This is a genomic window from Pseudomonas sp. 3A(2025) (genome assembly GCF_054589175.1).
Genome location: NZ_BAAILM010000034.1, coordinates 56,887 through 113,199, shown reverse-complemented (window position 1 = coordinate 113,199; position 56,313 = coordinate 56,887). Strand labels below are relative to the sequence as shown.

The following is a 56,313-nucleotide window of genomic DNA, read 5'->3' as shown; positions in this document are numbered from 1 at the left end:
CACTCACTATCCGCCGTAAAGAATGACGTCTTGATGGCAACGCCGTTGGGGTACAGGCGCGGCAGGTAGCTGAGCAATTCATCGATGTCAGCCAACTGAGGGCCTGCCTGCCGGGTCACATAGTGATCGAACAGCCGCACCTGATCGGCGAACATCCCTGAGTTTTCATAGAAATGAACATCCTTGTGGTAACCCTGAAACTCGGCTGAATGCGAGCCTGTCACCCACAGTGAAACCGTCGCGGCGCCCTGCATGAGCCAATAGATATCAAAGGAATTTTCATAGGCTTTGGAGTAACTGAGATTGACCGCGTGGGCATGCAGGTCGAGCGCCAGTTGCTGGCCTTCGGTAACCCAGCACGCCTGGTCTGGTGAAACCCCCGAGTCAATGAACGCCTGATAACGCGCTGACAGTTCAGTCCTGGTGTCTTCCAGAGGCGCCAGGGCCGGCGGCATGAGCCGCCAGGGTTCGAGCAGGCCGCGGCCTTCATCGGCTGGGCGGGGTCGATCGAATGACCGCTCCAGCCAGGCCCTCAAGCGCGCGACGAGGCTGAACATGTGTGCCTCCAGGCAAGGGGGGAGTGTGCTGCTTGGAGTCGCGCGGGTGTTTTGGGTTCCCTGAGCCGGTTTTGTCGTCTGTCGCCACAAACAAAAAGAGCGCCCTCGGGGGGTAATGCCGATCAGTTAGGCTTCGGCACGCACTTGTAGGAGGCAGCTCTGCTGGCGAATGCTGTGGTACAGCCGCTACAAATGTGCCGGTTTTACTGGCCTCATCGCGAGCAGAGCTCCCTCCTACAAACACAGCGCCAGTCTTAAAACTGGCGAAAACCGCCTTAACTGATCGGCATTACTCCGAGGGGCGCTCTTTTTGATTGACCACTCCCGCTTACAAACTCGGGAACGCGAACTGCGAAGCCTCATGACTGGTTCGTTTCGGCCAGCGCTGGGTCACAGCCTTCTTGCGCGTATAAAAGCGCACGCCATCCGGGCCGTAGGCGTGCAAATCGCCGAACAGCGAACGCTTCCAGCCGCCGAAGCTGTGGTAGCTGACCGGCACGGGCAGCGGTACGTTGACGCCGACCATGCCGACTTCGATCTCGTCGCAGAACAGCCGCGCCGATTCGCCGTCGCGGGTGAAGATGCAGGTGCCGTTGCCGTATTCGTGGGCGTTGATCAGGGCGATGGCTTCTTCCAGGCTGCCTACCCGCACGACGCAGAGTACAGGGCCGAAGATCTCTTCCCTATAGATGCGCATCTCCGGGCTCACGCGGTCGAACAGCGTGCCGCCGACAAAGAAGCCGTTCTCGTGGCCCGGCACGCTCAGGTCGCGACCGTCGACCACCAGCTCAGCGCCACTCGCGTGACCGTCGTCGATATAGCCGAGCACTTTTTCCTTGGCTGCTGCAGTGACCAGTGGACCCATGTCCAGGCCGCAGGCCGTGCCGGCGCCAATTTTCAGGGCCTTGATCTGTGGCACCAGTTTTTGTACCAGCGCATCAGCTACCTGATCACCGACACACACCGCCACCGAGATGGCCATGCAGCGCTCGCCACACGAACCGTAGGCGGCGCCCATCAGTGCGCTGACCGCGTTGTCCAGTTCGGCGTCGGGCATCAGCACCGCGTGGTTTTTCGCGCCGCCCAGGGCCTGTACGCGCTTGCCGCGTTTGGTGCCTTCGGCATAGATGTATTCGGCAATCGGCGTCGAGCCGACGAAGCTCAGGGCCTTGACCTCAGGGGCCTCGATCAGTGCATCCACCGCTTCCTTGTCACCGTGCACCACGTTGAGCACGCCTTTGGGCAGGCCGGCTTCGTGCAGCAGTTCGGCGATAAGCAGGGTCGAGCTGGGGTCACGTTCGGACGGCTTGAGGATGAAGCAGTTGCCGCAGGCGATGGCCAGCGGGTACATCCACAGCGGCACCATGGCCGGGAAGTTGAACGGGGTGATGCCGGCGACCACACCGATCGGTTGCAGGTCGGTCCAGGCGTCGATGTTGGGGCCGACGTTGCGGCTGTAATCGCCCTTGAGAATCTCGGGTGCGGCGGTGGCGAACTCGACGTTCTCGATGCCGCGTTTCAGTTCGCCGGCGGCGTCTTCCAGGGTCTTGCCGTGCTCTTCGCTGATCAACTGGGCGATGCGCCCTTCGTTGGCTTCCAGCAGTTGCTTGAAACGAAACATCACTTGCGCGCGCTTGCCCGGTGGCGTGTTGCGCCAGGCCGGGAAGGCGGCCTGGGCGGCATCGATGGCCTGCTGCACGGTGGCGCGGCTGGCCAGGCTGACTTTACGGATGACCTGACCGGTCGACGGGTTGAACACGTCGGCGGTACGGCTGTTGTCAGCGACGTACTCGCCGTTGATCAGGTGTGCAATGGTGCTCATGAGTGGGGCTCCGGTAATGCTTTATTTGAGTTCGGTTTCGACGAAGACCACTTCGTGATCGCTGGCGTTGATCACGTTGTGCTCAACGCCAGCCTTGCGAAAGTAGCTCTGGCCGGCCACCAGAGGGGCGTGTTTGTCGCCCTCTGGGGTTTCCAGCAACAGCGTGCCGTTGGTCATCGGCACCACCACATAGTCACGGCCGTGGCGGTGCTGGCCGGTCTCGGCACCGGGCGCAAAGCGCCATTCGGTGACGATCACTTCATCGTTGTCGACTTGTACGGTGGCGACAGCCTGTGGGCGCTGGCTCATCAGTCGACGCCTTGCAGAGCCTGGCCGACTGCGTCGAACACGCGGTCCAGGTCTTGTGGTTTGGCATTGAAGGTTGGCCCGAATTGCAGGGTGTCGCCGCCAAAGCGCACATAGAAACCGGCTTTCCACAGGGCCATGCCGGCCTCGAACGGGCGGATGGTCGGGTCGCCGTCACGCGGAGCGATCTGCAACGCGCCGGCCAGGCCGCAGTTGCGGATGTCGACCACGTGTCTGGCGCCCTTGAGGCCGTGAATAGCGTTTTCGAAATACGGCGCCAGCTCGGCCGATTGCTGCACCAGGTTTTCTTTTTCCAGCAGCGCCAGCGATGCCAGGCCTGCGGCGCACGCCACCGGGTGCGCCGAGTAGGTGTAGCCGTGGGTGAACTCGACCGCGTGCTCGGGCAGCGACTGGTTCATGAAGGTCTGGTAGATCTCGCGACTGGCGACCACGGCGCCCATCGGGATCGCGCCGTTGGTGACTTGTTTGGCCACGTTCATGATGTCCGGCGTCACACCGAAGTACTCGGCGCCGGTCCATTTGCCCATGCGGCCAAAGGCGGTGATCACTTCGTCGAAGATCAGCAGGATGTTGTGCTGGTCGCAGATTTCGCGCAGGCGCTTGAGATAGCCGACCGGCGGCACGATCACGCCCGCCGAACCGGACATCGGCTCGACGATCACGGCGGCAATGTTCGAGGCGTCATGCAGCTCGATCAGCTTGAGCAGTTCGTTGGCCAGCGCCACGCCGCCGGTTTCGGCTGCGCCCTTGGTGAAGGCCAGGTCCGGTTGCAGGGTGTGCGGCAGGTGGTCGACGTCCATCAACTGGCCGTAGGCCTTGCGGTTGCCATTGATGCCGCCCAGTGCGGTGCCGGCGATGTTCACACCATGGTAGCCACGGGCGCGGCCGATCAGCTTGGTTTTCTGGCCCTGGCCCTTGATGCGCCAGTAAGCGCGCGCCAGCTTGACCGAGGTGTCGGCGCTTTCCGAGCCGGAGCCGGTGAAGAACACATGATCGAGGCCGGCGGGCGTCAGGCTGGTGATTTTCTCGGCCAGCTGGAACGACAGCGGGTGGGCGTATTGAAAGCCTGGCGAGTAGTCCAGGGTGCCCAGTTGTTTGGCCACCGCTTCCTGGATTTCCTTGCGCGAGTGCCCGGCACCGCAGGTCCACAACCCCGACAGGCTGTCATAAATGCGACGGCCCTGATCGTCGGTCAGCCAGCTGCCTTCGGCCGCGACGATCAAACGCGGGTCGCGCTTGAAGTTGCGATTGGCGGAGAAGGGCAGCCAGTGGGATTCCAGATTGAGCTGGCTGGCCAGCGAAGGGGGGTGCTGCAGGGCCTGATTCATGACGCCAATCCTTGTGGTGGTGGATGACCACAGCTTGTACCTACAGGATGGGTGAGTTAAATCTATATCTTCTCAAGTTAAGTTATGGATTGGCTCACCTATGTCGTCCTCCAAAAAGCCGGTGCTCACCCAGGTCAGCGATTTCGATCTGCGCCTGCTGCGCCTGTTCAAGACCGTGGTGCAGTGCGGCAGTTTTTCGGCGGCCGAAAGTACCCTGGGCATCAGCCGTTCGGCGATCAGCCTGCACATGAGTGACCTGGAGAAACGCCTGGGGATGCGCCTGTGTCAGCGCGGCCGGGCCGGCTTTGCGCTGACCGATCAGGGCCGTGAAGTCTTGCGTTCAGGCGAGGCGGTGCTGGCGGCCATCGAAGGCTTTCGCAGCGAGGTCAACCAGTTGCACAGCCAGTTGCGCGGCGACCTGAATATCGGGCTGATGAGCAATCTGGTGACCCAGCCGAAAATGCGCATCACCCGCGCACTGGCGTCGTTACGCGAGCAGGGCGACGGGGTGACGGTGAACCTGAGCATGAGCACCCCCGGCGAGATCGAGCGCGGCTTGCTCGACGGGCGCTTGCATGTCGGCGCCATCCCGCTGATCACGCCGTTGTCCGGGCTGGAGTACAGCCTGCTCTACGAAGAACGCAGTTACCTGTACTGCTGCGCCGGCCACCCGTTGTTCGAGCACGCCGAAGGCTTGAGCAACGAAGAGTTGCGCAATGCCGACGCGGTGATGCCCAGCTACCGCATGACCGCTGAAGCCATTGGTTTGCACCAGTTATTCGAATGCGCGGCCACGGCCACCGACCGCGAAGGCATCGCGTTTCTGATCCTGACCGGCAGCTACATCGGCTTCTTGCCGGATCACTATGCGGCGGGCTGGGTGGAGAAAGGCGTGCTCAAGGCCATCGCCCCGCAACGACTGTTTTTCGACGCGCCGCTGGCGATTGTCACCGCCCGTGGAAGGCGGTCGAGCCTGATCGTCGAGCATTTCCTCGAAGCCCTCCAGCACAACGATTTCTGATTTTTCAAGCTTTCGTAGGAGCGGCTTTAGCCGCGAATGGGCACAGATCGTGGTGCTTGCTTCGCGGCTGAAGCCGCTCCTACGAGATTTCTGCGCGACCAATAAAATTTCAACGAGCCTTGTTGACAGTTCGTTTCGTTCAAATCTAATCTGCATACAGCGCTGCACACATGACGGCGCACACGTAATTTGATTTGTACCTTCCTGCCTACAAGAACGAAATATCGGAGAGGTCAAAATGGTTCGGTTGCTTCCTGGCTCCATTCGCAAAATGCTGGTCTGTGCATCCGCCATCGGCGCGTTGCTGTCTCAGGTTCCGGCCCAGGCGGCCGACGGTTCGCTCTGGAAAGATGTGCAGAAGGCCGGCGTGCTGCGCTGCGGCGCAGCGGTAGCGGCGCCTTATGTGATGCGCGATGCGCGCTCCGGGGATTACAGCGGCTACTTCGTCGACCTGTGCCGCGACTTCGGCGAGAAGGTGCTGAAGGTCAAGGTCGAGTTCGTCGACACCAACTGGGACAACCTGGTGGCTGGCCTGCAAGGCGGCAAATGGGACCTGGCCATGGCCCTGAACCAGACCCCCGAGCGGGCACTGGCGGTGGGCTTCACAGTGCCGGCCACCGACTATCAGGTGTCGCTGCTGACCCACAAGAGCAACCCCAAATTCGCCGAGGCCGGTCAGTCGATTGCCGACTACGACAAGGAAGGGGTGACCTTTGCCGTGATGTCCGGCACCGCGCAGGACAAGGCCATCAGTGCGGTGGTCAAGAACGGCAAGGTCATGCGCCTGCCGGGCATGGACGAGGCGCGTCTGGCGGTGATGTCCAAGCGCGCCGACGTGCTGGTCGATGCCAGCGACACCAACCACCTGTTCGCTGTCGCCAACCCGGACTGGACCAAAGAGGTATTGCCCAAACCGGCGCTGGCCAAGCAGGGCGTGTCGTTCGGTGTGCGCCGCGACATCAGCAGCGCCGATCTGCAGGTGCTGAACATCTACCTCACGCAGCGGCGCGAGACCGGCGAGATCGACGCTCTGGTCGACAAGGCCTCGCAGCTGGCCAACGCCGAGAAACCCGCTCAGTAATCCTGCCGATGCTGGCCCGCGCAGCACAGCCTGCGCGGGCCCGGAGAATCCTCGATGACAGCTTCCCCTCTCGCGGCAGTGCCGCCACGGCCGTCGCTCGCCCGCGAAACGGCGCCGTCAGACGCATTCATTCAGTTGCGCGATGTGTGCAAATCGTACGGCGAGAACCTGGTGGTCATGGACCACATGGACCTGGACATGCGTGCCGATGACCGGCTGGTGATCATTGGCCCCAGCGGCAGCGGCAAGAGCTCGTTGCTGCGGGTCATGATGGGGCTGGAAAGCATTCAGGCCGGCACCATCAGTTTTCAGGGCAAGCCGTATATAGACGGCAATGCCCGGCGCGGTGACGGCAAGCCCACCAATACTGCGTTGCAGACTCAAGTCGGCATGGTGTTCCAGCACTATACGCTGTTCCCGCACCTGTCGATCCTCGGCAACCTGATCCTGGCGCCGATGAAAGTCCACGGCCTGTCACGTGCGCAGGCGACTGAAAAGGCTCGCCAGTTGCTGGCGCGGCTGGGCCTGGAAAGCAAGCTCAACGCCTACCCCAGCCAGTTGTCCGGCGGCCAGAAGCAGCGCGTGGCGATTGCCCGTGCCCTGATGCTCGAACCCAGGCTGATGCTGTTCGACGAAGTCACTTCGGCACTGGACCCGGAAATGGTCATCGAGGTGCAGAACGTGATGCTGCAACTGGCCGAGCAGAAGATGGCGATGATCATCGTCACCCACGACATGCACTTTGCCCGGCATATCGCGACCCGCGTGGTGTTCTGTGCCAACGGCCGGGTGGTCGAGCAGGGCCATCCGCAACAGCTGTTCACCCAGCCCAAAGAACCGCGAACCCGCGAGTTTCTGGAAAAAGTTTTGCACCTGGACTGAGGAGGCCGTCATGGATTACACGTTCGATTTCGGCTTTCTCAACGGCAATGTCGGCACCTTGTGGGACGGCCTCAAAGTCACGCTGCAACTGGCCCTGGCCGCCAATGTGGTGGGGCTGGTGTGCGGTTTCGGCCTGTGCCTGATGACCCTCAGCCGCTGGTTTTTCATCCGCTGGCCGGCGCAGTTGTTCATCGAGTTCTTTCGTTGCACGCCGGTGCTGCTGCAGATTGTCTGGTTCTTCTATTGCGTGCCGATGCTGTTCGACGTGTTCATCGGCCCGATCACCATGGGCGTGCTGGCGCTGGGCCTGAACCTCACCGCCTTCAATGCCGAAGCCTACCGCGCCGGCGTGCAGGCCGTGCCGCGCGAACACATGGATGCCTGCGTCGCGCTGGGCCTGCGGCCCTGGCAGCGCACGCTGTACGTGATTTTGCCCCAAGCCTTGCGCAGTGCCGTGCCGGTGCTGATGACCAACGGTATTTCGATCCTGCAACAGAGCGCGCTGGTGGCCATCGTGGCCGTGGCCGACCTGATGTACGTCGGCAAGAGCATCGCCACCGAAGCCTATCGGCCGCTGGAAACCTACACGCTGATTGCCCTCATCTACTTCGTCATGTCGCTGCCCATCGCTCAACTGGTGCAGTGGCTGGAACGCCGTCAGGAGGCAGCGCACGCGCGCTGATCACCCGTATGAATCTCGACTTTTCCGTGGTGTTTTCCTACTGGCAGCCGCTGTTGCAGGGCCTGGGCCTGACCCTGGCGTTCACCGTGGGCTGTGCGTTGCTGGGCAGTGTGCTGGGCTTTTTCCTGAGCCTGTTGCGCACCTCTGGCAAGCGCTGGCTGAGTGTGCCGGTGGGCCTGTATGTCGAGCTGTTTCGTGGCACGCCGTTGCTGATTCAGCTGTTCTGGATTTTCTTCTGTTTCCCGGTGGTGTTCGGCCTGGATGTGCCGCCGTACGTGTCGGTGCTGCTGGCGCTGACCCTGTTCATGGCGGCGATCACTAGCGAGACCTTTCGTGGCGCGCTCAAGTCGATTCCCGGCGAACAGCACGATGCCTGCGTGGCGCTGGGCCTGGCCTCGTGGAACAAGACCCTGTTCGTGGTGTTCCCGCAGGCGTTGTTACGCAGCGTGCCGCCGCTGCTCTCGAACGTGGTCTCGCTGTTCAAGGAAAGCGCGCTGATTTCGTCGGTCGGTGTCGCCGACCTGATGTTCGTCGGCCAGAACATCTCCAACAGCACCGCCCGCCCGGTCGAGTTTCTCTCGGCGGTGGCGGTTATCTACTTCCTCGTGGCGTTCCCGCTGACCCGTCTGGTCGGTGTGGTCGAGGCGCGGATGTTACGTCGCTATGCGTACTGACCCCAATCCATCCCAGCTACTTCGGAGACATTCCATGCTTGAACTCAAAGGTATCCTGCCCGCCGTCGTCACCCCGTTCGATGACAACGGCAACGTCAACCACGACACCCTGGCCAATATCATCGAGCACCAGCTCAAGGCCGGTGTCAGCGGCTTCGTGCCGCTGGGCTCGACGGGCGAATACTACGCACTGAACAACGCCGAGCGCCGCGAGATTCTGGCGACCTTCAAAGCCGTGGTTGGCAATCGCGGCACGCTGATCGCCGGCGCCAACGGCTCCAGCACCCGCGAAGTGCTGGAGCAGGTGCAACAGACCGTCGATGCCGGCTACAGCAACCTGCTGATCGCCCCGCCGTATTACGCGCTGCCGTCTCAGGAAGAACTGCTCAGCCACTACCAGACCATTCTCGACACCTTTCCGGGTATCAATCTGGTGCTCTACAACTACCCGGTGCGCACCAACGTCGAGGTCGGCATGGGCGTGGTCGACGCACTCAAGGATCACCCGCAGGTCATCGCCATCAAGGAAAGCAGCGGCAACCTGCTGCGCGCCATCGAGATCGGCGAGAACTACAAGGGCAAGGTCCAGCTGTCGTGCGGCTCCGACGACCAGGCGCTGGATTTCTTCCTGTGGGGCGCGACCAGCTGGATCTGCGGCCCGGCCAACATCTTTCCCGAGGCGGTCGTGGACTTCTACAACAAATTCAGCGCAGGCGACCTGGCCGGCGCGCAGAACGTGATGCGCTCGCTGTTCCCGCTGATGGCCAACCTGGAAAGCGGCAAGTTCGTGCAGAAGGTCAAGTACGGCACCGAACTGGCAGGCTTCAAGGCCGGCAACGCCCGCGCCCCGTTGCTGCCGCTGACCGACGACGAAAAAGCCGAACTGCGCAAACTGTACGAAGCCGTGCAACGCTGATCCTGCACGGTCTCGCTGATACCACGCGTCGTAGGAGCTGCTTTAGCAGCGAAGGGCTCAACACGGTATCGCGCCTTTCCCGGCTAAAGCCGGTCCTACGCGCAGAGTGACAAGCTCAATATTTTCCAGGGAGTTCCCCATGACCACGCATCGTTTCATCAGTATCGAAGGCCATACCGAAGGCATGCCGGTGCGCATGGTCATCGACGGCGCCCCGCAACTGCGCGGCGCAACCATGAGCGAGCGTCGTGAACAGTTCATCGCGCAATTTGACTGGGTGCGCCGCGCGCTGATGCTTGAGCCGCGCGGCCACTCGCACATGTCCGGCACGCTGTTTTATCCACCGCTGCACGCCGACAGCGATTTCAGCCTGCTGTTTATCGAAACCTCCGGCTGCCTGCCGATGTGTGGCCACGCCACATTGGGCTCGATCACCTTTGCCCTGGAAGCCGGCCTGATCACCCCGAAAACGCCGGGTCGGGTGGTGGTCGATGTGCCCGCCGGGCAGATTCACGCCACCTATACCCAGGACGGCGACAAGGTCAGTTCGGTGCGCTTCACCAATGTGCCGGGCTTTTTGCTGCACCGCGACGTAGTGATCGACTTTCCGCCGTTGGGTCAGCTCAAGGTCGATATCGCCTACGGCGGCAATTTCTATCCGATCATCGAGGTACAGCCCAATTACCCTGGTTGCGAACACTTCACCCCCCAGCAACTGCTGGAGTGGGGCCGGCAGATGCAGGACCTGATCAACCGCACGCTTGAAGTGGTGCACCCGGAAAACCCGAGCATCCGTGGCGTCAACCACTGCATGTGGACCGGCCAGCCGTTGTCCGGCGAATCGCAAGGCCGCGCGGTGGTCATCGCAGGTACAAGCCTGATCGACCGTTCACCGTGCGGCACCGGCAGCTCGGCCCGCGTGGCGCAGCGTTTTGCCCGTGGCTGGCTGGGGCAGGGTGAGGCCTATCGGCATGAAAGCCTGATCGGCAGCTATTTCATCGGGCGCGCCGAACAAACGCTGCAACTGCACAACGGCCAGGCGGCCGTGCGCCCGAGCATCGAAGGCCGCGCCTGGATCACCGGGCGCGCCAGTTTCGAGGTCGACGACAGCCAGCCCTGGTGGGACGGCTTTTCTCTGCAAGACTATTCAACCCCCAGTGACTGGAAAAGAGATTTCGGCATGACCACTGCGCAGCCCATCACCGCTGAATCGGCATCGCAACAAAAAGCCCTGGTCGTCGGCGGCGGCATCGTCGGTGTCTGCTGTGCGTTGTACCTGCAACGTGAAGGCCTGGCCGTGACCCTGATCGACCCTGCGGCCCCTGGCGACAGCACCGCCAAGTGGAGCTGCGGGCAGATGGCGGTCAGCGAAGTCATCCCGCTGTCCAAGCCCGGCATCCTGAAAAAAGTCCCCGGCTGGCTGCTCGACCAGAAAGGCCCGCTGGCCCTGCGTCCCTCGGCGCTGCCTGGCATTTTGCCGTGGTTCTTGCGCTTCGTGGCTTGCGCGCGGCAGTCGCGCATCGAGCAGATTGCCCGCGAGATGGCGACCCTGACCCCGCACGTCTACGAAGATTTTGCGCCGCTGCTGGCGGCCTGCGCCGACAAGACGTTGCTCGGTGAGCGGCCGATTCTTGAGCTGTTCGACACCGCCGCGGGCCTTGCCCATGAGCGGCCGCACCTGGAGCTGCGGGCTTCGCTGGGCTTCAAGGCCGAAGAGCTAGATCGTGATGCGATTGCCGATCTGGAGCCGGCCCTGGCCGGCAAGTTCAGCCATGGCTTGTTGTTTCCCGACTGGCGTGCAGTCAGCGACACCAAGGGTTTTATCGCGGCCCTGACCCAAAGCTTTCTCGATCAGGGCGGCGTGCGCCGGCGTGATCAGGTCAAGTTCATCGACAAACATTCAGGCCGCGCCAGTGGCGTGACCCTCGACAGCGGCGAGCGCCTGCCCGCCGACCATGTGGTCGTGGCCGCCGGCACCGGCTCGCGGCGCTTCTTCAGCCAGTTGGGCCTGAGCATTCCGTTGACCGGTATCGCCGGCTACCAGACGCTGCTGCCAGAGCCTGCGGTGGAGCTGCGCCATTCTGTGATCTACGCCGACGGCGGATTCTGCCTGAGCCCCATGACCCGTGGCCTGCAGATCGGCGGCACCATCGAGTTCGCAGCTCAAGGGGCCGAGCCCAACTACAAACGCGCACAGATCATCCTCGACAAGGCGCGGCGGATTTTGCCGCAACTGCGCACCGACAACCTCGAATTCGGTGTCGGCTACCGGCCGTTTTTGCCCGACACCAAGCCGGTCATCGACCGCGCCAGCACACTGACCAACGTCTATCTGGCCTTCGGCCACGGCCAGCTCGGCCTGACCCTGGGCGCCACCACCGGGCGACTGATCAGCGACCTCGTCGCCGGCCGCACGCCGGCCCAGGACCTGACCCCGTTCAGCGCCAAGCGCTTTGCCCTTTTTGGAGAGTCCGCATGAAAACCTACGAGCAACTGTATATCGACGGCCAATGGGTCCGTGCCCAGCGCGGCGGCCTGTTCGATACGGTCGATCCGAGCAACGAAGCGACCATCACCCAGGTGGCCGCCGCCACTGCCGAAGATGTCGACCTGGCGGTCAAGGCCGCCCGCCGTGCCTTCGATGAAGGCCCGTGGCCAGGTCTGCCGGGCAGCGAGCGGGCGAAGGTGCTGCGCGCCATCGCCAACGGTATCCGTGAACGCCAGGATCATCTGGCCGAGCTGGAAGTGCGCGACAACGGCAAGCCGTTGCCGGAAGCGCAGTGGGACATCGCCGACACCGCAGGCTGCTTCGACTATTACGCCACCCTCGCCGAAGGCCTCGACGCACTGCGCGAGCAACCGGTGGCCCTGAGCGACGAGCGTTTCAGTTCGCTGGCGCGCAAGGAGCCCATCGGCGTGGCCGGTGCGATCATCCCGTGGAATTTCCCGATGCTGATGGCCGCCTGGAAGGTCGCGCCGGCGCTGGCGGCCGGCTGCACCATGGTCCTCAAACCGTCGGAGCTGACCCCGCTGACCGCGCTGGAGCTGGCCGACATTGCCGACCAGGCCGGCTTGCCCGCTGGCGTGCTTAACGTGGTGACCGGTTTCGGCCCTGACGCTGGCGCACCTTTGAGCGAACATTCTGGTATCGACAAGCTGGCCTTTACCGGCAGCGTACCGACCGGCAGCCGGATCATGCAGGCCGCCGCCAAAGACATCAAAAACATCAGCCTGGAGCTGGGCGGCAAGTCGCCGTTCATCATCTTCGACGACGCCGATATCGAAGCGGCGGTCGAGTGGATCATGTTCGGCATCTTCTGGAACCAGGGCCAGGTCTGTTCGGCGACTTCGCGGATTCTGGTGCAGCGTGACCTGTACGAGCCGCTGCTCAAGCGGCTGGTTGAACAGACCCAACGGCTGAGCATCGGCAACGGTCTGGAAGACGGCGTGTTGCTCGGCCCGCTGGTCAGCCGTGGCCAGTACGACAAGGTGCTGGAAGCCATCGCCCGTGGCCGTGCCGAAGGCGCCAGGTTGATCAGCGGCGGCACCCGGCCTGTGCATGTCGATAAAGGCTATTTCCTGACGCCGGCGATCTTTGCCGATGTGCCGCAAGACAGCTGGATCTGGAACGAAGAAATCTTTGGTCCGGTGGTGTGCATCCGCCCATTCGATGACGAGGCCGAGGCGCTGCGCAGTGCCAACGACTCACGCTTCGGCCTGGCGGCGGCGGTGATGTCCCAGGACCTGCCCCGCGCCGAACGGGTGGCGCGCAAGCTGCGTGCCGGTATCGTCTGGATCAACTGCTCGCAGCCGACCTTCACCGAGGCACCGTGGGGCGGCTACAAACAGAGCGGTATCGGCCGCGAGCTGGGCGAGTGGGGGTTGAACAACTATCTGGAAACCAAGCAGATCACTCGCTACGACAGCCAGCAGCCGTGGGGCTGGTACATCAAATAAAGGGCACACCATGCGCTGGAAGAAAACGCTGCAACTGGTCGACGTGCATTGCGAAGGCGAGGTCGGCAAGGTCATCACTGGCGGGGTTGTTGGCATCCCCGGCGAGACCATGCTCGACAAGATGAACTACATCAACGAAGTCGACGACAGCTTGCGCCGTCTGGTCGTACTGGAGCCGCGCGGCTGCCTGCAAATGTCGGTCAACCTGCTGCTGCCGCCAACCCGCTCGGAGGCGCAGGCCGGCTTTATCGTGTTGCAGGCCGACAAGGCCCACCCGATGTCGGGCAGCAACTGCATTTGTGTGGTCACCGCCTTGCTGGAACTGGGCATGCTGCCGATGCTTGAACCCGAAACCACTGTGGTACTCGACACCCCGGCCGGGCTGGTCACCGCTCGCGCCCGTTGTGAAGACGGGCGCTGCCTGAGCGTGTCGCTGGACATGGTGCCGGCGTTCGTCGAGCAACTGGACGTGGTGATCGACACTGCACAGTTTGGCCCGATCAAGGCCGACATCGCCTTTGGCGGGGTGTACTACGCGCTGATCGACGTCGAACAGACCGGCCTGAGCATCGCCCCGCAAAACGCCCGTGCCCTGGCCGATGCCGGCGTGGCGCTGCGCGCGGTGATCAACGCCCAGATCAAGGTGCAACACCCGCTGCTGCCGGCGATCAACGAGGTGGCCTATGTGATGTTTCGCCACCGCCTGGACGCCCGCACTTACCAGACCTGCACCACGCTGCCACCGGGACGCGTCGACCGCTCGCCGTGCGGCACCGGCAGCTCGGCGAATCTTGCGACCCTGGCGGCGCGTGACTGGGTGCAGGTGGGCGATCAACTGACCTCGCGCTCGACCATCAACGGTGAGTTTCAGGTGCAGTTGCTCGGCCACACCGATGTCGGCGGGCGTGCGGCGGTGCTGCCACGTATCACTGGCCGGGCGTGGGTGTACGGCTTGCACCAGATCGGCGTCGACCCGGATGACCCGCTGGCGGCAGGTTTCATGCTCAGCGATACATGGGGCGATGGGTTCTGACGGTGTACCATCACCGACCTTATGCACAGCACTGAAAACCAATAAAACGCCTGGAACCGTATTGCCGAGAACCGACCTGGATGAGTAAAGACACGACCGAACCGGCCGCCGGCGCCAAGCGCCACGGCGGCCGTTATATCTATGAGGAGTTGCGCAAGCAGATCCTGACCCTGAAGCTCAAACCCGGTGTGCCGCTGGACGAGGTGTCGCTGGCGACGCAGTTCGGTCTGTCGCGTTCGCCGGTGCGCGATGCACTGGCGCGGCTGATTACCGAAGGGCTGGTGACGATACTGCCGAATCGCACGATGCTGGTGACGCCGTTCGAGATCGAGGAATTTCCCAACTACGTGTCGGCACTGGACCTGATCCAGCGCACGGTGACCCGCCTGGCGGCGATGCACCGCAGCGATGAAGACCTGGTGCGTATTCGTCAGGCCGACGAGCTGTACCTGCAAGCGGTGACCAGCGGCGATTTCCAGGCCATGTCCGAATGCAACAAGGCCTTTCACATGGCCGTGGCCGAGGCGGGGGGCAACCGCTACTTCACCAGCAACTACGAAAAACTGCTCAGTGAAGGCCAGCGCCTGCTGCACCTGCATTTCGATTATGTGGTCAGCGTCAGCAGCGGCCGTCTGGGCCGCGATCACGACGACATCATCAACGCCATCGCCGATCAGGATGCCGATGCCGCAGAGCGCGCGGCCCATGAACACACGGTGCTGTTCCAGACCCGTTTTCTGGCCTTTTTGCAGCAGAACCTTACCGCCAATATCTCGGTGCTTTGAGGTTTGCAGCGCTGGCGGCTGATGTCCAGTCTCCGGCGCTGCTGCCCGATCAGCCGCCCACGAACGCCAGCAGATCTTCGTTCAGTTGCTCGCCATGGGTGACGGCAAAGCCGTGCGGTGCGCCCTGATAAACCTTCAGCTCGGCGCCGGCAATCAGTTTGGCGGCGAGGCGGCCGGTGGCTTCCAGCGGCACGACCTTGTCGGCATCGCCATGGATCACCAGCGTCGGTACGTCGACCTTGGCCAGGTCTGCACGGAAGTCGGTTTCCGAGAAGGCGGTCACGCAATCCACGGTGCCTTTGAGCGAGGCCAGCAGGGCGATGTTCAGGGTCTGGGTGAGAACGCCTTCTGAGACCTTGTTGCCGTCGTCCAGGCCATAGAAAGCGCTGGAGAAGTCAGAAATGAACTGTGCGCGGTCCTTGACCAGGCCCGTCTTGATGCCGTCGAACACCGACTTGTCGACGCCTTGCGGATGGTCGTCGGTCTTGATGAAGATCGGCGTCACCGCGCCCAGCAGCGCCAGGCGTGCAACGCGCGAGGTGCCGTGGCGGCCGATGTAGCGGGCGACATCGCCGCCGCCCATCGAGAAGCCCACCAGCGTCACTTCCTGCAGGTCCAGGTGGTTGATCAGATCGGCGATGTCGTCGGCAAAGGTGTCGTAGTCATAACCGGTCCACGGCTGGTCCGAACGCCCGAAACCACGGCGGTCGAAGGCAATGGTGCGGTAGCCGCGGCTGCTCAGGTGGTACATCTGCGCATCCCACATGTCGGCGTCCAGCGGCCAGCCGTGGCTGAACAACACCGGCTTGCCGGTGCCCCAGTCCTTGTAATAGATCTCGGTTCCATCGCGGGTGACGAACGTACTCATGACAAGCTCCAGAGGGTGTGGGTGAAAAAGTGTGACCGCGTGGGTGCGGCAGGGATTCACTATTGTTCAAAGTGCGCCCGATGGATTGCATGGGTGTGCTTTTGTGACTGAGACAACGCGATAGGATGGCCGCCTGTAGGCCCGCGTTTCAGGCCTGTGCCGCCACCGCTGCGCGGATTCCTTCAATCAACATCAGGCACGCCGGGTTGTCGTTATCGCTGCGCCACACCAGGTGCAGTTCGCTCTGGATGCCTTCGCCCAGGTCGATGTCGCGAAAGGTCACGTCGCGAAACACCACGTTGGTGGCGCAGCGTGGCACCAGCGCCAGGCCCATGCCGGCGTTGACCAGCGCCAGGATGGTCAGCGACGAGCCCAGCCATTGCACGTATTCGGGCGCCACGCCGGCCGAGCGGAACAGGCCGGTGAGCAGTTCGTTGAACGGCGGGTAGGCCGAGTGCGAGTACATCAGAAACGGCATGCCGCCCAGGTCCGGCACCGTGACCTGCTCGGCACGGGCCAACGGGTGATTGCTCGGCACCGCCAGCACGAAGGGCTCGCGCACCAGGCACTCGCTTCGGTAACCCGGTTGCAGCAACGGCGCGCGGACGATGCCCAGATCGATGCGCCGGGCGCGCAGGGCTTCATGCTGCTGGGCGGTGTTCATCTCGCTGAGGGCGATCTTGACCTGCGGCTGGTTGAGCCGTGCTTCGGCGATGACCTTGGGCAAGAACTCGTACACCGCACTGCCGACAAAACTGATGCTCACCGAGCCAATGTCGCCTTCGGCAAAGCGCCTGGCTGCCAGTGCTGCCTGCTCGGCACGCTCCAGCAAGTGCTGGGCCTCGATGAAAAACGCCCGGCCGGCGGCGGTCAGTGCCACGCTGCGGGTGCTGCGCGTGAACAGCGCCACGCCCAGATTGTGTTCGAGCAACTGGATCTGCCGCGAGAGCGGCGGCTGGGTCATGTTCAACCGTTCGGCGGCGCGGCGAAAATTCAGTTCGGTGGCCACCGTGGCAAAGCAACGCAGTTGAGCAAGTTCGAACATTGATATCTTCCGGGTATCAATCAAGTGTCAATCTAGATTAGACGGAAACAATACCCCGGTACATGATCGGTTCACTCCACAAAAACAACGAACCGGAGCCATCCCTTGAACACCATCCCGTCCCCGGCCGACCCGGCGCTCGTTGCGCAGGCGGTCGCCAAAGTAAAACGCCATGTATTGCCGCTGTTTGTGGTGATGTTCATCGTCAACTACATCGACCGGGTCAATATCGGCTTCGTGCGCAGCCATCTGGAAACCGACCTGGGCATTGGTGCAGCGGCCTATGGGCTGGGCGCCGGGCTGTTCTTCATCGGTTACGCGCTGTTCGAGGTGCCGTCCAATATCCTGCTGCAACGCTACGGCGCCAAGGTCTGGCTGACCCGCATCATGTTCACCTGGGGCATCGTCGCCACCGCGATGGCCTTTGTGCCCAACGAAACCTGGTTCTACATCCTGCGCTTTCTGCTCGGTGTCGCCGAAGCCGGGTTCTTCCCCGGCGTGGTGTACTACTTCACCAAATGGCTGCCGGCCGGCGAGCGCGGCAAGGCCATGGCGATCTTTCTCAGCGGCTCGGCGCTGGCGTCGATCATCTCTGGCCCCTTGTCCGGCGCGTTGCTGAACATCGAAGGCCTGGGCATGCACGGCTGGCAGTGGATGTTCTTCATCGAGGGCATGTTCTCGGTGCTGCTGTGCGGCTTTGTCTGGTTCTGGCTCGACTCGTTGCCCAAGGACGCCAAATGGCTGAGCAACGATGAAAAACAGGCGCTGACCGCCTGCATCGACGAAGAACAGCGCGAGCGCGAACGGGCCAGCGGCGGCGGCCCGGCGGTGCATCAGTCGTCGCTGCGCCTGCTGCGCGACCCGCAGATTCTGTTGTTCTGCTTCTTGTACTTCTCGATCTCGCTGACCATTTACGGCTGCACCTTCTGGCTGCCGAGCATCATCCGCTCGATGGGCGGGCTGAGCGATGTACAGGTCGGCCTGTTCAACTCGGTTCCGTGGATCATTTCCGTGGCGGCCATGTACGCCTTCGCCAGCCTGGCGGCGCGCTTCAAGTGGCAGCAGGCCTGGGCCTCGGCGGCGTTCGTGATTGCTGCCATCGGGCTGTTCATGTCGACCACTGGCGGGCCGGTGTTCGCCTTCGTCGCCATCTGCTTTGCGGCGATTGGTTTCAAGGCCGCCTCTTCACTGTTCTGGCCCATTCCGCAGGCGTATCTGGATGCACGTATCGCCGCCGGCGTCATCGCGCTGATCAACTCGGTGGGCAGCCTCGGCGGCTTCGTGGCGCCCGCTACCTTCGGTTATCTGGAACAGACCACCGGTTCCATTCAGGGCGGCTTGATCGGCCTGGCCACGGTGTCGCTGGTGGCCGGCATCCTGGTGTTCATGACCAAAACCCGCAAAGGGCAGGGCAAGGGCAGCGACACCAAGCCTACATTCGTTAAAACAGGAGCTCAGTCATGAGGATCAAACACGTACGCGTCACGCCGATTGCGTTTCGCGATGCCCCGTTGCTCAACGCCAGCGGCATCCACGAACCCTACGCGCTGCGTTCGATCATCGAGGTCGAGAGCGACAGCGGCCATATCGGCCTGGGTGAAAGCTACGGCGATGCGCCGGTACTCAACGTGTTGCAGGCCATGCAAAACAGCCTGGTAGGGCTGGACCCGTTCGACCTCAATGGTTTGCGGGCACGGGTGGTCAAGACCGTGGCCGGGCTGCAACCGGTCAGCGCCGGTGCCGAGCTGGCGCCGGGCTCGCACCCGAGCAAGCAGGTGGCCAACGCCTATTCGGCCTTCGAGGTGGCGTTTCTGGATTTGCAGGCGCGTTCGCTGGACATGCCGCTGGTCAATCTGCTGGGCGGTGCGGTGCGTCAGGAAGTGCCGTTCAGCGCTTATCTGTTCTTCAAGTACGCGGAGCATATCGGTTCGCCATACAACCCCGACCGTTGGGGTGAGGGCATCACGCCTGAGCAGATCGTCGCCCAGGCGCGGACCATGATCGAAGAGAACGGCTTCAAGAGCATCAAGCTCAAGGCCGGCACGATTCTGGGCCCGGAACATGAAGTGGCGTGCATCAAGGCGCTGCGCCAGGCGTTCCCGGATGCGCCGCTGCGCATCGACCCGAACGGTAACTGGTCGGTCGACACCTCGCTACGCATGGCCGAGCAACTGGCGGGGGATCTGGAGTATTTCGAAGACCCGTGCCCGGGCCTGGAAGGCATGGCCGAGGTGCATAAGCGCACCGGCATCCCGCTGGCGACCAATATGGTGGTCACCGACTTCGATGAGTTTCGCCGCAGCGTGGCGCTGAACAGCGTGCAGATCGTGCTCGCCGACCATCACTATTGGGGCGGGCTGCGCGACACGCAGATTCTGGCGCGCCTGTGCGACACCTTTGGCCTGGGCGTGTCGATGCACTCCAATTCACACCTGGGAATCAGCCTGATGGCCATGACCCATGTGGCGGCGGCGGTGCCGAATCTTGCGTATGCCTGCGACACCCATTACCCGTGGCAGGAGCCGGACGAAGAGGTGATCAAGGGCGGCAAGCTGCCGATCGTCAACGGCTGCGTGGCGCTGCGCGATGCGCCGGGGCTGGGGGTCGAGCTGGATTACGACCAGTTGGGCAAGCTCAATGACCTGTACCACAGCTGCGGCATTCGCCAGCGCAACGACGTGACCCAGATGCAGAAGTACCGGGCCGACTGGACGGCGCTGAAGCCGCGTTTTTAAGGCTTAACAGGTCTGGTTTGCCGAACCACAGGCCAGGCGCGTCGTCGGCCGATATTCATCACGAATACGCTGGATCTCGCCGCTGCCTTGCAGCGCCACAATCGCTGCATTGATCTGCGGCAGCAGCGCGGCGTGGCGCGGCTGGAGCATGATGCTCAGCGGCGCCTCGCTCAGTTGTGCGCCCTGGCGAAAGCGGCTGGGGTCGATCTTTCCGGTGATCACCAGCGATTGGTACAGGTCGTCGACCATGGCGACCGCATCGACCCGCCCGGCCTGCAATAACTCCAGCAGCGCCAGGTCCTGGGACGTTTCCAGTTTTTGCAGACGTTTGAACTCGAACGCCGGGTCCAGCTTGCGATAGGTATAACCGCGTACCATGCCGATGGTCAGGTTGCTCAGCTGTTCAGCCGGCAATGTCGCCGCCGGGTTGTCGGCGGCGAAGTACAGATGCTCGCGGACTTTCAGGTAAGGCACGGAAAACACATAGCGCGCCGCTTCATCCGGTTCTTTCCAGCTCGGCGATTCAGCATAGTTGAAGTCGATCTGGCCCTTGTCGAGCATGGCCTGCAAGCGGTTGACCGGGTACGACACGAACTGCGCTTCAAGTTGCGCCTGCTGCAGCACCCGGCGAGCGATGTCTACCGACACCCCTTGCAACTGCGCCTGTTCGTCGGCATAGCTGAACGGCCGCCACTCCGAGCCGCCAGCCAGATAAGGCTGGGCCTGAGCGGGGAGAGGTGACAGCCAGGCCAACAGACCTGCCGCAACCAAAGAGCAACATTTCATGCCTGGCGTCCTTTGCGGTTCAACTTGAATCATCCTGAACGTCGAGCATGGCAGCGATGTGATGGCACCACAAAAAGAATTGTCGGTTTAATTGCTCAGGCGCGGCAACACAAAGCGGCGCACCACGTACAGCGAGCCTTCTGAACTGAGGTGGCCGTCGTCGATCTGCAACAGCGCACCCGCGTCGTCGAGCCGTGCCAAGCAGGCGTCGGCGCGGCACAACTGGTCGATCAGCGAGACGAACTGCACGCTGGCCGGGTCGATCAGGCGTCGGGTCGCCTGGTCGACGGCCATGACCTGCCGGTTGAGGGCCGGGTCGCGGATATACGCTTGGTTCAAACCCCAATGGCGGCTGGCGATGACGCTGGGCAGCGAGGGCGTCCACTGCGGCACCGGGCCGACCAGCACGACGTGCCTGACGCCGTAGCGTTTCAGGCGGGCGGCAATGTCGTTCCAGGCGGTTTTGTCGTGATGGTCTTTCTGCGCCATGACCACGGTGTCCGGGTGCAGGCGCTCGATGCTTTGCCAGGCCAGGTCCGTGGCGTAGGCACAGGCGCGGCCAACATCGCCGCGCGGTTCCGGGCGGGTCAGGCTGGGCGGGCAACTGGCCGAGGTCACCTGGTAAAACGGCATGCCGGGTGCCAGCAGGGTGCGCAGCCCCAGCGACAGCGCCTGGGCATGCGAGTCGCCCCACAGCAGTACACCGCCTGTGCCTTGCGCGCGCGTACACGAGGGGTCGATGCCCGACTCACCGCGTTGGGTCATGGCCGAAAAGGCATCGCACTTGAGCCAGTAAGGTTCGTACAGCGCGTGCTGGCGATCGACGTACGCCTGAATAAACTGCGCCTTGTCCGAGACACTGATGCTTCGTTGGTTTAATACCACCCCTTTAGAAAGGCTGACCAACGTCCCCCCAACCAAGAGCAAAGTAATCGCGGTGCTGGCGGCGGTGAACTTCCAGGCGGGTATCTGCCGGGCGGCGGCGCCGGGTTTTTCGATCAGCCACCATGAGGCCATGCCCAGCGCCAGCGCAGTGCTCATGCCCAGCATGACGTTACCGACATCGCCCAGCCAGCCGGCATAGTTCATCAGCACCACCACCGGCCAGTGCCACAGGTACAGCGAGTAAGACAGCGTGCCCAGCCATTGCGACAACGGGTTGGCGGTCAGCCACGAGTCTTGCCGCGCCGCGGCGATTACCGCCCAGGTGCCGAGTACGGCCGGCAGGACCAATGCTGCCGACCACGCCTGGCTGACTTCGATCAGGCAGAAGCTGGCCACAATCAGCACCAGCCCCATGCCTTCCAGCCAGCGCTGTTGAATGACCTTGAGCTTGAGCGGAAACAGACACGCCACGCCGCCCAGCAGCAACTCCCAGGCGCGGGTCGGCAACAGATAGAACGTCGGCTCCGGCCAGCGCTGTGCGGCGAACAGGCACGCGGCAAATCCACCAAGGCAGGCAGCCAGTACCCACCAGCGCACGTGCTCGCGTCCGGTCAGACGCTGGAGGATCAACAAGGCGACGGGGTAGAGCAGGTAGAACTGCCATTCCACCGACAGCGACCAGGTGTGCAGCAGCCACTTCTCGTGGGCATTGGCGGTGAAATATCCGGCTTCCTGCCAATAGACGATATTGGATACGAACCCCAGGCTGGCGGCGACGTGCTTGCCCAGCGCGCTGTAATCGAGTGGCAGCAGATAAAACCAGCCGCCGACCAGCAATACCGCGCACAACACGGCCAGTGCCGGAATGATGCGTTGCGCGCGTGAGCGATAGAACTTCAGCAGGCTGAACGTGCCACCCTCCAGCCCACGCAGGATGATGCCGGTGATCAGGTAGCCGGAGATCACGAAGAACACATCGACCCCGGCAAAGCCGCCCGGCAGCCAGGCCGGGTTAAAGTGATAAACCAGCACGGCAAGCACCGCGATGGCGCGCAGGCCATTGATGTCTTTTCTGAAAAGCATGGGGGAGGGCCGTCAGGTGGCTGGGATGGACTCGTAGGAGCTGCCGGGCGGCGTTCCGCTTCAGCAGCGAATGGCACGACACAAAATGGTGTCGTCTGCTTCCCGACTAAAGTCGGTCCTACACGGGTGGAAAGTACGATTTTTACGGTGTCAGGCGAATGATCTTGGGGAAGCGGGTCAGTGGCACCGACGCGGTGCAGCGTTGACCTTCGCATTGCCAGGCGCGCTCGCTGGCGATTTCACCCTGCTCGGCGTGTACGGTGTCGAGCCACTGTACCGGGCCACTCACAGGCGCATGGCTGGCAACCTGCTGCTCACGTGGCGCGCCGATGGCCCAGGCGACCAGCACGCGCTCTTCGCCCTTGCTGAAATACAGCTGATACAACTGATCGGTCAGGGTGCTGGCCTGCGCGTCGTAGGTGTACTCGCCCACCACCGGCGCAATGGCTTTCATCATCGTGTAGGCAGGCTTGGGCGACAGGTCTTCGTTAAGCACGCCGAAGTTGTTTTCCTGATCGAAGCGGTCCGGCCCGTCGTTGTACAGGTCGTACCACCACATGCCCTTGATGTTGGGAATGCTGCGCGCCAGAAACCAGATGCGCGTCATGTACAGCGCCTGGGTGACTTCGCTCTTGCCGCAAGCCCCCTGATGGCTGGGCCAGCCGACTTCGGTGAGATAGATCGGCACATCACGGCCGGCCCTGGTGCGGATATGCTGCTCGTAGTCGCGCACCCAGCGTACCCAGGCTTCGGGAGTGTTGCCGTCGTTGGCCGCGCAATGCGCATAAGGATGCACCGACAAGCCATCGATCAGGTCCAGCGCGCCGCTGTCGATCAGGTAATCGGCAAAGCCGTATTGCATGCCCTCGGGGGTGACGGCGCCGGCCAGGATTCTGGCGGGAGTGCCGGGCGCCTTGAGCGTGTTATTGCGGATCACCGGTACGGTCTTGTGTACCAGGGCGGCGTAATCTACGGCGAGTTGGCGATCACTGGGCGCTTGCAGGTCCCATTCGTTCCAGATCTCGTAGAAATCGACGCGGTTGCCCAGTTGCTGGCTGACGTAGTCGACGTATTTGAGAAACGGCCCGGTGACCATGGGCGTGCGCGGCTTGGCGTTCTGATGAAACCAGGTGCTGTAGCCAAGGATCGCCAGGCGGCTCATGTTCAGCGTTTCGGCCTCGCTCAGGTAGCGTCGCCATTGATCAGGGATGCGTAAATGGTGCGGGGTGCGCTCGGCCGTCGACCACAGAATGTCGTCCTTGACCGAGTTGAAGCCCGCCTCGGCTGCCAGCGTCATTGGCTCTTTCAAGGGACGCTCGATATTCATCAGGTGCGTGGTAATGCCCAGAATGAATTCAGGTTCGGTCCGGGGCTGGGCGTGGGCTGCCGGCAACCAGGCCAGTACGCCCGTCAGCAGGGCGGCAATGCTGCGGATATGCAATCCGCTTATACCCGCCACCTCAGTTCACCGCCTTGAAGGGCAACAGCTGAAATTCCTGCGGCTGGTCGCTTTGTGTGGCGCTGGCGCTGCGGGCGCTGAGCACATGACCGATCACCAGCCCGAGAAACAGATTGGCAATGGCAATCTCGAACAGGTCGGTGGTCCAGCCGATCAGGCAGCAGCAGAACGCAATTGAAAGCAGCATGCGCGCCAGACGGCTGTCGTCCTTGAGCAGGGCGAACATCAAGGGCACCTGCAAGGTGTACAGCAACAGCCCGGCCAGCCCGAGCATGGCCCACAGGTACAACGCCGTGCTGTCGACCCCGGTCAGCAATTGCGCGCTCATCACCGGAAACAGCACCTGGCTGCTGCCGACCATGCCGAAGCCGGCACCGCTCAAGCCCCAGCCTTCCAGGCTCATGGCCTTGAACAGGTTGGGCCAGGTGTTGTTCAGCCGGTCATACAACGAGGCCAGCGAACTGCTGCTACTGCTGACCGTGTGCGGGTCGAAGTCATGGATCAGGCCCATCAGCGGCAACAGCAAGCCGACCGCGACCACCAGCACGCACAGCGCCTGGCAGGTCCAGTGCAGGCGCAGTACCAGCATCAGCATCAGGGTCAGCACAAAGGCGGCGGCAGGCGCCTTGCTGGTGGTCATGACGATGGCCACCAGTGCGACGCTGCAGAGGATCGTCTTGAGTGTCAGCGAGCGCAGAAACAGCAACAGGTACAGGCTGTACAACGCGATCAGCCCGGACAGGATGTTCGATACACGGGCAAAGCCGGCGACCCGGTCCTGATCGGCATCGCTCCATGAGGTATTGCCGCTCAACTGGGTCTCGCCCACGTTGTAGCTGTAGCCTTTCCATGGCACCTGGGCGTACTTGTCGAGCAACAGCCCGACCAGCGAAGCCAGCAGGCAAAAGGCGATGGCTTTGCCAAACAGTGTCTGGCGCTGCAACAGATACCGGCTGCAGACCAGCCCGAACAACAACGGGCTGATCGCGAACAGACTGAACGCCAGGTTGTAGAGGCTGGCGCCATGCAACATCGCCAACAGTGCCGAAACGATCCAGGCCAACAGGCACAGCCAGAACACCCGGCCACCCTTGAAGGTGAACAACTCCAGCACGAACAACACGATGCAGGCCGCTTTGGGCAGGTACAGCACAGGGCCCAGCCCGGCCTGGTCGAAGTAATAGCGCAACGCGCCGGAAAAGGTCTCGACCAGCAGCAGGCTGATCGCGACCCAGACAATGACCGTGGACTTGTCGAACGCCAACAGCGACGCGCGCGCGTCGTGGTCTGCGAGTGCAGGATTCAACGTCATGAGGATGTGCCTTCAAGCAGGCGCAGGCATCGATTGCACGGCAAGCAGGAACGCTACCGCCAACCGACCGCGCGGGAGGGGTCGATGCAGCCAGGGGCTTGGGAGAATGCAGAGAGTCTGGAGCGAACGCTCCAACGACGTGACAGGCCTCTATAACAGCCTTAGATGGGCGGGCTGTCAATGCATTGGACAGAAAAAGCCGGAAGCAATGTTGTATGTGACGATCTTTGAGGCGCGACTAGGCTTGGCCCGTACATCGATATTGGATTGATGATTATCGCATAATGCGATATTTTTTGATGGTCAGGGATGACGAGGTATGCGATGCGTGTATTGACCAAAGCGGCGGTAACGTCAGCCATTCAGAAGTACGGCCAATGGCAAGCACCGCTCAGCTTGTGGCTTGCGACGTTTGACAGGGCAAGCCTGCGCTTTGAATCTTTTGATCAGATTCGTTCGGTATGGTTAAACACATCAGGTTGGAATACCGACCGTATCCCTTTTAGCCGATTGAAGAGCATCAGCAGGAAAGGGCCTCTTGATATCTATATTTTTGACATCAAGAAAAACGACTGTCGGGTCATCACTTGGATTAACCCTCTGAATGGCACGATTTATATAAAAGAGATCTTGCCGCACTCAGGTTATGACAAGTGGTGGAAACATGAAGTCAAATAAGTGTGATCAAGGACAACAGACGTTCTCTGAACGCTATGGAATGACAGGTAACCGCATGATGAACGACAACGTCGCGCCCACTGACCTGAAGACGGTCATTGCAGATATAGCCCCCTTACTGGAAGCCCTGAGCGATCGGTCCGCGATTATGTCCCGGCTTTTGTCGGCCTGCCATGAACCTATTGGTAATGACGATGAATTGCAGGTTCGGATGGCCTTGATCAATGAGCTTTATTCCCATGCCCACGAAGCAGATGACGTGGCGGCACGTTTTGCCGAAGCCATCGCTGACCGCGTGTATGAATATGAGGCACAAACCGTCCTGGTTCCCTATGCATCACAGGCTCAGGCACTGGCTTTTCTGATGGATGATCGTGGTGTCAGGCAAAAGGACCTGGCAGCCATTGCAACCCAGAGCATTATTTCCGAGATTCTCAACAACAAGAGAAAAATGACCGTGGCCCATATCAAAGGGTTTTCGGCGTTTTTCGATGTACCTGTTGAGTTCTTCATGCAGGGCGCGGTTTGAATGTTGCAGGACCCGCCGCCCGGCAGGTCCTGCAAGCTCTATGGTTTACGGGTACTTGCGCTGGTCTGGTGCTGGCGGGAAGTACTGGTACAGCCACGTCTCGCTCAGCGTGCGGTCGCGGGAGCGGATGAACAGGCGCATTTCAACCGGTTCGACCGAGTCGCTGTCCGGCAGCCAGTCGAACATCACACGGTAGCCCTGGATGTCCGGCAGGTACTGGATATTGAAATCCTGGGTCTTGCCGTGCGAGACCTTGAGGATCGGTTCGATGCCGGCGCCTTCGGGCAGCCGGTCCAGGCCGCCGCCATGGAAGTCGACCGCAAAGCGGCGCGCCCAGTATTTGGGGTAGTGCTCGCCCGGGGTCCAGCCTTCGAGAAAGCCGCCCATGCCTGAGCGGGTGGCGTGAATCTGCGCCAGCGGGGTACTGACCGGAGGCAGAGCGCTCCAGAACAGTTTGTAGCTGTAGTTGAGCGAGTCGCCGGCCTTGACCTTGTTCTTGGGGGTCCAGAACACCACGATGTTGTCCATGGTCTCGCCGGTGGTCGGGATTTCCAGCAGGCTGATCTCGCCTTCGCCCCAGGCGTTGGTCGGCTCGACCCACAGGCTCGGGCGGCGGCTGTACCAGACCACGGTGTCCTGATAGCTCTTGAAGTCATGGTCGTACTGCACCAGCCCAAAGCCTTTCGGGTCCTTGTCGGCAAACGCGTTGAATTGCAGTTTCGCCGGGTTGTTCAGTGGGCGGCAGATCCACTCGCCGTTGCCGCGCCACATCGACAGGCGATCGGAGTCGTGCAGTTGCGGGTGGATGCTGTCGCACATGCGGCGCTCGTGGGTACCGCAGCTGAACATGCTGGTCATCGGCGAGATGCCCAGTTGTTCGATGTCGGCGCGGGCATTGACGTGCGCGTCGATCTCCATGACCACCTGAGTGGCCTGGCAATCGATGTCGAACTTGTAGGCACCGGTGGCGCTTGGCGAGTCGAGCAGGGCGTAGACCGTGAAACGCGTGGCGTTTTTGGCCGGGGTCTCGAACCAGAATTTGGTGAAGTCGGGAAATTCTTCCTGACGCTTGGCGAAGGTGTCGATGGCCAGGCCACGGGCCGACAGGCCGTACTGCTTGGTGTTATCCACCGCACGGAAATAGCTGGCGCCGAGGAACGACAGGATGTCGTGGATGGCGATTTCCGGTGCCTTGAACAATTTGAAGCCGGCGAAACCCAGGTCGCCCTTGACCAGGTTCTTGTCGATGCCGCTGGTCTCGTAGTTGAACAACTCGTGGCGAAAATGCACTTCGCGGGCAGTCTTGCTCTTGGGGTCGACGCTGTACATGCGCACCGGCGTCTTGAAACCCATGCCGACGTGGAAAAACTGCACGTCGAGCTGGCCTTTGACTTCCTTCCACAAGGAGTGATTAGGGTCGTAGCGGATGGCATTGAATTGCTGCGGGGTCATGTCCGCGAGTACCGGTGGCAACACCTGTTTGGTACTGACATACGCCTGGCTGGCCAGTTGTTTGGCCTGGACCTGCAACGTCGCGAAATCGAACGGTTCCTTTTCGCCATCGGCTGCCGCGGCGAGGGCGCGCGCAGCAAAAAGCCCCGAGGCTGGCAGGGCGCTATAAGCGGCCACAGCCATCGATGCTTTCAGGAGATTCCTGCGGTTCATAACGTGAAGCCTCTAAAAAATGCCGTGCGTCCTGCACAAAAAAGCGCGCCAACGTCTCCTTGCCGAACGCAAACTACCGATAACAGATAACAAAGACGAGATACGGTTCGAAAAAAACTCAATAAAAAACGCCGTGCCTGTTAACCAGGACGGCGTCAAGACAGCGGGTTATGCGGCATTGCGGGCGAAATGCTGCAATATTCAGCAATCATTTCGCCAGCATCAAAGGCCGTGTCAGGTCCACCAGTAGCGCACCAGATGGAAGAAAATCGGCGCGGCGAAGCACACCGAATCCAAACGATCGAGCATGCCGCCGTGGCCTTCGATCATGTGCCCCCAGTCCTTCACGCCCCGGTCGCGCTTGATCGCCGACATGACGATACCGCCGGCAAAACCCAGCAGGTTGACCAGCACCGCGATGGCCAGTGCCTGCAACGGGCTGAACGGGGTGATCCACCACAGCGCTGCTCCGATCATCGAGGCCAGGGCGATGCCGCCGGCAAAACCTTCGACGGTCTTGGACGGCGACAGATTGGGCGCGATCTTGCGCTTGCCGAACAGTTTGCCGCACACGTACTGCAAGACGTCCGAGAGCTGCACGACGATCACCAGCCAGGCGATCAGCAGCAGGTTACGGCCTTCATAGCCCGGGATATCCAGGGTCAGCAACGCCGGCACGTAAGACACGCAGAACACCGCGATCATCAGGCCCCACTGGACCTTGGAGGCGCGCTCCAGGAAGTTCTTGGTGTCGCCGCCCAGCGACGCCAGGATCGGCAGCAGCAAAAACACATAGACCGGAATAAAGATCGAGAACAGGCCGTACCACTTGGTGGCGATCAACACGTATTGCACCGGCAGTGCCACATAGAACGCGGCAGCCAGGGCCGGGTAGTCGCTGCGCCGGGTCGGGGTCAGGGTCAGGAACTCACGCAGCGCATAGAACGACACCGCGTAGAACAGCAGGATCACCGCCGTATAGCCGAGCCAGAAGGCAGCGCCGATGACCAGCACCATCACCCACCAGGCGTTGATCCGCGCGTTGAGGTTGTCGATGACGGCATGCGGGCCGCGCGCCTTGAGCTTGAGCACATAGCCGATCACCGACGCGAGCAACAGAATGACGCCAATGCCCATGAACAACAGTTGAGTCTGGTTCTCCATCGTTACTGCTCCGCCGCCAGGGCCAGCAGCGCTTCACGGCTGCGGGCGAGAAAATGCTCTTTGCTTTCGTCTTCTTCGAGATGCAGCGGTGTACCGAAACTGGTGGTGCACAACAGCGGCAGCGGCAGGAAGCGGCCCTTGGGCATGACCCGGTTGAGGTTGGAAATCCACACCGGCACCAGCTCGGCCTGTGGGTAACTCTTGGCCAGGTGGTAAATCCCGCTCTTGAATGGCAGCAGGCCTTCGTCCGGGTTGCGCGTGCCTTCGGGGAAGATGATCAGCGAGTGACCTTGTTCCAGTGCGTCGAGCATCGGTTGCAACGGGTTGCTGTGTTCGTCGGTGCGGTTACGGTCGACCAGCACGCCGTTGAACACATTGTTGATGATGTAGCGCCGCAGGGCGCCCGACTGCCAGTAGTCGGCGCCGGCCACCGGCCGGGTGAAGCCGCGCAGGCTGCGTGGCAGCGAGGCCCAGAGCAGCACGAAGTCGCCGTGGCTGCTGTGGTTGGCAAAGTAGATGCGCTGCACCGGTTCCGGCGTGCAGCCCAGCCACAGGCTGCGAGCGCCGGTGACGCTGCGCGCGCCGGCGGTGATAAGGGTGGCTACCACAGATTCGAACATGACAATTCCTTTAATCCTTCAATGGAGCAAGGGCAAAATCAGCAGTGCGCCCAGCAGCACAACGACCTGCAAGGCGACGAACAACAGCTGTTGGCGCAAGAGCCTGAGTGCTCCCTGGCTGCGTACCGCCCAGGGGCGGCCTGCCTTGTCTGCAGGTTGCAGACCGAGTGCACTCAGGGCCTGGTCCAGCGCCTGGGTGTTTTCCGACAACGGCCGGGCATCGTTGCCCAGCCTCTGGAACAGATCGGCGTCGAACGCCACGCGCAGGGCGTAGTACTTTTCGATCAGGCCGAGAATGACGACGCACACGACCGGCAGCACGAACGACAGACTGCCCGAGGTTATCCACAGCCGAATCAGACCGGCCGCCAGACTCACCAGCGTCAGCCCGGTGGACAGATTATCCAGCGCCCGGCCACGGCGCAGCAGGCTGGCTACGACATGCAGCTGCATATCTGCGCTCATGGCAGTTGGCTCAGGCTGTGCCGGTGTTCGGCGCGCAGCACCACACCCGGCCGCGCCGTGTTCAATAGCGCGACGGCGGCGTCCACCGAATCGACTCGCTTGGTGTACAGCAGCCAGGCCGCCACGGCGGTGGCACTGCGCGAATAGCCCAGCGCACAGCACACCAGCAACGGGCCGTTCTGACGCAGCGCCTCGATGGCTTGCGCCGCCGCCAGGCAGTGCTCGGCATCGGCAGCGATCAGGTCGAGCTGCGGCAGGCTGCGATAGGCGCGCGTACCGACCGAAGCGGGAAGCTCGGCGCACAGGTCGACGATCGCGGCAAAGTCCTGTGCCGGATGATCATCGGGTATTCGTCCGAGCCAGACGTTATCCACCACGTGATCCGCTTGAGGATGCTTGCGGGTCCACAGCCGCGAATTCAACCATGCGCCTACCAGGTACGGTGCCAGCAGCCAGCAGGCGGCTGGAGAGAGGCTGCCGTCGCTACGCTTCTGAAAGCCTGCGGCATCGAACAGCAGGTAATTGAGCGCCACCAGTGCCAGTGAAAAAGCCGGCCACAACAGCCACAGCCAGCTACCGCCCAGACTGAATGCCGTCCAGGCCAGCAGTGCAGCACCCAGCGCGTAGTACATGCTCAGTCGCAAGCGCTTGGGCTCAGTGGTCAGCCGCGCTGCGAGTAACGGGCTACGGCCTTCATCGGGCCAGAGCCACACGCACAGCCAGCCGGCCAGTGCGCCGGTGGGCACATCGATGAAGTGATGCTGCCAGGTGGTCAGCACCGACACGCCGATCAGTGCGAACCAGCCATGCAGCAGCCAGCGCCAGGCGCTGTGGAATGCCTGCGCATAGCGCTCGAAACACACCCACAGAATCACCAGCAGGGCGATGTGCAGCGAAGGTGCCTGATTGAAGGGCTTGTCGAAACCGGCCAGCACCGCAAACAGCCAGCCGAACACGCCGTCCATTTCCGGGCGCTCGAAGGTAAAGCGCAGCGGCCACAGCAGAAAGCAACTGACGGCCAGCAACTGCGCACTGAGCAGCCGCAGGCCGTGGGTATCCAGTTGCCGGCGGGTCAGGCAGGCCAGCAGCGAAAACCCGTACAGCAGGTCGATGGACCAGTACGGCACGATGGTCCAGGCCCAGAACGGCATATGGCTTTCCCAGGCGAACACCAGCGTGCCGACGTCGTCGCGCTGCGCCGTGTACCAGGTGGCAAAACCGTAAGTGCCGAAAAACAGCGGCGCCAGGCACAGCAACCAGACCACGGCGCGCTTCCACAGTCCGGCCTCTCGTATGCCGCTCACGGCAGTCGTTGCGCGATGGAAACGCTGAAAATGCCCCATTCATCGATGCGCTGGGTGATCTTGCGAAAGCCGGCGGACTCGACCAGTTGATCCATTTCCGCCTGGCTGCGTCGACGCATGACCCAGGCCTGGCCAGCACGGTGGCTGGTCAGTGCGCGGGCGATCAATTCCAGTTGCGGGTGCCAGGGTTGTCCGGTGTAGACCAGATAACCGCCAGGCTCGACAGCGGCGGCCAGGCCCGCCAGCGAGTCGCCGACCATCTGGTTGCTGGCGAACAGCTCGTACAGGCCCGACACCACGGCCAGGGTCGGTTTGGGCTCGATGGCGGCCAGGTCGGCGCGGTCGAAGGCATCGGCCTTGATGAAGCGGGCGATCTCGTCCAGGTCCAGTTGCTCGATCAGCGCGCTGCCTTGCTGGACGTTGATGTCGCTGTAGTCACGCAGCAGGATCGACTCGGGTCGCGGCTCGACACCCTTGAGCGCGTCGAGGATATAGCGGCCGTGGCCGGCGGCAATGTCGACGATGCGTACTGGACGCTGTTGCTCGTGCAGCCGCTGCATGGCCAGGCGCAGCAGTTCTTCGAGGTGCACCTTGCGCTGGCGAATGCCTTTCCAGCCGATCGACTGCAGGTAGTTCTGGTCGATCATTCGGCCCAGTCCACCGCGCCCGGCCGGTTGATTGCGGTACACATAATCGAGGGTGCTGCCGGAGTCGAAGCCGGTGTCGAAACCCAGTTTCACGCCATTGGAGAACTTGCTGCCCAGGCGCAGGCCGGCCCGGGTCAGGCGCCAGTACAGGTCGCGCAACGAGTTACGCGGCAGCGGCGCGGCCAGGGTCTCGGCTTCGGCGCAGGTGGCACCGACGCGGTCGGCATCGAGCAGGGCAGGGCTTTCAAGCGGTCGTTCAAAGGCCTGGCCGACAAAGCGACGGATACGCACCAGCGCCTGTTCACGGTCGCGCTCGCCGAGGGTGTCGTGGAAGAAACCGGGCAGCACGTGCTTCTCTTTATGCAGGCTGCCCAGGCGGTCGAAAAAGCGTTCTTGCGGGGCGCGATGCACCACGAAGTCGGCGCCGGAGATCAGCACCTGGGTCGGTACCTGGATCGCCTGGGCATCGGCCACTACCCGTTCGGCAGCCTCGTACAGACCCAGCAACACATTCACCGAGATGGCCCGGGCAATCAGCGGGTCGCTGTCGTAGGTCACCTGACGCATCCGGTCATGGGTCAGGAAGCGCGCCTTGACGTAGCTGTTGACGAAAAAGTTGCCCTTGATGCGCTTGAGCAGGGCCAGGCCCTGACGGGCAAAGGGCACGTACAGCTTGATGTCGAAGGCGGGCGACGCCAGCACCAGTGCGCGGATTTTCGGCGCGTAATCGTGAACCCAGGTGGCGGCGATCACCGCGCCGACACTTTGGCCGATGACGGCGATATTGCCGATGTCGATCACATGGCTGGCGCCGATGTGCTCGATGAAGGTTTGCAGGTCGCGCACATTGGTGGCGAAGCTTGGGCTGTGGCCGCGCTCGCCCGGTGACTGGCCGTGGCCGCGTGCGTCCCAGGCGAAGAAGTCAAAGCCTGGCAGGTCGAGCTCTTCGACCAGGTGGGCGATGCGCCCGGAATGCTCATGGCCACGGTGCAACAGCACAATGGCCTGGCGCGGGCTGCCGGGCATCACGCCCCTGGCCGGCCAGTGTCGATAAAACAGCTCGACACCATCGTGGGTACTGAAATGCAGGGCGATCACGTCGCGCATGGCGGGTTCCTTTTGCCAGACTGGAGTTCGATGGGGCGGTGGTGGTTAACGATCCGCTTCGCTGATCTGCGCGAGCCCTTGGCGCACGCGGTTGATCACGGTGTAGATCAGCAAGGCTGAGACCACGACAAGCACCAGATTGATCCATGCTGGCGCAAGTAAACCTGCGGCGACGCCGGCGCCCAGCACGCCGAACACGAAGGCCCGGTCGCTCTTGCCCATCGGCCCGTCGTAGCGCCGCGCCGCACCGACCATCGGTCCCAGCACGCCGGTGTACTCGCTGATGATCGCCAGCAGCGTGACCAGCACCACCAGTGCCGGGCTGACACCGGCTATCAGGGCGAACGGCAGAAACAGCGCGCTGTCGGCGATGACATCGGTCAGTTCATTGAGGTAAGCGCCCAGGCGCGATTGCTGGCCGAACTCACGGGCCAGCATGCCGTCGATGGCATTGAGCGCCATGCGCAGGATCATCCACAGCGGGATCAGCGCGAACACGCCGTAATGCGGAATACCGGCGGCCACCGCAGCGCCGACCAATAGCGAGACTACACAGGCGCCGACGGTGACCTGGTTGGCAGTGACGCCCTTGTCGTAAAGGCGTTTCACCAGAGGGCGCAGCAGGTTCTGAAAGCGCGGTTTGAGCTGGTAGATCGAAATCAAGAGGGAGCGTCCTTGTCGTCAAGTCTGGGGCATCATCGGCGCCTGAGGACTTTTCGTACAGCATCAGGTAAGGAAAAACGTGATGTGGGTCGTGTTCTGAGCATTCGACCATTGGCCCGACGATATTCATCATTGAGCATTTCTGGACTAACCTGTTGCCGACATGCCCTGTAGATACAGAGGGTTCTCGAGATGAACGTGCAACTTCCAGCGGCTTTGCAACACCTTCGGTTGCCCCTGCGCATCAAACTCTGGAATGGCCACGAGCTGGACCTGAGCCCGGCGCCCAGCGTCACCATCGTGGTCAATGACCCGCAACTGGTCAGCGATTTTGCCCGCCCCAGCCTGGGCCTGTTGGGCAGTGCCTTTGTCGAAGGGCGGCTTGAACTGGAAGGTTCGATCCGTGAAGTGGTGCGCCTGTGCGACGAACTGACGACGGCACTGGGTGATGTGGAAGGGGGTGACGCACCGCACCAGCATGTTGCCCATGACCCGACACTCGATGCGACGTCGGTGTCTTATCACTACGACCTGTCCAATGCGTTTTACCAACTGTGGCTCGATCAGGAGATGGTCTATTCCTGTGCCTACTTCAAGACCGGCGAAGAAAGTCTTGAACAGGCCCAGCAGGATAAATTCCATCACCTGTGTCGCAAGCTGCGCTTGCAGCCCGGTGACTATCTGCTGGATGTCGGCTGTGGCTGGGGCGGGCTGGCGCGCTTTGCAGCCCGCGAATATGGCGCCCGGGTATTCGGGATTACCTTGAGCGGCGAGCAATTGAGCCTGGCGCGAGATCGGGTGGCTGCCGAGGGTTTGCAGGACCGCATCGAGCTGCAACTGCTCGACTACCGTGAACTGCCGCAGGACGGCCGTTTCGACAAGGTGGTCAGTGTCGGCATGTTCGAGCACGTTGGTCATGCCAATCTGCCGCTGTACAGCCAGTGCCTGTTCGCGGCGGTGAAGCCCGGTGGACTGGTGATGAATCACGGCATTACCGCGCTGCACACCGACGGCCGCCCGGTGGGCCGTGGTGCCGGCGAGTTCATCGGTCGGTATGTGTTTCCCAATGGCGAGTTGCCGCACCTGGCGATGATCAGCAGCCACTTGAGCGATGCCGGGCTGGAAATCGTCGATGTCGAAAGCCTGCGCCTGCATTACGCCCTGACCCTGGAACACTGGAGCAACCGGCTTGAAGCGCGGCTGGACGAGGCGCGGGGACTGATTGCGGAGCAGCGCCTGCGCATCTGGCGTTTGTACCTGGCCGGTTGTGCCTATGCCTTTGCCAGGCACTGGATCAACCTGCACCAGATCCTGGCTGTCAAACCACTGCCTGACGGCGGACACACCCTGCCGCTGACGCGAGCGGATGTGTACCGCTGATTACAGGATCGGCGAAATCAGGCGCGCCACGCGCATGCCCAGTTGATGCAAACCGCGGGTGTCGCGGCTGTCTTGCAGGGTGATCTCGCGGGCCAGCTCGAAGTCGGCGGTGAGCATCGCTTCGACCTCACTGGCAAACTCACCGTCGACGGTCAGCAGCATCAATTCGAAGTTGAGCCGGAACGAACGGTTATCGAGGTTGGCGCTGCCGATGGCGCTGATCTCGTCGTCGACCAGCACCACCTTCTGGTGCAAAAAGCCCGGCTGGTAACGGAACACGCGCACCCCGTCGCGCACGGCGGCGAAGGCGTAGAGGCTGGAGGCGGCATACACCACATAGTGATCCGGGCGCGAGGGCAGCAGCAGGCGCACATCCACGCCGCGCAATACCGCCAGGTGCAGCGCCGCCGACACCGCCTCGTCGGGGATGAAATACGGGCTGGTGATCCAGATGCGCTTTTCGGCAGAGTGGATGGCCTCGACGAAAAACAGCGAGCAGGTTTCCTGCGCATCGGCAGGGCCGGTGGCCAGCAGCTGACAGAGCACCCCGTCTTCCGGGTAGCTGTCGGGCAGGCTCAGCGGCGGCAACTGGCGGGTGGCCCAGAACCAGTCTTCGGCAAACGACTCTTGCAGGCAGGCGACCACGGGACCGATGACTTGCACATGGGTGTCGCGCCACGGTGACAACGGCGGCTTGAGACCCAGGTATTCGTCGCCGACGTTGTGGCCGCCCAGATAGCCTTTGATGCCATCGACCACGACAATTTTGCGGTGGTTGCGAAAGTTGATCTGGAAGCGATTCAGCCAGCCACCATGGGTGGCGAAGGCCTTGATGCGCACGCCGCCGGCGCGCAGCTTTTCCACGTAGCTGGCGGGCAGTTTGTGGCTGCCGATGCCGTCGTACAGCACATACACCGCTACGCCCTCAGCGGCCTTTTCGAGCAACAGGTCCTGCATGCGGCGACCGAGGTCGTCGTCATGGATGATGAAGAACTGCACCAGCACGGTTTGCCGCGCCTGCCGAATCGCCTCGAACATCGCCGCGAAGCTGGCCTGGCCATTGATCAGCAGTTTCACGTGGTTATTGGCCAGCGCCGGCATGGTGCCCAGGCGAGGCATGGCGCGCAGGGCGGCGTAAGCATCCGAGCGTCGTGCGGCCACGGCTTCGTCGATCCACGGTCGCCAGTTGAGGTTGCCGATGGCGTGCTTCATCTCTTTGTTGGCCTGCCGCCGTGCCTTGATGTAGGCGTCGAACGAACTGCGGCCAAAGACCATGTACGGGATCAGGGTGAAGTAGGGGATGAACAGCAACGACATCGCCCAGGCAATCGCGCCTTGCGCCGTGCGCACCGTGAACAGTGCATGGATGGCCGCAGCGGTGCCCAGCAAATGAATGAAGGCCAACACATAACCGAAGAAATACGGGCTGTGATAATCCATACGCAGTCGTTCTCCTGGCTGTTGTCTGGATCGTTGGCCTTAACAGACCACAGCTACCGGTTATTGTCGCTATTTAATTCAGCGTGCAACGCCGCGTAACAGTTCAGGTCCAAGGCTCATCTGTATGCTCATCTACACAAGCAACCCGACAAGGACTACTGAAATGAACAAACGCATGTTGGCCTGGATGTTTTGCCTGGCAGCGCCAGTCGCTCAGGCGCAGATGCTGCAGCCGGGCCTCTGGGAAATGTCGTCGAGCAACATGCAGGTCGACGGCCAGGCCTTGCCGGACCTGCAAGTGATGCTGGGTCAGTTGCAGATGCTGCCGCCCGAGCAGCGCGCGATGCTGGAGCAGGGCATGAAGAACCAGGGCATTACGCTTGGCGGGCAGGGCGTGCGTTTCTGCCTGACCGAGGCGCAGGTCAAGTCGAACGATATTCCGCTGACTGACCCGAAGTCTGGCTGCAAACAGAGCATCACCGAACGCGATGGCCCGAACTGGAAATTCCAGTTCAGTTGCCCACGGGCTCAAGGTGCAGGGCAGGCGCAATTTCTCAGTGATCGTGAATTCACCACCAAAGTGGCCGGCACATTCAACGCGTCGGGTCAGCAGCAGAAGGGCAGCATGGACACCCGCGCAGTGTGGCTAGGGCCGCAATGTGGTGCCGTGGCACCGCGTACCTGAGTGTGAAACATCAATGCAAAACCAGAGTGTTCCACGTGGAACACTCTGGTTGTTTCACCGTTTTAGCTCATGACATCCGGTCAGGCGCCCGCAACTGATACTGCTACGCGTACCCTTCGAACTGGACACTCGCGTGATGGTGGTCCAGCCCACACGCTGAATCGTCCCAACCCAGGCTTCACCATCCGACGCCATCCCCGTGAAAAACGTCAGTTGCCCAAAGCGGCTGTTGGTCTGTGCCCAGCGCCGTTTACCTGCCGCTTCAACTCCCTGCAAGTAGGTTGTATTGCCCTGCGTCGCAACACTATAGCCATTGCCCGATGAATCGCTGCAGGCCAGTAGGGTCAGGCTGCGCGTGCAGTTCGCGCGCTCAAAGGGCGGCTGCGCACCAAATGCCCAGGCTTGAGTACCTATCAGGCAGAGAAAAATCGCCGTCAGCATTTTCGAGATGGAATGCATGCCTGTGCCTTGGTCGGATTAATTGGCTATTTTGCATTGTTATACTATAACATTTATAGGTGATTAGATTTACACGAACCCTCGCAACTGCCTGGTGAATCCTGATGCCGAACCGTCTTCCCGTTACCGTCCTGTCCGGCTTTCTTGGCGCGGGCAAGAGTACCTTGCTCAATCATGTGCTGCGCAACCGTGAGAATCTACGGGTGGCGGTGATCGTCAACGACATGAGTGAAATCAATATCGATGGCAGCGAAGTGCAGCGCGATGTCAGCCTCAATCGCGCCGATGAAAAGCTGGTCGAGATGAGCAACGGCTGCATCTGCTGCACCCTGCGTGAAGACCTGCTCGAAGAGGTCAGCCGTCTGGCGCAAGACGGCCGCTTCGATTACTTGCTGATCGAGTCCACCGGTATTTCCGAACCGCTGCCGGTGGCCGAGACCTTTACCTTCCGCGACGAGGCGGGCACCAGCCTGGCGGACATCGCGCGGCTGGACACCATGGTCACGGTGGTCGACGGGGTGAATTTCCTGCTCGATTACCAGGCCGCCGAAAGCCTGGCCAGCCGTGGCGAGAGCATGGGCGAGGACGATGACCGTTCCATTACCGACCTGCTGATCGAGCAGATCGAGTTTGCCGATGTAATTCTGCTCAGCAAGATCGACCTGATCAGTTCCAGCGAGCGCGAAGAGCTGCTGGCGATTCTGGCGCGCCTCAATGCCCAGGCGCACATCGTGCCGATGGTCATGGGCCAGGTGCCGCTGGCGACCATTCTCGACACCGGCCGTTTCGATTTCGAGCGGGCTGCCCAGGCACCCGGCTGGCTCAAGGAACTGCGCGGCGAGCATGTGCCCGAAACCGAGGAGTACGGCATTGCCTCGACCGCTTACCGGGCACGGCGGCCGTTTCACCCGCAGCGCTTTTTCAGCTTTCTGAACCGTGAGTGGAGTAACGGCAAACTGCTGCGCTCCAAGGGCTTTTTCTGGCTGGCCAGCAAACACCAGGAAGCGGGTAGCTGGTCGCAGGCTGGCGGCTTGATGCGCCATGGCCCGGCCGGACGCTGGTGGCGCTTCGTACCGCGTGCGCACTGGCCCGAGGATCAGGAAAGCCTCACGGCGATCATGGAGCACTGGACCCCGACCACTGGCGATTGCCGTCAGGAACTGGTGTTCATCGGCCAGAACATCGACTTTGCGCAACTGACCGCCGAGCTGGACGACTGCCTGCTGACGGATGCAGAAATGGGCCTGGGCAGCGAAGCCTGGAGTGCGTTGCCCGACCCGTTTGGCGACTGGCATGAGGAGGCGGCCTGATGCTTGCGAAGGTTTTGCCATTTAAAGCCAATGCCCGCCAGGTGCACGGCGATACACCGGATATTCTTGCCGAGGCGTTGCAGGACGGTATCAACCTGGCGGTATGGCAGCGGCGTTTGCCGCTCCATATCCACGATTTCGCCCAAGGCTTGTTGTCGCTGAACGAGCCGCTGTCCGAGTCTTTGTCGCTGGACGTTGAGGGCGGTGAGGTCGAACCCGAGTTGTCCGGGCTGGCGTCGGGCTACACCGATGTGCAGGGGCATGCCGGCTTTATTGCCGATGTGTCATGGCTGGTCAGCGCCTATGCTTGTCTGCTGGGCGCCGAGCGGGTTGGCGTGCGCTTGCGGGCGATGGACAAGGCCATGTGCCCGCGTTTTCATGTCGATCATGTGCCCATGCGCCTGATCACCACCTACGCCGGCAGCGGCAGCCAGTGGCTGGCCGAGCGCGCCATGGACCGGGCGCAGCTGGGGCCACGCGATATCGAATTGCCGGAGCCGGCACAGATCCAGCAACTGAACTGCGGTGAGGTGGCGCTGCTCAAGGGCGAGCGCTGGAGCGGCAATGAAGGCCGTGGCCTGATCCACCGCTCACCGCCGCTGGCGCGCGATGAGCGCCGGTTGATTCTGACCCTGGATTGGCTGGCTTGATTATGGCTATGTCTGCGTTATGTGTTGCACCGCTGTAGGACCGACTTTAGTCGGGAACGGGAACGCCGCTAATCTTGTGGTGTTGTCTTTCGCGGCTAAAGCCGCTCCTACGACGTGAACCAACACGCGACAGGGACATAGCTTGATTAATCAGGGCGTTTGCCACTGGCCCTTGCTTTGTCCTTCGCAAAACGGCTTGAGATACGCCGCGTCGCTGGCCACGCCGTAATAGTGGATGTTCTCGCGGTAAGGCATATTGGCGACCTGAGCGTTGCGGCAGACGCCGAAAGCGCCGGTCGGGCAGTGCTCGGAATACGTGACTTCGACCTTCTGCCCGGCCAGTTGCGGCTGGCAGAAGCTGTCGCGGAACAGTTTGGGCGGCACCGAGATATTTTCCTGGCACACTCTCACGTCGAGTCGTTCAGCCTGGCTATGCACCAGACAGGCCTCGGCTTGTACGTTGGCCGACGCCAGCAGGCATAGCGCCAGATGAAGGGTGTAGCCTGTGTGGCGTAATCTCGATTGCAAACCCTGATCTCCAGAAGCGAGCCGATGCTGCAGAACATTCCAACCCATGTGATCGGCGGCCCGTTGGGCGCCGGCAAGACCAGTCTGATTCGACATTTGTTGGCCAACAAGCCCGCCCATGAGCGCTGGGCGGTGTTGATCAACGAGTTCGGCCAGATCGGGCTGGACGCCGCGCTGCTGGCCACCGACGCCGATGGTATCGCACTTGGCGAAGTGGCTGGCGGCTGCCTGTGCTGCGTCAATGGCGTGCCGTTTCAGATTGGCCTGGGGCGTCTGCTGCGCAAGGCGCGGCCCGACCGGTTGTTGATCGAGCCCTCAGGGCTAGGGCATCCAGTACAGTTGCTGGCGCAATTACGCCAGCCGCCGTGGCAAGGCGTACTGCAAGTGATGCCGATGCTGATGGTGCTCGATGCCGCCGCTTTGGCTGCCGGTCAGCCGTTGCCCGAGGCTCAGCAACACGCGCTGAGCGAGGCGGGGTTGCTGGTGTTGAACAAGGCTGAAGACCTGAATGCCGACACACGGCAGCGGTTAACGCAGGTCTTGCCGCACACGCCGCTGGCCTGGTGCACTCAGGGTCAACTGCCCGTGGCGCAGTTGCCGGGTATCGATACAGTCGCCTGTGTGGCGGTTAATGCCTTGAAATTACCGCCCAGTATCGAGCCGCGTCAGGCGCAGTGGACCTCTGAAGGCGAACCGCTGGTACTCAGCCAGGCCAGCGCTGAAGGCTGGAGTATTGGCTGGCGCTGGCATCCGGCACAGCGTTTCGACTATGCGCGTATTGAACGCTGGCTGGCCGGCCTGAACTGGCGCCGGGCCAAGCTGGTGGTGCAGGGCCAGCAGGGCTGGTGTTCGGCTAACGCTGTGGATAACTCGCCACTGGCCTGGAAAAGCAGCGAATGGCGCCAGGATTCACGGCTGGAACTGATCTTCAGCGAGGCTCAGGACATTGATGAACTGCAGGCAGGCCTTGCCGCTTGCCTCATGCACTGAACAGTCATTGTTTCCATTTCTGGTGCGACTGGCGCCACTCGTCGAGGCGGATGACATCGGCGGTCGGTTGCGGCGTCTTGATCTCGAACGGGTAGGGTGCCAGCTCGATTTGCGCGCTGTGCGCACCGAACATCGTGATGGTGCCCGGATGACGCTGTTCGCCGGTGACGGTGAATTCAAAGCCGTAAATGCGCGCCAGACGCTTGCGGCCCTGAGCATCGGGCACCCAGGCCATGCGCCGGAAAGCGACGTTCTCGTCGAGCAATTCAAGTTCCAGGCGGGCACAATGCTGCTTGACTCGCGCCAGCGCCTTTTCGCGCAGCCCGTGGGCATGCCATAACCAGGCCGCTACGGTGGCGAGCAGCATCAGCACGAAAATATTACCCAGGGTCAGCATGACGGAATGCTCCAGCGATGAGCCTTTAGCTTAACTGTGTCAGGTCATTTGCAGCCATACTGCGCGCCTTATATTTCTTACTACTGCACTTGTATCGTGTTCAGGATCGCCAATGAAACGCACTCCTCACTTGCTCGCTATCCAGTCCCATGTGGTGTTCGGCCATGCCGGCAATAGCGCAGCGGTGTTCCCGATGCAGCGTATCGGGGTCAATGTCTGGCCGCTCAATACGGTCCAGTTCTCCAACCACACCCAATACAAGCAGTGGACCGGCGAAGTGCTGGCGCCGCAGCAAATTCCGGCCCTGATCGAAGGTATAGCGGGCATTGGCGAACTGGGCCAGTGCGATGCGGTGCTCTCGGGGTACATGGGCAGTGCCGCGCAAGGGCGGGCGATCCTTACCGGTGTGGCGCGCATCAAGGCTGCCAACCCGCGCGCGCTGTACCTGTGCGATCCGGTGATGGGCCACCCGGAAAAAGGCTGCGTGGTGTCGCCCGAGGTCAGCTCGTTTCTGCTTGAAGAGGCCGTGGCCGTCGCCGACTATCTGTGCCCTAATCAGCTGGAGCTGGACAGCTTTGCCGGTCGTCGGCCCGAGTCACTGACCGATTGCCTGTACATGGCCAGGGCCTTGCTGGCCCGTGGCCCGAAGGCGGTGATGGTCAAGCACCTGAACTACCCCGGCAAACCCGCCGACAGCTTTGAAATGCTGCTGGTCAGTACCGAGGGCAACTGGCACCTGAGCCGCCCGCTGCTGGCCTTCCCGCGCCAGCCGGTGGGCGTTGGCGACCTGACCTCGGGCCTGTTCCTGTCGCGCATCCTGCTGGGCGATGCACCGGTGGCGGCGTTCGAGTTTGCCGCCGCAGCGGTGCATGAGGTGCTGCTGGAAACCCAGGCGTGTGGCAGCTACGAACTGGAACTGGTCCGCGCCCAGGACCGTATTGCTCATCCGCGCGTGCGGTTTGAAGCAAAACAGGTGTAATGGCAGCGTTTTACAGCGCCTCGTCCTTGATTTCCTGGTAGCGCTTCTCCAGTTCCTGGCGCAACTGACGGCGCTGCCGGGCCTGGATGAAGCGGCGCTTGGCGTCCGGAGTTTGGGGCTCCAGCGCCGGCACGCTCACCGGCTTGCGGTTGTCGTCGACCGCCACCATGGTGAAGAAGCAACTGTTGCTGTGGCGCACCGAGCGCTCACGGATGTTTTCGGTCACCACCTTGATGCCGACCTCCATCGAGGTGTTGCCGGTGTAGTTCACCGAGGCCAGGAAGGTCACCAGCTCACCGACATGCACCGGCTCGCGAAAGATCACCTGGTCCACCGACAGGGTCACTACATAGCTGCCGGCATAGCGCGCCGCACAGGCGTAGGCGACTTCATCGAGGTACTTGAGCAAGGTGCCGCCATGCACATTGCCAGAAAAGTTGGCCATGTCCGGCGTCATCAATACAGTCATCGACAGCTGGGCGTTTCCGGGTTCCATCACTGATTCTCACGGTCAAGGTGTTAAGGGTGGGCGCCTATGCTGGCGCTTGATCGTCGATCTGTTTCCATATATTGCATGGGCTTTATGGCAAGGGGGGCGGTGTTACCCTGCGCAAGACCTTGTAACGGTTTTTCCTAGGCTTTATACCTCAAATCATGACGCTGCCACGGATCACATGACCTTGCCCTGCGCACAGGCCGTGCCGGGATGAGGCAGCGCCACTTTGCATAAGGAGCTGCGCCCGCCATGCATGCCGTCGATTTCATTCAGGACCTGGCAGTGATCATGCTAGTGGCCGGGGTGGTGACCATTGTCTTCCATCGCCTCAAGCAGCCTGTGGTGCTGGGCTACATTGTGGCCGGCTTTCTGATCGGCCCGCATACGCCGCCGGTCAGCCTGATCCACGACGAACATACCATCAAGATCCTTGCCGAGCTGGGGGTGATCTTTCTGATGTTCTGCCTGGGGCTGGAATTCAGCCTGCGCAAGCTGTTCAAGGTCGGGGCGACGGCGTTTATCGCCGCCTTCCTGGAAATCATCCTGATGATCTGGCTCGGTTACGAGATTGGCCAGTATTTCGGCTGGAGCACCATGGACTCGCTGTTTCTGGGCGCGATCCTGGCGATTTCCTCGACGACCATCATCGTCAAGGCGCTCAACGACCTGAAGATGAAGAACCAGCACTTTGCCCAGTTGATCTTCGGTGTCTTGATCGTCGAAGACATTCTGGGCATCGGCATCATTGCCCTGTTGTCGGGTATCGCGGTCAGTGGCGCGGTCAGCTCCGGCGAGGTGTTCTCCACGGTCGGCAAGCTGTCGCTGTTCATGATCGTGGCGCTGGTGATCGGTATCCTGCTGGTGCCGCGCCTGCTGGCCTATGTGGCGCGCTTCGAAAGCAACGAGATGCTGCTGATCACTGTGCTGGGCCTGTGTTTCGGTTTCTGCCTGCTGGTGGTCAAGCTGGAATACAGCATGGTGCTGGGCGCCTTTTTGATCGGCGCGATCATGGCCGAATCGCGGCAACTGATGAAAATCGAAGGCTTGATCGAGCCGATTCGCGACCTGTTCAGCGCCATCTTCTTCGTGGCCATCGGCTTGATGATCGACCCGAAGATTCTGCTCGACTACGCCTGGCCGATCGCGGTGATCACCGTGGCGGTGGTGCTGGGCAAGATGATTTCCTGCGGGTTGGGGGCATTTATCGCCGGTAACGATGGCCGCACCTCGCTGCGGGTCGGTATGGGGCTGTCGCAGATTGGCGAGTTCTCCTTCATCATCGCCGGGCTCGGCATGACCTTGCAGGTCACCAGCAACTTTCTTTACCCGGTAGCGGTGGCGGTGTCGGTGATTACCACCTTGCTGACCCCGTACCTGATTCGCGCCGCCGATCCGCTGTCGATCAAGCTCGCAGCGGTGGTGCCACGGCGCATCGGCCGGGTGTTCTCGATGTATGGCGAATGGCTGCGCAGTATTCAGCCGCAAGGGCAGAGCGCGGTTCTGGCGTCGATGATCCGCAAGATCCTGCTGCAAGTGGGGGTCAATCTGGCGCTGGTGATCGCGATCTTCTTCTGCGGCGGCTATTTTGCCGAGCGTATTGGCGGCTACATGAGCGAATGGGTCACCGATGTGATGCAGCAGAAGGCCTGGATCTGTGGGGCCGCCTTGCTGCTGTCGCTGCCGTTTTTGATTGCGGCTTATCGCAAGCTCAAGGCGTTGTCGATGCTGCTGGCCGAGATGGGCGTCAAGCCGGAAATGGCTGGCCGCCACACCGAGCGGGTGCGTAAGGTCGTGGCTGAAGTGATTCCGTTGCTGTCGCTGGTGCTGATTTTCGTGCTGCTGGCTGCGTTGTCAGCCAGCATTCTGCCGACGCTGGAGCTGCTGGTGGTGATCCTGCTGGTCGCGGCCGGGGTGGCCGCGCTGCTCTGGCGCTGGTTCATCCGCGTGCATTCGCGGATGCAGATTGCCCTGCTGGAAACCCTGGGGAATAACCAGGAACACTCAGGGCATTGACCTGACAGATGCTGGCTGGAAACTCAGCTTTCCAGCCAGACATCCCTGGCCCAGTGCCACACGGACTCCCAGCTCTCTTCTACAACCAGTTCTTCTTCGCCGGACCACAGCACCACGGTGCCGTCTTCTTCGACGCAGTAATAGTCGTCACCGTCCTGGCACAGCGGAATCAGCTCGCGCGGAACACCTTCGTCCCAGGCATTGGCAGCCACGTCCGGCAGGTAGGTGTGCGATTGCGGATCGGTCACGGTGACCGGTTCCAGGCTGCCGTAAACCACATCGCTGACGGTCAGGAGAAATTCCTTGAACACGAACGGGATGTTGATGAACAACTGCTCTTCGATCTCGACCAACTGGTCTTCGTCGGGCAGTTCAAGCGGAACCGGGACCGGCTCGTTCTTTTCACGCAGTTCTTCGATGACTTCTTCCACGGCGGGGATCCTCTGAGCTAGATGGCGCGGGTTATACAGTAGCCGAAAGCCGCTTTCAAAAATAACTATCCGGGCGGGTAAACAAAAAACCCCGGAACAAGTCCGGGGTTCGATCACACAGGGCAGGCGGTAGTTCAGCCGTTCTGGCGAATACCTGCAACCAGCCAGGGCTGGTTTTCACCCGGTTGACGCTCCATGTTCCAGCTCTCGCTGAAGGCTTCGCCCTTGTCGAAACGCGACGACTTGGAAATGCCAGAGAAGGTCAGGGTGGCGATAGTGCGGTCGGCGCGGTCATCGACGCCGTCGAGCTGCACGCTCAGGTTGTCGATGTAGGTCGACTGGAAGGCGTCGCCCAGTTCTGCACGCTCCTTTTTCAGGAATTGCAGCATGGTTGGCGTTACGAACTCGGCAATCTTGTCGATTTCGTTGGCATCCCAATGCTGTTGCAGCGCCTGGAAGTGGCCGCGAGCGGCTTCCAGGAAGCGTTCTTCGTTGAACCAGGCAGGTGCGTTGATCGCAGGTGCGGCGGCAGGTGCAGCCGAGGAGCCGAAAATCGGATTCTGACCTGCAGGCGCAACCTCACGCTGGTACGGCGCACCGGCACCGGCCATGGTCGGCGCTTGTTGCGCGCGGCGACGGGCGATGAAGCGGAAGATCAGGAAAGCGATCAGGCCGATGATCAGGAAGTCGAAGATCTGCATGCCGTCGAAACCGTCGCCCATGAACATGGCGGCCAGCATGCCGCCAGCGGCGATACCGGCCAACGGGCCGAGCCAGCGCGAGGCACCGCTGGCAGCCGGTGGACGGGCGGCGGCGTTAGGGGTAGCAGCAGGCGTTGCAGGCGCCGCCTGGCGAGTCTGGTGAACCGGCGCCGAGCCGCTGCTCTTGCCACCGCCGAAACGTGCGGCGTTGGCGTCCAGGCTCAGCGTCAGGCTGAGGCACAGGGCCATGGCGATGCTAAGAAAACGTTGCATAGAGGGGATTCCCGTTTTTATGAATTGCACGCGCGCCATGTTGCACAGGGGGCAGGCTGATGGCTAGCACGCGTTTGTTTCGGGTTTTTACACAAAACGTGTACGAAATTTCAGTAGGTTGCGTGGGAGCGGCCGATAGGCCGCCCCCACGAGACGGTGTTTACAGCGGCACCAGCTTGGCATAGCCCATCATCAGCCATTTGCTGCCTTCTTCGAAATTGACCTGCACTCGCGCCTGGGCGCCGGCGCCTTCGAAGTTGAGGATGGTGCCTTCGCCGAACACCGCGTGTTGCACGCGCTGGCCGAGGGTGAAAGGCGTTTCGGGGATGTTGGTGCCGGTGAACAGGCGGCTGTCGTTGGCCTTGGGCATGCCGCCGAAGGGCCGGCTGACGCTGTTGGACAGGCGCACTTCCTTGATCAGTGCCGAGGGAATCTCGCGCACGAAACGCGAGACCTTGTTATAGGTCTCGCTGCCGTACAGGCGACGGGTTTCGGCGTAGGTCATCACCAGGTTCTGCATGGCGCGGGTGATGCCGACGTAGGCCAGGCGGCGTTCTTCTTCAAGACGGCCGGGTTCTTCCAGGCTCATCTTGTGCGGGAACAGGCCTTCTTCCATGCCCACCAGGAATACATGCGGAAATTCCAGGCCCTTGGCGCTGTGCAGGGTCATCAGCTGGACGCTGTCTTCGTGCTCGTCGGCCTGGCTGTCACCGGCCTCCAGCGACGCATGGCCGAGGAAGGCGGCCAGCGGCGTGAGGTCTTCTTCGGTGTCGGTGTTTTCGAAGTTGCGCGCGGCGCTGACCAGTTCCTCAAGGTTTTCCACCCGGGCCTGGCCTTTTTCGCCTTTTTCCTGCTGGTGATAGTTGATCAGCCCGGACTGCTCGATGACGATCTGGGTCATCAGGTGCAGCGGCATGTCGCTGACTTTGGCGGCCAGATTGTCGATCAGCTCGATAAAGCCGTTCAGGGCGCTGGCGGCGCGGCCGGTCACGCCTTTATTGGCGACCAGCAGGACCATGGCTTCCCACATCGAGATCTGCGCACCACGCGCGTGTTCGCGAATCGCTTCGACGGTCTTTTCGCCGATGCCGCGGGTCGGCACGTTGATCACCCGCTCCAGTGCCGCATCGTTGCCACGGCCTTCAAGCAAGCGCATGTAGGCCATGGCGTTCTTGATTTCGGCGCGTTCGAAGAAGCGCTGGCCGCCATAGATGCGGTACGGAATTCGCTCGCGCAGCAAGGCCTCTTCAAGCACCCGTGACTGGGCGTTGGAACGATACAGAATGGCGATATCGCTGCGTGCCAGGCCGGTCTTGAGTGCGCTTTCGATGGTTTCGACGACATAGCGCGCTTCGTCGTGTTCGTTGAAGGCGGCGTACAGGCTGATCAGCTCGCCGTCGCCGACTTCGGTCCACAGCTCTTTGCCCAGACGTCCGCTGTTATTGACGATCAGGCCGTTGGCGGCCTTGAGAATGCTCGCCGTGGAGCGGTAGTTCTGTTCCAGGCGAATGACTTCGGCATCCGGAAAGTCCGACGAATACTGCTGGATGTTCTCGATGCGGGCGCCGCGCCAGCCGTAGATCGACTGGTCGTCGTCGCCGACCACCATCAGGCTGTCGCCACCCTGCGCCAGCAGGCGCAACCAGGCGTACTGCACGGCGTTGGTGTCCTGGAATTCGTCGACCAGCACATGGCGGAAGCGCCGCTGGTAGTGCTGCAACAGTCCCGGATGGTCGCGCCACAGATCCAGGGCACGCAGCAGCAATTCGGAGAAGTCGATGACACCGGCGCGCTGGCAGGCCGCTTCATAGGCCTCATAGATGCCGCGCATGGTCGCCAGGAACAGATCGCCGCTGGGCTGGATGTGCTGCGGGCGCAGGCCTTCATCTTTCTGGCCGTTGATGAACCATTGGGCCTGACGGGCCGGCCATTTCTGTTCGTCCAGTCCCAGCTCGCGGATCACCCGCTTGACCAGGCGTTGCTGGTCGTCGCTGTCGAGAATCTGGAAGGTCTGCATCAGCCCGGCTTCCTGCCAGTGCGCACGCAACAGGCGATGCGCCAGGCCGTGGAAGGTACCGACCCACATGCCGGCCGGGCTGACACCGATCAACTGCTCGATGCGGTGACGCATCTCGGCAGCGGCCTTGTTGGTGAAGGTCACCGACAGGATCGAATGCGGCGAGGCGTTCTCGACCTGCATCAGCCAGGCGATACGATGCACCAGCACACGGGTTTTACCGGAGCCGGCGCCAGCCAGAACCAACTGACGACCCAGGGAGGCAGCTACGGCCTGGCGCTGGGCGTCGTTGAGCGAATTGAGCAAAAAAGAGAGGTCATCGTGCATGGGCGCATTCTAGGGGGCTGATTGACGCCGGGCAAACCGTGCGTGCGTGTAGCGGTGTAAAAACGGCGAACGGGCAAACGATTGCGCCCTGCCGAAAACCTGATAAAAAGCCTGCGACACGTCTGGATCAAGGCTGTCAGAGATATGGCAGGGTGCTATTTTTCTGCTCCCCTACTGTTTGGTCTGGCCCTGCGCTTGTGTATGCTCGCACTCGCTCAAGGCTTCCCGCATAAGAACCAACAAGAATGATGCCATGACCCACTCTTCAAACCGGCGCGATGCCCTGGGTACTCGCCGTCGGGACATTCGCCAGCAGTTCGCAGGCCAGCTGGAGATCGAGCGTACGCGCTTGCTCTATCAAGGCTCGTTGCTGCCAACCCTGTGCATGTTCATCAATGGTCTGGTCTGCGCCTGGCTGCTCTGGACGCCTGCGCATGACTGGCGGGTGGGCGTCTGGCTGGTCTGGCTGACGGCGCTGGTCGGCCTGCGTCTGGTACAGGTCAAGGCCTTTGCGGCCGCCTCGGTCGAGCGCCAGGCGCTGCCGGTGTGGCGCCAGCGCTTTCTGCTGGGGGCCTGTGTCAGCGGTTTGACCCTGGCCTGCGCCGCCATGCTGCTGGTGCCGGCGACCAACTTCGAGCAGCAGGCGTGGGTGTTCGGCATGATTGGCGTCGCCACCCTGTCGGCCAGCGTTGCCTATGCGGTAAGCCTGCCGGCGTTCCTGACCTTCAGCCTGTCGAGCCTGGTGCCGCCGATCGTTTACCTGTTTTTCGGGGCGGATGTACCGTTGCGCGGTTGGGGCTGGCTGGGCCTGCTGTTATTGCTGGCGCTGGTGGTGGTGGCCTTGCAGATCAACCGCCTGCTGCGCCGCAGCCTGATCCAGCGCTTCCAGAACCAGAAGCTGATCGAGCACCTGCAACAGGCCCAGGCGCGCAGCGATCAGCTTAATGAAGAGCTGGGTAAAGAGGTCGAGCAACGCCGGCATGCCGAGCGCTACTTGCGCAAGGCCCAGGCGGGTCTGCAGACCCGCGTGGATGAACGTACCAGAGAGCTTGAGCAGGCGCGCCAGGCGCTGAGCAAGAGCCCGCCACCCCTGGCCGCGACGGTGCTGGCGTCGGCCAGCGAAGGCATCGTTATTTTTGACCCCGACTACCGGATTCTGACCATCAATCAGGCCTTCAGTCGGGTCTCGGGTTATAGCCAGGAAGAGCTGGTGGGCCGTCAGGTCATGGAGATTGCCAGCAGCCGCGATGCGCAGCGGCATTTTCAGGCCATTCATCAAGCACTGGAGCAGACCGGCCACTGGCAGGGCGAACTGGTCGAGGCGCGCAAGAACGGCGAGCTTTATCCGCAATGGCTGCAATTGAGCCTGGTGCGCGATCCGGCTGGCAAAGCCAGTCATATTGTCGGCTTTTTCACCGACCTGTCGGCACGTCGCGAGTCCGAAGAGCGCCTGCGCTATCTGGCGCATTTCGATGAATTGACCGGGCTGGCCAATCGGTCGTTGTTCAAGGAGCGCCTGAGTCAGGCTCAGCAACGGGTGCGTCAGGGCTCGCGCAGCCTGGCGTTGCTGCACGTCGACCTGGACCGCTTCAAGCTGCTCAACGAAAGCCTGGGCCATGAAGTGGCTGATCAGTTGCTGCAACATGTCGCCCGGCGACTCTCCAGTGCCTTGCCTGAGGCCGACACCATCGCCCGGTTGTCCGGCGACGAGTTCGCCGTGTTGTTCGATAACTACGCCAGCCTGTCGAGCCTGGCGCGGGTGGCCAGCCGCATGCTGACCAAGCTGCGCACGCCGGTGATGGTGGCCGGGCATGAACTGGTGGTCAGTGCCTCGGTGGGCATCAGCCTGCTGCCGGACTCGGCGCGTGATATTCCCTCGCTGGTCAGCCAGGCCAACATGGCGATGAAACACGCCAAGCATTTGGGCGGGAACAACTTTCAGTTCTTCACCGACAACCTGCAAGCCAGCACCCTGGAGCGCCTGCAACTGGAAATCCAGCTGCGCAAGGCCATCGACGATAACCAGTTGTGCGTCTATTACCAGCCGCGCCTGTGCCTGAGCAGCGGGCGTCTGGACGCCGCCGAGGCACTGGTGCGCTGGATGCACCCGGAGCGCGGTCTGGTACCGCCCGGCGAGTTCATCGGGCTGGCCGAAGAAACCGGGCTGATCGGCGCCATTGGCGAGTTCGTGCTGCGCCAGGCCTGCTGGCAGGCGTGCGAGTGGCAGCGCAGGGGGCTGGAACCGATTCGCGTGTCGGTCAACCTGTCGGTTTATCAGTTGCGCCAGGGCAAGCTGGTCAGTCTGGTACGCCAGGTGCTCGAAGAGACCGGGCTGGACCCGCACCGCCTGGAGCTGGAGCTGACCGAAAGCCAGTTGCTCGACAGCGTCGAATACATCATCGCCACTTTCCAGCAGTTGCGCGGCCTGGGCGTGAAGCTGGCCATCGACGATTTCGGCACCGGTTATTCCTCGCTGAGCTATCTCAAGCGCTTCCCGGTGGACTACGTGAAGATCGACCAGACGTTCATTCGTGGCCTCGATGAGGGCTCGGGTGACGCGGCGATCATTCAGGCGATCATTGCCATGGCCCACAGCCTGAACCTGAAAGTGGTAGCCGAGGGCGTCGAGCAGCAGACCCAGCTGGAGTTTCTCAAGCTGCAAGGCTGTGACGAGATTCAGGGCTATCTGATCAGCCGGCCGGTCGAAGCGAACGTGATGGACGGTTTACTGACGCCGGTTGCCTGATGCGCATTTCAGGCGGGTTGAACTGGGCGACTGGCGGGTCATGTAGTATAACTACAAGCCAGCTACATACCCGCCAATGCTTCCTTGATCGAGTCCTGCCCGTGAATCTGCTGCAACACATCACCCAGTCCCGTCATCTGCTGCGCAAGTCGGAGCTTAAAGTTGCCGATCATGTGCTGCTCGATCCTGCGGCTGTGATGCACAGTTCAATGGCCGATCTGGCGCACAGCGTCGGTATCAGCGAGCCGACCATCGTGCGTTTTTGCCGCGCCATCGGCTGCACCGGCTTTCAGGACCTCAAGCTCAAGCTGGCCCAGAGCCTGGCGGCGGGCGCCAGTTTCGGTCAGTTCGCGATTCATGAAGACGACTCGGTCGCCGACTACAGCCTGAAGATTTTCGACACCACGCTGCACACCCTGATGGAAGTGCGCGAAAACCTCGACCCGCATGCCTTGCAACTGGCCGTGACCGCCATGGCCGGCGCGACGCGAGTGGAGTTTTATGGTTTCGGCGCCTCGGGTGCCGTGGCAGCCGATGCCCAGCACAAGTTCTTCCGCTTGCTGCTGACCGCTGCGGCTTACTCGGACCCGCACATGCAGGCCATGTCGGCGGTGACCCTCAAGCCTGCGGATGTCGCGGTGTGCATCTCCCAATCGGGGCGCTCCAAGGACCTGCTGATCACCGCCAACATGGTCCGCGAAAGCGGTGCAACGCTGATCACCCTGTGCCCGAGCCAGACGCCGCTGGCCGAACTGTCGACCATCAACCTGGCCATCGACGTTCACGAAGACACCGAGATCTACACCCCGCTGACCTCGCGTATCGCGCATCTGGTGGTCATCGATGTACTGGCGATGGGCGTGGCCATGGCCCGTGGTCCGAGCCTGGTCAACCACCTGAAAAGCGTCAAGCGCAGCCTGCGCAGCCTTCGGTTGTCGCCCAAGTCGATCAAGAACCACGACGACTGACAGCGAACCGGGGTTCGCTGTCAGGTTCGGCGTGCAAGCAGTGAATCAGGACTTAGGCGTCAAACCGGTGATGCTCAGGACCAGTTCGCGCTCATGGTAGATCGACACGCTTTCATACTTGATCAGGTCGAACCGGGAGAAGGACACAGGTTTGTAGATCAATGGCGTGGCGCCAAAGGCGGCTTCTTCTGTCAGCTTGATATCAAGATGCAGGTGAGTCTCGGAGGACTCCTGTCCCAGGACCAGTTCTGCCTGGTACGCAGCAGTCGGTACCATCACATTGCCCGAGACCTTGATCTCGCGCTTGTTGGTGCTGGCTACGTCTTCGAATTTGATTTCCCAGTGTTGGGTTGCAATAGTCATTTCAGTCTTCCTTGATTATAGGGTTCATGCCTGATTGATTCAGGGCTTGGGTTGCATCAGAAAATCGGTAATCACAAGGATCATGTCGCCCTCGTGATAGATCGATACAGTGTTGTATTTCATCGGTCCTGGTACGAAGAACGACACAGGCTTGTCAATCAGCGGTTCAGGTGCGCTTTCACACCAGAGAGGCAATGCAACCTCAAGATGCAACTCGGATGACGCCTGATCCGAGACCTGAGTCAGCGTGGCATCGAATGCACCACCGACAACGCTTACCAGCCCCGAAATCCGCAGGCCTTCAGCGCCCGGAGTGTTGTCGAATCGAATGTCCCAGTTTCTGGTTTGAATGCTCATGTTGATCTTCCCTGGTTGATTGAGTGGAGCAGTGCTGCGAGTCCAGAGTCGCTGATGAGCATTGTTACCGTGCACTACATAAATATTTTCTGCGCCTGGGCCTCAGAATCTTTCATTAACTTGTCACGCTTTTGCCGCGTTTTCGTCATTGCCCAAGGCCACTCTGTATGTCCCGCACAACGTATTGGGAGTACAGGAAATGGCTCGGCACTACGATGATTTGCAGCACAGCTCAGTCAAGACCCGCCGTCAGCAGGAAGATCAGCGGCGCATGGAATTTCGCCGTGCGATCGAGATGCGCTGCGAAGAGCGGCGTCTGAACCAGACGTTTTGCGACTATCTGGACCTCGACAGCCTCCCCGAGCAGCACTGGCAGGTCAGCCCGTCTTCTGCCGACCGTCGAAGCGCTCGACCAGCCGGCTGATCTGCGCCCGTTCGGTGCGGATGAAGTTCAGGAACGCATGCGCGACCGGCGACAAACGCTTGTCGCGGGCCTGAACCACGCACCAGCTACGGTACAGCGGCAATTCGGCCACCGGCAGCTCGGTGAGCGTGCCGGCGGCCAGCTCTGCACTGACCGCATGACGGGTCAGCATGGCCAGCCCTAACCCGGCCACCACGCACTCGCGCTGGGCTTCGCTGGAGGACACTTCCAGGGTCTGGTTGAAGTGCACGCGCTTCTCCTTGAAATACTCCTCGCAGGCCTTGCGTGTGCCTGAACCATTTTCGCGCACCAGCAGCGGCCAGGGCTCCAGATCCTTGAGCGCCAGTTGTGGCTGCGCGCACAGTGGATGATCGTTCGGCGCCACGGCGACAATCGGGTTATTGAGAAACGGCAAAAACTCCAGGTCCATGTCCTGCGGCACCATCGACATCACTACCAGATCGTCGCGGTTGTCGGCCAGACGGCGGATGATCTGCGCACGATTGACGACGGCCAGCGCCAGGCTAACCTCTGGGTAGCGGCGCTTGAAGGCCGCGAACAAATGCGGAACGAAGTATTTGCAGCTCGACTCGATGGCCAGTTTCAGCTGGCCTTGCAACGAGCCCTGCATGTCCGAAAGCTGCATGTCCAGATTTTCGAGCCGGCCGAAAATATCGCGGCTGGCGTGGCGCAAGGCTTCGGCGGCTTCGGTCAGGTAGAGCTTTTTGCCCACGTACTCGAACAGCGGCTGGCCGATCAGTTCCTCCAGCTGACGCATTTGCAGGCTGACGGCAGGTTGAGTGAGCGACATTTCTTCGGCAGCGCGGCTGTAAGAGCGCAGGTCACAGACTTCGTTGAAAGTACGAAGTTGTTTTAATGTCATACGCATCAATGACTTACGCATTTAATCAGCCTTATAACCGCTCAATGAATGGCCAACTATAAGTCTTTGCTTATGCTTCACCCAATTTTTACTGATTTTTGTTTATTCACGATCCCGCATAGGGTGGCAGTGCGTCGACGCGTCACATGTGCTGTTACAAAAACAATGCGGTCTGTACCAATGATCGAGGAAAAGCCAGTGATCAAAAAAATTCTGATCGCCAACCGTGGAGAGATTGCCGTCCGGATCGTGCGCGCTTGCGCCGAGATGGGCATTCGCTCGGTGGCGATCTACTCGGACGCCGATCGGCATGCACTGCATGTCAAACGCGCCGACGAAGCCTATAGCATTGGCGCCGAACCCCTTGCCGGTTATCTGAACCCGCGCAAGCTGGTCAACCTGGCCGTGGAGACCGGCTGCGATGCCCTGCACCCAGGCTATGGTTTTCTCTCGGAAAACGCAGAGCTTGCCGACATTTGCGCCGAGCGCGGAATCAAGTTCATCGGCCCCTCGGCTGAAGTCATTCGCCGCATGGGCGACAAGACCGAAGCGCGGCGCAGCATGATCAAGGCCGGTGTGCCGGTCACGCCGGGTACCGAAGGCAACGTGGCCGACATCGCCGAGGCGCTGGTCGAAGGCGACCGCATCGGCTACCCGGTAATGCTCAAGGCGACCTCCGGTGGCGGCGGTCGCGGCATCCGCCGTTGCAACAGCCGCGAAGAACTGGAGCAGGCCTTTCCACGGGTGATTTCCGAGGCGACCAAGGCGTTCGGTTCGGCCGAAGTGTTCCTGGAAAAATGCATCGTCAATCCCAAGCACATCGAGGCGCAGATCCTCGGCGACAGTTTTGGCAATGTGGTGCACCTGTTCGAGCGCGACTGCTCGATCCAGCGCCGCAACCAGAAGCTGATCGAAATCGCCCCCAGCCCGCAACTGACCCCCGAGCAGCGTGCCTATATCGGCGACCTGTCGGTGCGCGCCGCGAAAGCGGTGGGTTACGAGAATGCTGGCACCGTGGAGTTTCTGCTCGCCGAGGGCGAGGTGTACTTCATGGAGATGAACACCCGGGTGCAGGTCGAGCACACCATCACCGAAGAAATCACCGGCATCGATATTGTCCGCGAGCAGATCCGTATCGCCTCGGGTCTGGCGCTGTCGATCAAGCAGGAAGACATCATTCATCGCGGCTTTGCGTTGCAGTTCCGGATCAACGCCGAAGACCCGAAAAACGGCTTTCTGCCCAGCTTCGGCAAGATCACCCGTTATTACGCCCCCGGCGGGCCGGGCGTGCGCACCGACACGGCGATCTACACCGGCTACACCATTCCGCCGTATTACGACTCGATGTGCTTGAAGCTGATCGTCTGGGCCTTGACCTGGGAAGAGGCCATGGACCGCGGCCTGCGCGCACTGGAC

General features: G+C 61.6%; 53 protein-coding genes (2 of these 53 cut by a window edge). 25 read left to right on the top strand and 28 right to left on the bottom strand.

Annotated elements, in window-relative coordinates:
• The 4 genes from ACYP2A_RS14430 to aptA all read right to left on the bottom strand — a co-directional run.
• Nucleotides 1-557: the 5' portion of a DUF6508 domain-containing protein gene (locus ACYP2A_RS14430; RefSeq protein WP_459745894.1), read on the bottom strand. Its footprint begins 295 nt before the window's first position; the window shows 557 of its 852 coding nt (coding positions 1-557); the start codon lies at nt 555-557; its stop codon lies beyond the left edge, outside the window.
• 328 nt (nt 558-885) lie between these two features.
• Nucleotides 886-2,379 (bottom strand): CoA-acylating methylmalonate-semialdehyde dehydrogenase, encoded by a 1,494-nt coding sequence (locus ACYP2A_RS14425; protein WP_459745892.1) that lies wholly within the window; start codon nt 2,377-2,379, stop codon nt 886-888.
• Between the two features lie 21 nt (nt 2,380-2,400).
• The gene (locus ACYP2A_RS14420; RefSeq protein WP_459745890.1) at nt 2,401-2,688 is read right to left on the bottom strand and encodes a cupin domain-containing protein; all 288 of its coding nucleotides are present in this window, start codon (nt 2,686-2,688) and stop codon (nt 2,401-2,403) included.
• On the bottom strand, nt 2,688-4,034 hold the full coding sequence (aptA, locus tag ACYP2A_RS14415; RefSeq protein WP_459745887.1) for an omega-aminotransferase AptA: 1,347 nt from the start codon (nt 4,032-4,034) through the stop codon (nt 2,688-2,690). The genes ACYP2A_RS14420 and aptA overlap by 1 nt, the downstream gene beginning before the upstream one ends.
• Nucleotides 4,035-4,134: 100 nt before the next feature.
• Here aptA and ACYP2A_RS14410 point away from each other — a divergent pair, with 100 nt between their 5' ends.
• From ACYP2A_RS14410 to ACYP2A_RS14365, 10 genes are all read left to right on the top strand, one after another.
• A complete protein-coding gene (locus tag ACYP2A_RS14410; protein ID WP_459745886.1) occupies nt 4,135-5,055 on the top strand; it encodes a LysR family transcriptional regulator in 921 nt (306 codons plus the stop codon).
• 238 nt (nt 5,056-5,293) lie between these two features.
• Nucleotides 5,294-6,136 carry a transporter substrate-binding domain-containing protein gene (locus tag ACYP2A_RS14405; RefSeq protein ID WP_459745885.1) on the top strand — a complete coding sequence of 281 codons (843 nt, stop codon included), beginning with the start codon at nt 5,294-5,296 and terminating at the stop codon, nt 6,134-6,136.
• 54 nt (nt 6,137-6,190) lie between these two features.
• A complete protein-coding gene (locus ACYP2A_RS14400; RefSeq protein WP_459745884.1) occupies nt 6,191-7,018 on the top strand; it encodes an amino acid ABC transporter ATP-binding protein in 828 nt (275 codons plus the stop codon).
• A gap of 10 nt (nt 7,019-7,028) precedes the next feature.
• Nucleotides 7,029-7,700, top strand: a complete 672-nt coding sequence (locus ACYP2A_RS14395) for an amino acid ABC transporter permease (RefSeq protein ID WP_459745882.1) — start codon at nt 7,029-7,031, stop codon at nt 7,698-7,700.
• An 8-nt stretch (nt 7,701-7,708) separates the two neighbouring features.
• Nucleotides 7,709-8,374, top strand: a complete 666-nt coding sequence (locus tag ACYP2A_RS14390; RefSeq protein WP_459745881.1) for an amino acid ABC transporter permease — start codon at nt 7,709-7,711, stop codon at nt 8,372-8,374.
• A 34-nt stretch (nt 8,375-8,408) separates the two neighbouring features.
• The gene (locus tag ACYP2A_RS14385) at nt 8,409-9,290 is read left to right on the top strand and encodes a dihydrodipicolinate synthase family protein (protein WP_459745880.1); all 882 of its coding nucleotides are present in this window, start codon (nt 8,409-8,411) and stop codon (nt 9,288-9,290) included.
• A 139-nt stretch (nt 9,291-9,429) separates the two neighbouring features.
• Nucleotides 9,430-11,769, top strand: coding sequence for a 4-hydroxyproline epimerase (locus ACYP2A_RS14380; RefSeq protein WP_459745879.1), 2,340 nt, complete (start codon nt 9,430-9,432; stop codon nt 11,767-11,769).
• Nucleotides 11,766-13,247, top strand: a complete 1,482-nt coding sequence (locus ACYP2A_RS14375; RefSeq protein WP_459745877.1) for an aldehyde dehydrogenase family protein — start codon at nt 11,766-11,768, stop codon at nt 13,245-13,247. Before ACYP2A_RS14380 ends, ACYP2A_RS14375 begins: the two co-directional genes overlap by 4 nt.
• A 10-nt stretch (nt 13,248-13,257) precedes the next feature.
• Complete coding sequence (locus ACYP2A_RS14370) at nt 13,258-14,280, top strand: proline racemase family protein (RefSeq protein ID WP_459745875.1); 1,023 nt, start codon at nt 13,258-13,260, stop codon at nt 14,278-14,280.
• 80 nt (nt 14,281-14,360) lie between these two features.
• Nucleotides 14,361-15,065, top strand: coding sequence for a GntR family transcriptional regulator (locus ACYP2A_RS14365; RefSeq protein WP_459745873.1), 705 nt, complete (start codon nt 14,361-14,363; stop codon nt 15,063-15,065).
• Between the two features lie 49 nt (nt 15,066-15,114).
• Here the strand turns inward: ACYP2A_RS14365 and ACYP2A_RS14360 are convergent, their stop codons facing one another.
• Together ACYP2A_RS14360 and ACYP2A_RS14355 are read right to left on the bottom strand one after the other, a co-directional pair.
• Nucleotides 15,115-15,933 carry an alpha/beta fold hydrolase gene (locus ACYP2A_RS14360; RefSeq protein WP_459745872.1) on the bottom strand — a complete coding sequence of 273 codons (819 nt, stop codon included), beginning with the start codon at nt 15,931-15,933 and terminating at the stop codon, nt 15,115-15,117.
• Between the two features lie 148 nt (nt 15,934-16,081).
• The gene (locus ACYP2A_RS14355; RefSeq protein WP_459745871.1) at nt 16,082-16,978 is read right to left on the bottom strand and encodes a LysR family transcriptional regulator; all 897 of its coding nucleotides are present in this window, start codon (nt 16,976-16,978) and stop codon (nt 16,082-16,084) included.
• Between the two features lie 105 nt (nt 16,979-17,083).
• Between ACYP2A_RS14355 and ACYP2A_RS14350 the strand changes: the two genes are divergently transcribed.
• Together ACYP2A_RS14350 and ACYP2A_RS14345 are read left to right on the top strand one after the other, a co-directional pair.
• A complete protein-coding gene (locus ACYP2A_RS14350; protein ID WP_459745870.1) occupies nt 17,084-18,442 on the top strand; it encodes an MFS transporter in 1,359 nt (452 codons plus the stop codon).
• Nucleotides 18,439-19,713, top strand: a complete 1,275-nt coding sequence (locus tag ACYP2A_RS14345) for a glucarate dehydratase family protein (RefSeq protein WP_459745868.1) — start codon at nt 18,439-18,441, stop codon at nt 19,711-19,713. Before ACYP2A_RS14350 ends, ACYP2A_RS14345 begins: the two co-directional genes overlap by 4 nt.
• Before the next feature lie 3 nt (nt 19,714-19,716).
• Here ACYP2A_RS14345 and ACYP2A_RS14340 read toward each other — a convergent pair whose 3' ends face one another.
• From ACYP2A_RS14340 to ACYP2A_RS14325, 4 genes are all read right to left on the bottom strand, one after another.
• The gene (locus tag ACYP2A_RS14340; protein WP_459745866.1) at nt 19,717-20,499 is read right to left on the bottom strand and encodes a substrate-binding periplasmic protein; all 783 of its coding nucleotides are present in this window, start codon (nt 20,497-20,499) and stop codon (nt 19,717-19,719) included.
• 87 nt (nt 20,500-20,586) lie between these two features.
• Nucleotides 20,587-22,467, bottom strand: a complete 1,881-nt coding sequence (locus ACYP2A_RS14335; RefSeq protein WP_459745864.1) for an acyltransferase family protein — start codon at nt 22,465-22,467, stop codon at nt 20,587-20,589.
• Between the two features lie 142 nt (nt 22,468-22,609).
• Nucleotides 22,610-23,908 carry a glycoside hydrolase 5 family protein gene (locus tag ACYP2A_RS14330; RefSeq protein ID WP_459745863.1) on the bottom strand — a complete coding sequence of 433 codons (1,299 nt, stop codon included), beginning with the start codon at nt 23,906-23,908 and terminating at the stop codon, nt 22,610-22,612.
• Between the two features lie 19 nt (nt 23,909-23,927).
• Nucleotides 23,928-25,238, bottom strand: a complete 1,311-nt coding sequence (locus tag ACYP2A_RS14325) for a hypothetical protein (protein ID WP_459745861.1) — start codon at nt 25,236-25,238, stop codon at nt 23,928-23,930.
• A 324-nt stretch (nt 25,239-25,562) separates the two neighbouring features.
• On the opposite strand from ACYP2A_RS14325, the gene ACYP2A_RS14320 reads away from it, so the two are divergent.
• On the top strand, nt 25,563-25,916 hold the full coding sequence (locus ACYP2A_RS14320; protein WP_459745859.1) for a type II toxin-antitoxin system HigB family toxin: 354 nt from the start codon (nt 25,563-25,565) through the stop codon (nt 25,914-25,916).
• A 55-nt stretch (nt 25,917-25,971) separates the two neighbouring features.
• Nucleotides 25,972-26,445, top strand: coding sequence for a helix-turn-helix domain-containing protein (locus tag ACYP2A_RS14315; RefSeq protein WP_459746260.1), 474 nt, complete (start codon nt 25,972-25,974; stop codon nt 26,443-26,445).
• A 45-nt stretch (nt 26,446-26,490) separates the two neighbouring features.
• Here ACYP2A_RS14315 and ACYP2A_RS14310 read toward each other — a convergent pair whose 3' ends face one another.
• The 7 genes from ACYP2A_RS14310 to ACYP2A_RS14280 all read right to left on the bottom strand — a co-directional run bounded on the left by ACYP2A_RS14310 (nt 26,491) and on the right by ACYP2A_RS14280 (nt 34,080).
• Nucleotides 26,491-28,110, bottom strand: coding sequence for a glucan biosynthesis protein (locus ACYP2A_RS14310; protein ID WP_459745857.1), 1,620 nt, complete (start codon nt 28,108-28,110; stop codon nt 26,491-26,493).
• A gap of 234 nt (nt 28,111-28,344) precedes the next feature.
• Entirely contained in the window at nt 28,345-29,274 is a 930-nt protein-coding gene (locus ACYP2A_RS14305; RefSeq protein ID WP_459745856.1) for a phosphatidate cytidylyltransferase, read from the bottom strand.
• Nucleotides 29,275-29,276: 2 nt separating this feature from the next.
• Complete coding sequence (locus ACYP2A_RS14300) at nt 29,277-29,894, bottom strand: lysophospholipid acyltransferase family protein (RefSeq protein WP_459745854.1); 618 nt, start codon at nt 29,892-29,894, stop codon at nt 29,277-29,279.
• An 18-nt stretch (nt 29,895-29,912) separates the two neighbouring features.
• Nucleotides 29,913-30,359 carry a hypothetical protein gene (locus ACYP2A_RS14295; RefSeq protein WP_459745853.1) on the bottom strand — a complete coding sequence of 149 codons (447 nt, stop codon included), beginning with the start codon at nt 30,357-30,359 and terminating at the stop codon, nt 29,913-29,915.
• A complete protein-coding gene (locus ACYP2A_RS14290) occupies nt 30,356-31,663 on the bottom strand; it encodes a phosphatase PAP2/dual specificity phosphatase family protein (protein ID WP_459745851.1) in 1,308 nt (435 codons plus the stop codon). The genes ACYP2A_RS14295 and ACYP2A_RS14290 overlap by 4 nt, the downstream gene beginning before the upstream one ends.
• Nucleotides 31,660-33,417, bottom strand: a complete 1,758-nt coding sequence (locus ACYP2A_RS14285) for a bifunctional alpha/beta hydrolase/class I SAM-dependent methyltransferase (RefSeq protein WP_459745850.1) — start codon at nt 33,415-33,417, stop codon at nt 31,660-31,662. Before ACYP2A_RS14285 ends, ACYP2A_RS14290 begins: the two co-directional genes overlap by 4 nt.
• A gap of 45 nt (nt 33,418-33,462) precedes the next feature.
• Nucleotides 33,463-34,080, bottom strand: a complete 618-nt coding sequence (locus ACYP2A_RS14280) for a CDP-alcohol phosphatidyltransferase family protein (RefSeq protein ID WP_459745849.1) — start codon at nt 34,078-34,080, stop codon at nt 33,463-33,465.
• A gap of 192 nt (nt 34,081-34,272) precedes the next feature.
• On the opposite strand from ACYP2A_RS14280, the gene cfaB reads away from it, so the two are divergent.
• On the top strand, nt 34,273-35,460 hold the full coding sequence (gene cfaB / locus ACYP2A_RS14275; protein ID WP_459745847.1) for a C17 cyclopropane fatty acid synthase CfaB: 1,188 nt from the start codon (nt 34,273-34,275) through the stop codon (nt 35,458-35,460).
• On the opposite strand, the gene cls is transcribed toward cfaB, so the two are convergent.
• Nucleotides 35,461-36,900: a cardiolipin synthase gene (gene cls / locus ACYP2A_RS14270; protein WP_459745845.1), complete on the bottom strand. Its 1,440-nt coding sequence runs from the start codon at nt 36,898-36,900 to the stop codon at nt 35,461-35,463. It abuts the gene before it with no gap.
• Between the two features lie 163 nt (nt 36,901-37,063).
• Here cls and ACYP2A_RS14265 point away from each other — a divergent pair, with 163 nt between their 5' ends.
• Nucleotides 37,064-37,585 carry a DUF3617 domain-containing protein gene (locus ACYP2A_RS14265; protein ID WP_459745844.1) on the top strand — a complete coding sequence of 174 codons (522 nt, stop codon included), beginning with the start codon at nt 37,064-37,066 and terminating at the stop codon, nt 37,583-37,585.
• Nucleotides 37,586-37,639: 54 nt separating this feature from the next.
• On the opposite strand, the gene ACYP2A_RS14260 is transcribed toward ACYP2A_RS14265, so the two are convergent.
• A complete protein-coding gene (locus ACYP2A_RS14260) occupies nt 37,640-38,026 on the bottom strand; it encodes a glutamine synthetase (protein ID WP_459746258.1) in 387 nt (128 codons plus the stop codon).
• A gap of 122 nt (nt 38,027-38,148) precedes the next feature.
• On the opposite strand from ACYP2A_RS14260, the gene zigA reads away from it, so the two are divergent.
• Nucleotides 38,149-39,354: a zinc metallochaperone GTPase ZigA gene (gene zigA / locus ACYP2A_RS14255; RefSeq protein ID WP_459745843.1), complete on the top strand. Its 1,206-nt coding sequence runs from the start codon at nt 38,149-38,151 to the stop codon at nt 39,352-39,354.
• The gene (locus ACYP2A_RS14250) at nt 39,354-40,004 is read left to right on the top strand and encodes a DUF1826 domain-containing protein (protein ID WP_459745841.1); all 651 of its coding nucleotides are present in this window, start codon (nt 39,354-39,356) and stop codon (nt 40,002-40,004) included. The genes zigA and ACYP2A_RS14250 overlap by 1 nt, the downstream gene beginning before the upstream one ends.
• A gap of 150 nt (nt 40,005-40,154) precedes the next feature.
• On the opposite strand, the gene ACYP2A_RS14245 is transcribed toward ACYP2A_RS14250, so the two are convergent.
• Nucleotides 40,155-40,532, bottom strand: coding sequence for an NADH:ubiquinone oxidoreductase (locus ACYP2A_RS14245; protein WP_459745839.1), 378 nt, complete (start codon nt 40,530-40,532; stop codon nt 40,155-40,157).
• Nucleotides 40,533-40,556: 24 nt separating this feature from the next.
• Between ACYP2A_RS14245 and ACYP2A_RS14240 the strand changes: the two genes are divergently transcribed.
• Nucleotides 40,557-41,522 carry a CobW family GTP-binding protein gene (locus tag ACYP2A_RS14240; RefSeq protein WP_459745838.1) on the top strand — a complete coding sequence of 322 codons (966 nt, stop codon included), beginning with the start codon at nt 40,557-40,559 and terminating at the stop codon, nt 41,520-41,522.
• Nucleotides 41,523-41,526: 4 nt separating this feature from the next.
• Here the strand turns inward: ACYP2A_RS14240 and ACYP2A_RS14235 are convergent, their stop codons facing one another.
• Entirely contained in the window at nt 41,527-41,919 is a 393-nt protein-coding gene (locus ACYP2A_RS14235) for a DUF3301 domain-containing protein (RefSeq protein ID WP_459745836.1), read from the bottom strand.
• Nucleotides 41,920-42,031: 112 nt separating this feature from the next.
• Here ACYP2A_RS14235 and pdxY point away from each other — a divergent pair, with 112 nt between their 5' ends.
• Nucleotides 42,032-42,898: a pyridoxal kinase PdxY gene (gene pdxY / locus ACYP2A_RS14230; protein ID WP_459745834.1), complete on the top strand. Its 867-nt coding sequence runs from the start codon at nt 42,032-42,034 to the stop codon at nt 42,896-42,898.
• A gap of 10 nt (nt 42,899-42,908) precedes the next feature.
• Here the strand turns inward: pdxY and ACYP2A_RS14225 are convergent, their stop codons facing one another.
• A complete protein-coding gene (locus tag ACYP2A_RS14225; protein WP_459745831.1) occupies nt 42,909-43,394 on the bottom strand; it encodes an acyl-CoA thioesterase in 486 nt (161 codons plus the stop codon).
• A 249-nt stretch (nt 43,395-43,643) separates the two neighbouring features.
• Here ACYP2A_RS14225 and ACYP2A_RS14220 point away from each other — a divergent pair, with 249 nt between their 5' ends.
• Entirely contained in the window at nt 43,644-45,407 is a 1,764-nt protein-coding gene (locus tag ACYP2A_RS14220; RefSeq protein ID WP_459745830.1) for a cation:proton antiporter, read from the top strand.
• 23 nt (nt 45,408-45,430) lie between these two features.
• Here the strand turns inward: ACYP2A_RS14220 and ACYP2A_RS14215 are convergent, their stop codons facing one another.
• The 3 genes from ACYP2A_RS14215 to uvrD all read right to left on the bottom strand — a co-directional run bounded on the left by ACYP2A_RS14215 (nt 45,431) and on the right by uvrD (nt 49,156).
• The gene (locus ACYP2A_RS14215) at nt 45,431-45,838 is read right to left on the bottom strand and encodes an SMI1/KNR4 family protein (protein ID WP_459745829.1); all 408 of its coding nucleotides are present in this window, start codon (nt 45,836-45,838) and stop codon (nt 45,431-45,433) included.
• A gap of 134 nt (nt 45,839-45,972) precedes the next feature.
• The gene (locus tag ACYP2A_RS14210) at nt 45,973-46,812 is read right to left on the bottom strand and encodes a Tim44 domain-containing protein (protein ID WP_459745827.1); all 840 of its coding nucleotides are present in this window, start codon (nt 46,810-46,812) and stop codon (nt 45,973-45,975) included.
• Nucleotides 46,813-46,972: 160 nt separating this feature from the next.
• Nucleotides 46,973-49,156 carry a DNA helicase II gene (gene uvrD, locus ACYP2A_RS14205; protein WP_459745826.1) on the bottom strand — a complete coding sequence of 728 codons (2,184 nt, stop codon included), beginning with the start codon at nt 49,154-49,156 and terminating at the stop codon, nt 46,973-46,975.
• Nucleotides 49,157-49,409: 253 nt separating this feature from the next.
• On the opposite strand from uvrD, the gene ACYP2A_RS14200 reads away from it, so the two are divergent.
• Together ACYP2A_RS14200 and hexR are read left to right on the top strand one after the other, a co-directional pair.
• Nucleotides 49,410-51,902: a putative bifunctional diguanylate cyclase/phosphodiesterase gene (locus ACYP2A_RS14200; protein WP_459745824.1), complete on the top strand. Its 2,493-nt coding sequence runs from the start codon at nt 49,410-49,412 to the stop codon at nt 51,900-51,902.
• Between the two features lie 101 nt (nt 51,903-52,003).
• On the top strand, nt 52,004-52,870 hold the full coding sequence (hexR, locus tag ACYP2A_RS14195; protein WP_459745822.1) for a transcriptional regulator HexR: 867 nt from the start codon (nt 52,004-52,006) through the stop codon (nt 52,868-52,870).
• A gap of 45 nt (nt 52,871-52,915) precedes the next feature.
• On the opposite strand, the gene ACYP2A_RS14190 is transcribed toward hexR, so the two are convergent.
• Both ACYP2A_RS14190 and ACYP2A_RS14185 read right to left on the bottom strand, forming a co-directional pair.
• Nucleotides 52,916-53,233, bottom strand: coding sequence for a hypothetical protein (locus ACYP2A_RS14190; protein WP_459745820.1), 318 nt, complete (start codon nt 53,231-53,233; stop codon nt 52,916-52,918).
• 39 nt (nt 53,234-53,272) lie between these two features.
• Complete coding sequence (locus tag ACYP2A_RS14185) at nt 53,273-53,590, bottom strand: hypothetical protein (RefSeq protein WP_459745819.1); 318 nt, start codon at nt 53,588-53,590, stop codon at nt 53,273-53,275.
• 199 nt (nt 53,591-53,789) lie between these two features.
• Between ACYP2A_RS14185 and ACYP2A_RS14180 the strand changes: the two genes are divergently transcribed.
• A complete protein-coding gene (locus ACYP2A_RS14180; protein ID WP_459745817.1) occupies nt 53,790-54,014 on the top strand; it encodes a PA3496 family putative envelope integrity protein in 225 nt (74 codons plus the stop codon).
• Here ACYP2A_RS14180 and ACYP2A_RS14175 read toward each other — a convergent pair.
• A complete protein-coding gene (locus ACYP2A_RS14175; protein WP_459745815.1) occupies nt 53,968-54,918 on the bottom strand; it encodes a LysR family transcriptional regulator in 951 nt (316 codons plus the stop codon). The genes ACYP2A_RS14180 and ACYP2A_RS14175 overlap by 47 nt on opposite strands.
• Before the next feature lie 177 nt (nt 54,919-55,095).
• Here ACYP2A_RS14175 and ACYP2A_RS14170 point away from each other — a divergent pair, with 177 nt between their 5' ends.
• Nucleotides 55,096-56,313 carry the 5' portion of an acetyl-CoA carboxylase biotin carboxylase subunit gene (locus ACYP2A_RS14170; protein ID WP_459745814.1) on the top strand. 198 nt of this gene lie beyond the right edge of the window, so the window shows 1,218 of its 1,416 coding nt (coding positions 1-1,218); it begins with the start codon at nt 55,096-55,098; its stop codon lies beyond the right edge, outside the window.

Coding starts and splice junctions, on each gene's coding strand:
- ACYP2A_RS14425 (WP_459745892.1), bottom strand. CDS start 2,379: ATGAGCACCATTGCACACCTGATCAACGGCGAGTACGTCGCTGACAAC.
- ACYP2A_RS14420 (WP_459745890.1), bottom strand. CDS start 2,688: ATGAGCCAGCGCCCACAGGCTGTCGCCACCGTACAAGTCGACAACGAT.
- aptA (WP_459745887.1), bottom strand. CDS start 4,034: ATGAATCAGGCCCTGCAGCACCCCCCTTCGCTGGCCAGCCAGCTCAAT.
- ACYP2A_RS14410 (WP_459745886.1), top strand. CDS start 4,135: ATGTCGTCCTCCAAAAAGCCGGTGCTCACCCAGGTCAGCGATTTCGAT.
- ACYP2A_RS14405 (WP_459745885.1), top strand. CDS start 5,294: ATGGTTCGGTTGCTTCCTGGCTCCATTCGCAAAATGCTGGTCTGTGCA.
- ACYP2A_RS14400 (WP_459745884.1), top strand. CDS start 6,191: ATGACAGCTTCCCCTCTCGCGGCAGTGCCGCCACGGCCGTCGCTCGCC.
- ACYP2A_RS14395 (WP_459745882.1), top strand. CDS start 7,029: ATGGATTACACGTTCGATTTCGGCTTTCTCAACGGCAATGTCGGCACC.
- ACYP2A_RS14390 (WP_459745881.1), top strand. CDS start 7,709: ATGAATCTCGACTTTTCCGTGGTGTTTTCCTACTGGCAGCCGCTGTTG.
- ACYP2A_RS14385 (WP_459745880.1), top strand. CDS start 8,409: ATGCTTGAACTCAAAGGTATCCTGCCCGCCGTCGTCACCCCGTTCGAT.
- ACYP2A_RS14380 (WP_459745879.1), top strand. CDS start 9,430: ATGACCACGCATCGTTTCATCAGTATCGAAGGCCATACCGAAGGCATG.
- ACYP2A_RS14375 (WP_459745877.1), top strand. CDS start 11,766: ATGAAAACCTACGAGCAACTGTATATCGACGGCCAATGGGTCCGTGCC.
- ACYP2A_RS14370 (WP_459745875.1), top strand. CDS start 13,258: ATGCGCTGGAAGAAAACGCTGCAACTGGTCGACGTGCATTGCGAAGGC.
- ACYP2A_RS14365 (WP_459745873.1), top strand. CDS start 14,361: ATGAGTAAAGACACGACCGAACCGGCCGCCGGCGCCAAGCGCCACGGC.
- ACYP2A_RS14360 (WP_459745872.1), bottom strand. CDS start 15,933: ATGAGTACGTTCGTCACCCGCGATGGAACCGAGATCTATTACAAGGAC.
- ACYP2A_RS14355 (WP_459745871.1), bottom strand. CDS start 16,978: ATGTTCGAACTTGCTCAACTGCGTTGCTTTGCCACGGTGGCCACCGAA.
- ACYP2A_RS14345 (WP_459745868.1), top strand. CDS start 18,439: ATGAGGATCAAACACGTACGCGTCACGCCGATTGCGTTTCGCGATGCC.
- ACYP2A_RS14340 (WP_459745866.1), bottom strand. CDS start 20,499: ATGAAATGTTGCTCTTTGGTTGCGGCAGGTCTGTTGGCCTGGCTGTCA.
- ACYP2A_RS14335 (WP_459745864.1), bottom strand. CDS start 22,467: ATGCTTTTCAGAAAAGACATCAATGGCCTGCGCGCCATCGCGGTGCTT.
- ACYP2A_RS14325 (WP_459745861.1), bottom strand. CDS start 25,238: ATGACGTTGAATCCTGCACTCGCAGACCACGACGCGCGCGCGTCGCTG.
- ACYP2A_RS14320 (WP_459745859.1), top strand. CDS start 25,563: ATGCGTGTATTGACCAAAGCGGCGGTAACGTCAGCCATTCAGAAGTAC.
- ACYP2A_RS14315 (WP_459746260.1), top strand. CDS start 25,972: ATGATGAACGACAACGTCGCGCCCACTGACCTGAAGACGGTCATTGCA.
- ACYP2A_RS14310 (WP_459745857.1), bottom strand. CDS start 28,110: ATGAACCGCAGGAATCTCCTGAAAGCATCGATGGCTGTGGCCGCTTAT.
- ACYP2A_RS14305 (WP_459745856.1), bottom strand. CDS start 29,274: ATGGAGAACCAGACTCAACTGTTGTTCATGGGCATTGGCGTCATTCTG.
- ACYP2A_RS14300 (WP_459745854.1), bottom strand. CDS start 29,894: ATGTTCGAATCTGTGGTAGCCACCCTTATCACCGCCGGCGCGCGCAGC.
- ACYP2A_RS14295 (WP_459745853.1), bottom strand. CDS start 30,359: ATGAGCGCAGATATGCAGCTGCATGTCGTAGCCAGCCTGCTGCGCCGT.
- ACYP2A_RS14285 (WP_459745850.1), bottom strand. CDS start 33,417: ATGCGCGACGTGATCGCCCTGCATTTCAGTACCCACGATGGTGTCGAG.
- cfaB (WP_459745847.1), top strand. CDS start 34,273: ATGAACGTGCAACTTCCAGCGGCTTTGCAACACCTTCGGTTGCCCCTG.
- cls (WP_459745845.1), bottom strand. CDS start 36,900: ATGGATTATCACAGCCCGTATTTCTTCGGTTATGTGTTGGCCTTCATT.
- ACYP2A_RS14265 (WP_459745844.1), top strand. CDS start 37,064: ATGAACAAACGCATGTTGGCCTGGATGTTTTGCCTGGCAGCGCCAGTC.
- ACYP2A_RS14260 (WP_459746258.1), bottom strand. CDS start 38,026: ATGCTGACGGCGATTTTTCTCTGCCTGATAGGTACTCAAGCCTGGGCA.
- zigA (WP_459745843.1), top strand. CDS start 38,149: ATGCCGAACCGTCTTCCCGTTACCGTCCTGTCCGGCTTTCTTGGCGCG.
- ACYP2A_RS14250 (WP_459745841.1), top strand. CDS start 39,354: ATGCTTGCGAAGGTTTTGCCATTTAAAGCCAATGCCCGCCAGGTGCAC.
- ACYP2A_RS14240 (WP_459745838.1), top strand. CDS start 40,557: ATGCTGCAGAACATTCCAACCCATGTGATCGGCGGCCCGTTGGGCGCC.
- ACYP2A_RS14235 (WP_459745836.1), bottom strand. CDS start 41,919: ATGCTGACCCTGGGTAATATTTTCGTGCTGATGCTGCTCGCCACCGTA.
- pdxY (WP_459745834.1), top strand. CDS start 42,032: ATGAAACGCACTCCTCACTTGCTCGCTATCCAGTCCCATGTGGTGTTC.
- ACYP2A_RS14225 (WP_459745831.1), bottom strand. CDS start 43,394: ATGGAACCCGGAAACGCCCAGCTGTCGATGACTGTATTGATGACGCCG.
- ACYP2A_RS14220 (WP_459745830.1), top strand. CDS start 43,644: ATGCATGCCGTCGATTTCATTCAGGACCTGGCAGTGATCATGCTAGTG.
- ACYP2A_RS14210 (WP_459745827.1), bottom strand. CDS start 46,812: ATGCAACGTTTTCTTAGCATCGCCATGGCCCTGTGCCTCAGCCTGACG.
- uvrD (WP_459745826.1), bottom strand. CDS start 49,156: ATGCACGATGACCTCTCTTTTTTGCTCAATTCGCTCAACGACGCCCAG.
- ACYP2A_RS14200 (WP_459745824.1), top strand. CDS start 49,410: ATGACCCACTCTTCAAACCGGCGCGATGCCCTGGGTACTCGCCGTCGG.
- ACYP2A_RS14190 (WP_459745820.1), bottom strand. CDS start 53,233: ATGACTATTGCAACCCAACACTGGGAAATCAAATTCGAAGACGTAGCC.
- ACYP2A_RS14185 (WP_459745819.1), bottom strand. CDS start 53,590: ATGAGCATTCAAACCAGAAACTGGGACATTCGATTCGACAACACTCCG.
- ACYP2A_RS14180 (WP_459745817.1), top strand. CDS start 53,790: ATGGCTCGGCACTACGATGATTTGCAGCACAGCTCAGTCAAGACCCGC.
- ACYP2A_RS14175 (WP_459745815.1), bottom strand. CDS start 54,918: ATGCGTAAGTCATTGATGCGTATGACATTAAAACAACTTCGTACTTTC.